This is a genomic window from Ktedonospora formicarum (assembly GCF_016587355.1).
GTDB classification, from domain to species: Bacteria; Chloroflexota; Ktedonobacteria; order Ktedonobacterales; family Ktedonobacteraceae; genus Ktedonobacter; species Ktedonobacter formicarum.
In genome coordinates this window covers 2470857-2527348 of sequence record NZ_BNJF01000001.1, presented here as the reverse complement: position 1 = coordinate 2527348, position 56492 = coordinate 2470857, and the positions used below count along the sequence as shown (strand labels likewise).

The 56492-nt window shown below is 52.0% G+C and carries 60 protein-coding genes and 4 pseudogenes (2 of these 64 cut by a window edge); 45 read left to right on the top strand and 19 right to left on the bottom strand.

The window, feature by feature from the left end; translation table 11 throughout:
- The 36 genes and pseudogenes from fusA to K3T82_RS10725 form a co-directional block, all read left to right on the top strand.
- Positions 1-1307: the 3' portion of an elongation factor G gene (fusA, locus tag K3T82_RS10905; RefSeq protein WP_220193496.1), read on the top strand. 769 nt of this gene lie to the left of the window's left edge; the window shows 1307 of its 2076 coding nt (coding positions 770-2076); the start codon falls outside the window, past its left edge; it ends in the stop codon at positions 1305-1307.
- Positions 1308-1688: 381 nt separating this feature from the next.
- A complete protein-coding gene (tuf, locus tag K3T82_RS10900) occupies positions 1689-2894 on the top strand; it encodes an elongation factor Tu (RefSeq protein WP_220193495.1) in 1206 nt (401 codons plus the stop codon).
- 73 nt (positions 2895-2967) lie between these two features.
- On the top strand, positions 2968-3285 hold the full coding sequence (rpsJ, locus tag K3T82_RS10895; RefSeq protein WP_220193494.1) for a 30S ribosomal protein S10: 318 nt from the start codon (positions 2968-2970) through the stop codon (positions 3283-3285).
- A 234-nt stretch (positions 3286-3519) separates the two neighbouring features.
- Positions 3520-4305, top strand: a complete 786-nt coding sequence (gene rplC / locus K3T82_RS10890) for a 50S ribosomal protein L3 (RefSeq protein ID WP_268886626.1) — start codon at positions 3520-3522, stop codon at positions 4303-4305.
- A gap of 5 nt (positions 4306-4310) precedes the next feature.
- Positions 4311-5015, top strand: a complete 705-nt coding sequence (gene rplD, locus K3T82_RS10885; RefSeq protein WP_220193493.1) for a 50S ribosomal protein L4 — start codon at positions 4311-4313, stop codon at positions 5013-5015.
- 17 nt (positions 5016-5032) lie between these two features.
- Positions 5033-5329 carry a 50S ribosomal protein L23 gene (gene rplW / locus K3T82_RS10880; protein WP_220193492.1) on the top strand — a complete coding sequence of 99 codons (297 nt, stop codon included), beginning with the start codon at positions 5033-5035 and terminating at the stop codon, positions 5327-5329.
- Between the two features lie 12 nt (positions 5330-5341).
- Positions 5342-6178, top strand: a complete 837-nt coding sequence (rplB, locus tag K3T82_RS10875) for a 50S ribosomal protein L2 (protein WP_220193491.1) — start codon at positions 5342-5344, stop codon at positions 6176-6178.
- Between the two features lie 3 nt (positions 6179-6181).
- Entirely contained in the window at positions 6182-6469 is a 288-nt protein-coding gene (gene rpsS / locus K3T82_RS10870) for a 30S ribosomal protein S19 (RefSeq protein ID WP_007908588.1), read from the top strand.
- Between the two features lie 2 nt (positions 6470-6471).
- Positions 6472-6822, top strand: coding sequence for a 50S ribosomal protein L22 (gene rplV, locus K3T82_RS10865; protein WP_220193490.1), 351 nt, complete (start codon positions 6472-6474; stop codon positions 6820-6822).
- Between the two features lie 14 nt (positions 6823-6836).
- Positions 6837-7889 carry a 30S ribosomal protein S3 gene (gene rpsC / locus K3T82_RS49860; RefSeq protein WP_220193489.1) on the top strand — a complete coding sequence of 351 codons (1053 nt, stop codon included), beginning with the start codon at positions 6837-6839 and terminating at the stop codon, positions 7887-7889.
- Between the two features lie 15 nt (positions 7890-7904).
- Positions 7905-8336, top strand: coding sequence for a 50S ribosomal protein L16 (gene rplP / locus K3T82_RS10855; protein WP_220193488.1), 432 nt, complete (start codon positions 7905-7907; stop codon positions 8334-8336).
- On the top strand, positions 8323-8532 hold the full coding sequence (gene rpmC / locus K3T82_RS10850; protein ID WP_220193487.1) for a 50S ribosomal protein L29: 210 nt from the start codon (positions 8323-8325) through the stop codon (positions 8530-8532). Before rplP ends, rpmC begins: the two co-directional genes overlap by 14 nt.
- Positions 8533-8534: 2 nt before the next feature.
- Entirely contained in the window at positions 8535-8906 is a 372-nt protein-coding gene (rpsQ, locus tag K3T82_RS10845) for a 30S ribosomal protein S17 (protein ID WP_220193486.1), read from the top strand.
- Positions 8907-8926: 20 nt separating this feature from the next.
- The gene (gene rplN / locus K3T82_RS10840) at positions 8927-9295 is read left to right on the top strand and encodes a 50S ribosomal protein L14 (RefSeq protein WP_220193485.1); all 369 of its coding nucleotides are present in this window, start codon (positions 8927-8929) and stop codon (positions 9293-9295) included.
- A gap of 56 nt (positions 9296-9351) precedes the next feature.
- Positions 9352-9696 carry a 50S ribosomal protein L24 gene (gene rplX / locus K3T82_RS10835; protein ID WP_220195098.1) on the top strand — a complete coding sequence of 115 codons (345 nt, stop codon included), beginning with the start codon at positions 9352-9354 and terminating at the stop codon, positions 9694-9696.
- Positions 9697-9701: 5 nt separating this feature from the next.
- Positions 9702-10244 (top strand): 50S ribosomal protein L5, encoded by a 543-nt coding sequence (gene rplE, locus K3T82_RS10830; protein WP_220193484.1) that lies wholly within the window; start codon positions 9702-9704, stop codon positions 10242-10244.
- Between the two features lie 14 nt (positions 10245-10258).
- Positions 10259-10444: a type Z 30S ribosomal protein S14 gene (locus K3T82_RS10825; protein ID WP_220193483.1), complete on the top strand. Its 186-nt coding sequence runs from the start codon at positions 10259-10261 to the stop codon at positions 10442-10444.
- Between the two features lie 100 nt (positions 10445-10544).
- Positions 10545-10940, top strand: coding sequence for a 30S ribosomal protein S8 (gene rpsH, locus K3T82_RS10820; RefSeq protein ID WP_220193482.1), 396 nt, complete (start codon positions 10545-10547; stop codon positions 10938-10940).
- Positions 10941-10952: 12 nt separating this feature from the next.
- Positions 10953-11528: a 50S ribosomal protein L6 gene (rplF, locus tag K3T82_RS10815; protein ID WP_220193481.1), complete on the top strand. Its 576-nt coding sequence runs from the start codon at positions 10953-10955 to the stop codon at positions 11526-11528.
- Positions 11529-11835: 307 nt separating this feature from the next.
- Positions 11836-12384, top strand: a complete 549-nt coding sequence (locus K3T82_RS49855) for a 50S ribosomal protein L18 (protein WP_420799259.1) — start codon at positions 11836-11838, stop codon at positions 12382-12384.
- A 47-nt stretch (positions 12385-12431) separates the two neighbouring features.
- A pseudogene (gene rpsE, locus K3T82_RS10800) lies at positions 12432-12929 on the top strand (30S ribosomal protein S5); the annotation flags it as partial.
- Positions 12930-13115: 186 nt separating this feature from the next.
- The gene (rpmD, locus tag K3T82_RS10795) at positions 13116-13301 is read left to right on the top strand and encodes a 50S ribosomal protein L30 (RefSeq protein WP_220193479.1); all 186 of its coding nucleotides are present in this window, start codon (positions 13116-13118) and stop codon (positions 13299-13301) included.
- Positions 13298-13762, top strand: a pseudogene (gene rplO / locus K3T82_RS10790) (50S ribosomal protein L15); the annotation flags it as partial. The gene rpmD and the pseudogene rplO, both read left to right, overlap by 4 nt.
- A gap of 206 nt (positions 13763-13968) precedes the next feature.
- Complete coding sequence (gene secY, locus K3T82_RS10785) at positions 13969-15300, top strand: preprotein translocase subunit SecY (RefSeq protein WP_220193477.1); 1332 nt, start codon at positions 13969-13971, stop codon at positions 15298-15300.
- Positions 15301-15461: 161 nt separating this feature from the next.
- Positions 15462-16121, top strand: coding sequence for an adenylate kinase (locus tag K3T82_RS10780; RefSeq protein WP_220193476.1), 660 nt, complete (start codon positions 15462-15464; stop codon positions 16119-16121).
- A 730-nt stretch (positions 16122-16851) separates the two neighbouring features.
- Complete coding sequence (gene infA / locus K3T82_RS10775) at positions 16852-17070, top strand: translation initiation factor IF-1 (RefSeq protein ID WP_220193475.1); 219 nt, start codon at positions 16852-16854, stop codon at positions 17068-17070.
- Positions 17071-17247: 177 nt separating this feature from the next.
- Positions 17248-17364, top strand: a complete 117-nt coding sequence (rpmJ, locus tag K3T82_RS10770) for a 50S ribosomal protein L36 (RefSeq protein WP_220193474.1) — start codon at positions 17248-17250, stop codon at positions 17362-17364.
- A gap of 91 nt (positions 17365-17455) precedes the next feature.
- On the top strand, positions 17456-17836 hold the full coding sequence (rpsM, locus tag K3T82_RS10765) for a 30S ribosomal protein S13 (protein WP_220193473.1): 381 nt from the start codon (positions 17456-17458) through the stop codon (positions 17834-17836).
- Between the two features lie 18 nt (positions 17837-17854).
- Positions 17855-18253 carry a 30S ribosomal protein S11 gene (rpsK, locus tag K3T82_RS10760; protein ID WP_220193472.1) on the top strand — a complete coding sequence of 133 codons (399 nt, stop codon included), beginning with the start codon at positions 17855-17857 and terminating at the stop codon, positions 18251-18253.
- A 25-nt stretch (positions 18254-18278) separates the two neighbouring features.
- On the top strand, positions 18279-18911 hold the full coding sequence (gene rpsD, locus K3T82_RS10755) for a 30S ribosomal protein S4 (RefSeq protein WP_220193471.1): 633 nt from the start codon (positions 18279-18281) through the stop codon (positions 18909-18911).
- A gap of 200 nt (positions 18912-19111) precedes the next feature.
- Positions 19112-20092, top strand: a complete 981-nt coding sequence (locus tag K3T82_RS10750; RefSeq protein ID WP_220193470.1) for a DNA-directed RNA polymerase subunit alpha — start codon at positions 19112-19114, stop codon at positions 20090-20092.
- A gap of 1 nt (position 20093) precedes the next feature.
- Entirely contained in the window at positions 20094-20720 is a 627-nt protein-coding gene (locus K3T82_RS10745; protein WP_220193469.1) for a bL17 family ribosomal protein, read from the top strand.
- 227 nt (positions 20721-20947) lie between these two features.
- Complete coding sequence (gene truA, locus K3T82_RS10740) at positions 20948-21745, top strand: tRNA pseudouridine(38-40) synthase TruA (RefSeq protein WP_220193468.1); 798 nt, start codon at positions 20948-20950, stop codon at positions 21743-21745.
- Positions 21742-22212: a 50S ribosomal protein L13 gene (rplM, locus tag K3T82_RS10735; RefSeq protein WP_220193467.1), complete on the top strand. Its 471-nt coding sequence runs from the start codon at positions 21742-21744 to the stop codon at positions 22210-22212. The genes truA and rplM overlap by 4 nt, the downstream gene beginning before the upstream one ends.
- Positions 22213-22281: 69 nt before the next feature.
- Positions 22282-22653: a 30S ribosomal protein S9 gene (gene rpsI / locus K3T82_RS10730; protein ID WP_220195096.1), complete on the top strand. Its 372-nt coding sequence runs from the start codon at positions 22282-22284 to the stop codon at positions 22651-22653.
- A 118-nt stretch (positions 22654-22771) separates the two neighbouring features.
- Complete coding sequence (locus K3T82_RS10725; RefSeq protein ID WP_220193466.1) at positions 22772-23626, top strand: DUF2785 domain-containing protein; 855 nt, start codon at positions 22772-22774, stop codon at positions 23624-23626.
- A 96-nt stretch (positions 23627-23722) separates the two neighbouring features.
- Here K3T82_RS10725 and K3T82_RS10720 read toward each other — a convergent pair whose 3' ends face one another.
- Together K3T82_RS10720 and rocF are read right to left on the bottom strand one after the other, a co-directional pair.
- Complete coding sequence (locus K3T82_RS10720) at positions 23723-24646, bottom strand: branched-chain amino acid transaminase (protein WP_220195095.1); 924 nt, start codon at positions 24644-24646, stop codon at positions 23723-23725.
- A gap of 131 nt (positions 24647-24777) precedes the next feature.
- Positions 24778-25671, bottom strand: coding sequence for an arginase (gene rocF, locus K3T82_RS10715; RefSeq protein WP_220193465.1), 894 nt, complete (start codon positions 25669-25671; stop codon positions 24778-24780).
- A gap of 377 nt (positions 25672-26048) precedes the next feature.
- Between rocF and K3T82_RS10710 the strand changes: the two genes are divergently transcribed.
- Together K3T82_RS10710 and K3T82_RS10705 are read left to right on the top strand one after the other, a co-directional pair.
- Complete coding sequence (locus tag K3T82_RS10710) at positions 26049-27743, top strand: peptide ABC transporter substrate-binding protein (protein ID WP_220193464.1); 1695 nt, start codon at positions 26049-26051, stop codon at positions 27741-27743.
- 395 nt (positions 27744-28138) lie between these two features.
- Positions 28139-29391 (top strand): annotated as a pseudogene (locus tag K3T82_RS10705) (Glu/Leu/Phe/Val family dehydrogenase).
- 90 nt (positions 29392-29481) lie between these two features.
- Here the strand turns inward: K3T82_RS10705 and recJ are convergent.
- The 6 genes from recJ to rpsF form a co-directional block, all read right to left on the bottom strand.
- A complete protein-coding gene (gene recJ, locus K3T82_RS10700; RefSeq protein ID WP_220193463.1) occupies positions 29482-31365 on the bottom strand; it encodes a single-stranded-DNA-specific exonuclease RecJ in 1884 nt (627 codons plus the stop codon).
- Positions 31366-31430: 65 nt separating this feature from the next.
- Entirely contained in the window at positions 31431-32669 is a 1239-nt protein-coding gene (hemW, locus tag K3T82_RS10695) for a radical SAM family heme chaperone HemW (protein WP_220193462.1), read from the bottom strand.
- Between the two features lie 126 nt (positions 32670-32795).
- Entirely contained in the window at positions 32796-34220 is a 1425-nt protein-coding gene (locus K3T82_RS10690; RefSeq protein ID WP_220193461.1) for a peptidylprolyl isomerase, read from the bottom strand.
- A gap of 150 nt (positions 34221-34370) precedes the next feature.
- The gene (rpsR, locus tag K3T82_RS10685; RefSeq protein ID WP_220193460.1) at positions 34371-34661 is read right to left on the bottom strand and encodes a 30S ribosomal protein S18; all 291 of its coding nucleotides are present in this window, start codon (positions 34659-34661) and stop codon (positions 34371-34373) included.
- Positions 34662-34682: 21 nt separating this feature from the next.
- Positions 34683-35093, bottom strand: coding sequence for a single-stranded DNA-binding protein (locus K3T82_RS10680; RefSeq protein WP_220193459.1), 411 nt, complete (start codon positions 35091-35093; stop codon positions 34683-34685).
- An 81-nt stretch (positions 35094-35174) separates the two neighbouring features.
- Entirely contained in the window at positions 35175-35702 is a 528-nt protein-coding gene (gene rpsF, locus K3T82_RS10675; RefSeq protein WP_220193458.1) for a 30S ribosomal protein S6, read from the bottom strand.
- Between the two features lie 545 nt (positions 35703-36247).
- Between rpsF and K3T82_RS10670 the strand changes: the two genes are divergently transcribed.
- The 4 genes from K3T82_RS10670 (at position 36248) to K3T82_RS10655 (ending at position 40122) form a co-directional block, all read left to right on the top strand.
- Positions 36248-38002 carry an MptA/MptB family glycosyltransferase gene (locus K3T82_RS10670; protein ID WP_220193457.1) on the top strand — a complete coding sequence of 585 codons (1755 nt, stop codon included), beginning with the start codon at positions 36248-36250 and terminating at the stop codon, positions 38000-38002.
- A 488-nt stretch (positions 38003-38490) separates the two neighbouring features.
- Positions 38491-38694: a 50S ribosomal protein L35 gene (gene rpmI, locus K3T82_RS10665; RefSeq protein WP_220193456.1), complete on the top strand. Its 204-nt coding sequence runs from the start codon at positions 38491-38493 to the stop codon at positions 38692-38694.
- Positions 38695-38728: 34 nt separating this feature from the next.
- A complete protein-coding gene (gene rplT, locus K3T82_RS10660; protein ID WP_220193455.1) occupies positions 38729-39085 on the top strand; it encodes a 50S ribosomal protein L20 in 357 nt (118 codons plus the stop codon).
- A 200-nt stretch (positions 39086-39285) separates the two neighbouring features.
- On the top strand, positions 39286-40122 hold the full coding sequence (locus K3T82_RS10655) for a TrmH family RNA methyltransferase (protein ID WP_220193454.1): 837 nt from the start codon (positions 39286-39288) through the stop codon (positions 40120-40122).
- A gap of 77 nt (positions 40123-40199) precedes the next feature.
- Here K3T82_RS10655 and K3T82_RS10650 read toward each other — a convergent pair whose 3' ends face one another.
- On the bottom strand, positions 40200-42446 hold the full coding sequence (locus tag K3T82_RS10650; protein ID WP_220193453.1) for a methyl-accepting chemotaxis protein: 2247 nt from the start codon (positions 42444-42446) through the stop codon (positions 40200-40202).
- A 235-nt stretch (positions 42447-42681) separates the two neighbouring features.
- On the opposite strand from K3T82_RS10650, the gene accC reads away from it, so the two are divergent.
- Positions 42682-44250 (top strand): acetyl-CoA carboxylase biotin carboxylase subunit, encoded by a 1569-nt coding sequence (accC, locus tag K3T82_RS10645; protein WP_220193452.1) that lies wholly within the window; start codon positions 42682-42684, stop codon positions 44248-44250.
- Between the two features lie 25 nt (positions 44251-44275).
- On the opposite strand, the gene K3T82_RS10640 is transcribed toward accC, so the two are convergent.
- The 4 genes from K3T82_RS10640 to K3T82_RS10625 form a co-directional block, all read right to left on the bottom strand.
- Entirely contained in the window at positions 44276-44629 is a 354-nt protein-coding gene (locus K3T82_RS10640; RefSeq protein ID WP_220193451.1) for a PHP domain-containing protein, read from the bottom strand.
- A complete protein-coding gene (locus tag K3T82_RS10635; RefSeq protein ID WP_220193450.1) occupies positions 44620-45153 on the bottom strand; it encodes a PHP domain-containing protein in 534 nt (177 codons plus the stop codon). The genes K3T82_RS10640 and K3T82_RS10635 overlap by 10 nt, the downstream gene beginning before the upstream one ends.
- Positions 45154-45297: 144 nt before the next feature.
- Positions 45298-46851 (bottom strand): ribonuclease Y, encoded by a 1554-nt coding sequence (gene rny / locus K3T82_RS10630; protein WP_220193449.1) that lies wholly within the window; start codon positions 46849-46851, stop codon positions 45298-45300.
- A gap of 531 nt (positions 46852-47382) precedes the next feature.
- A complete protein-coding gene (locus tag K3T82_RS10625) occupies positions 47383-48672 on the bottom strand; it encodes a mannosyltransferase family protein (RefSeq protein WP_220193448.1) in 1290 nt (429 codons plus the stop codon).
- Between the two features lie 306 nt (positions 48673-48978).
- On the opposite strand from K3T82_RS10625, the gene K3T82_RS10620 reads away from it, so the two are divergent.
- Positions 48979-49461: an NUDIX domain-containing protein gene (locus tag K3T82_RS10620; RefSeq protein ID WP_220193447.1), complete on the top strand. Its 483-nt coding sequence runs from the start codon at positions 48979-48981 to the stop codon at positions 49459-49461.
- A 109-nt stretch (positions 49462-49570) separates the two neighbouring features.
- On the opposite strand, the pseudogene K3T82_RS10615 reads toward K3T82_RS10620, so the two are convergent.
- The 3 genes and pseudogenes from K3T82_RS10615 to K3T82_RS10605 all read right to left on the bottom strand — a co-directional run bounded on the left by K3T82_RS10615 (position 49571) and on the right by K3T82_RS10605 (position 52356).
- Positions 49571-50766, bottom strand: a pseudogene (locus K3T82_RS10615) (thiolase family protein).
- Positions 50767-50769: 3 nt separating this feature from the next.
- Positions 50770-51546 (bottom strand): enoyl-CoA hydratase-related protein, encoded by a 777-nt coding sequence (locus K3T82_RS10610; RefSeq protein WP_220193446.1) that lies wholly within the window; start codon positions 51544-51546, stop codon positions 50770-50772.
- A gap of 132 nt (positions 51547-51678) precedes the next feature.
- Entirely contained in the window at positions 51679-52356 is a 678-nt protein-coding gene (locus K3T82_RS10605) for a phosphoribosylanthranilate isomerase (protein WP_220193445.1), read from the bottom strand.
- Between the two features lie 194 nt (positions 52357-52550).
- Between K3T82_RS10605 and K3T82_RS10600 the strand changes: the two genes are divergently transcribed.
- Entirely contained in the window at positions 52551-53450 is a 900-nt protein-coding gene (locus tag K3T82_RS10600) for an ATP-grasp domain-containing protein (RefSeq protein ID WP_220193444.1), read from the top strand.
- 56 nt (positions 53451-53506) lie between these two features.
- Here the strand turns inward: K3T82_RS10600 and K3T82_RS10595 are convergent, their stop codons facing one another.
- The 3 genes from K3T82_RS10595 to K3T82_RS10585 form a co-directional block, all read right to left on the bottom strand.
- Positions 53507-54295 carry a CoA-transferase subunit beta gene (locus K3T82_RS10595; protein WP_220193443.1) on the bottom strand — a complete coding sequence of 263 codons (789 nt, stop codon included), beginning with the start codon at positions 54293-54295 and terminating at the stop codon, positions 53507-53509.
- Positions 54296-54449: 154 nt separating this feature from the next.
- Positions 54450-55364, bottom strand: a complete 915-nt coding sequence (locus K3T82_RS10590; RefSeq protein ID WP_220193442.1) for a CoA transferase subunit A — start codon at positions 55362-55364, stop codon at positions 54450-54452.
- A 252-nt stretch (positions 55365-55616) separates the two neighbouring features.
- Positions 55617-56492, bottom strand: the 3' portion of a protein-coding gene (locus tag K3T82_RS10585) for a hypothetical protein (RefSeq protein WP_220193441.1). 474 nt of this gene lie beyond the right edge of the window; only the last 876 of its 1350 coding nucleotides appear in the window; the start codon falls outside the window, past its right edge; it ends in the stop codon at positions 55617-55619.

The window sequence follows — 56492 nt, the reverse complement described above, 5'->3', positions numbered from 1 at the left end:
TCTGCGGTAGCTCCTACAAGAACAAGGGCGTCCAGGCTATGCTTGATGCCGTCATCTACTACCTGCCTTCGCCTATTGATATCGCGCTACCCACTGGCATCAATCCTGACACGGAGCAGGAAGAGACCCGCGAAGTTGATGATAATGCACCTTTGAGTGCCCTGGTCTTTAAGATCGTCTCCGATCCCTTCGTTGGTCGCCTTTCTTATGTTCGCATCTACTCTGGCACCTTGAAGAAGGGTGCATCTGTAGAGAATAGCACGAAGGGTAAGACTGAGCGCGTTGGTCGCCTTCTGCGTATGCATGCTAACCACCGCGAAGATATCGACGAGATTCGAGCAGGAGACATTTGTGCCGCCGTTGGATTGCGCAACACCTTTACCGGTGATACGCTTTCAGATGCGTCCAAGCCGATTGTCCTGGAAAAAATCCAGTTCCCTGTGCCGGTTATCGAGATCGCGATTGAGCCGAAAACTCGCGCCGATCAGGAAAAGATGGGCGTAGCGCTTGGAAAGCTGGCCGAAGAAGATCCAACCTTCCATGTTCACACTGATCAAGAATCTGGTCAGACGATCATCGCAGGTATGGGTGAGTTACACCTGGAAGTCGTTCAGGATCGCCTCTTCCGCGAGTTTAAAGTCGAGGCGAACGTTGGTCGCCCGCAGGTGGCTTATCGTGAGACCATCACCAAGACGGCACAGGCGCAAGGTCGCCATGTCCGCCAGACTGGTGGTAGTGGTCAGTATGGTGATGTCTGGCTGCGTGTTGAGCCAAACGAGCGTGGTAAAGGCAATGATTTCGTTAACGAGGTCGTTGGTGGTACCGTGCCGAGGGAATACGTCAAACCAACCGAGCAAGGCGTAAGAGAGGCGTTGGATAACGGCATTATCGCTGGGTTCCCGGTGATTGACGTGAAAGTCGCTCTCTATGATGGTTCATATCACGATGTTGACTCCAGTGAGGCAGCCTTTAAAATAGCTGGCTCGATTGGCGTCAAAGAAGCGGTTCGCAAAGCTGGGCCCGTCCTGCTGGAGCCAGTTATGACTGTGGAAGTCACAACTCCTGAGGATTTCTATGGCGATGTGATTGGTGACCTTAACCGCCGCCGTGGTACTATCCTTGGTATGGAAACACGTGGTGACTATCATGTGGTGAAGGGACATGTCCCCCTGTCTGAAATGTTCGGCTACGTGAATGAGCTGCGTTCGATGACGAGCGGACGTGCGAGCTACTCGATGGAGTTGTCTCACTACGATCCTGTTCCTAAGAACATCGCTGAAGAGATTATCGCGAAGTCAAGCCGCTAAATCTCAAGCCTGATTCGTAGCAATGCAAAGGTAATCGTATCCGCCGCTTGTGGTGTTGGATCGCTGCAAGCGGCGGACGAGTGCTGAAAAATAGGTTGGCGGGGATGGTCGAAGCGGTGGAATCTGTGCCACTTGCAAGTATATACTGATGGTATGTGAACAAGTGGAACTCGATGAGCCCCCAAACCTTCCTACATACTTGTCAGAGAGTGCCATAAGAGAGTACAATCTCCTTTGCGTGTTTTGGCTCAAGACTAAGAGGAACCTGCCCGATGCCGAACTCAGGGACAGGCCAACCGGGTCAGGACGCAACCCTCTAACAGGACGAATGCTTCTACGGTAAGGTAGAAGACAAAAAGAAGTTTAAAAGGATTAAACATAATGGCTAAACAGAAGTTTGAGCGTACAAAGCCCCACGTTAATGTGGGTACCATTGGACACATCGACCATGGCAAGACGACCCTGACCGCGGCCATCACCAAGACCCTGGCCTCTGCTCAGCTTGCCAAATACACGGCCTTCGACCAGATCGACAAGGCCCCCGAAGAGCGCGAGCGCGGTATCACCATCTCGATTGCTCACCTGGAGTACCAGACCGAGAAGCGCCACTACGCTCACGTGGACTGCCCTGGTCACGCCGACTACATCAAGAATATGATCACCGGTGCCGCTCAGATGGACGGCGCCATCCTGGTGGTCAGCGCTCCTGACGGTCCCATGCCTCAGACGCGCGAGCACGTCCTGCTGGCACAGCAGGTTGAGGTTCCGGCGATGGTCGTCTTCCTCAACAAGTGCGACATGATGGAAGATGAGGAGCTCCTTGAGCTCGTCGAGCTGGAAGTCCGTGAGTTGCTCTCACGCTATCAGTTCCCTGGCGACGATGTGCCTGTCATCCGTGGCTCGGCCCTCAAGGCGCTGGAGAGCAAAGGCGATCTGACCCGCAACGATCCGGATGCCAAGTGCATCTGGGACCTGATGGACCAGGTGGACGAGTACATCCCAACGCCCCCACGCGCGACGGACAAGCCGTTCCTGATGCCAGTAGAAGATGTCTTCGGCATTAAGGGTCGCGGTACCGTGGCGACGGGTCGTATCGAGCGTGGTGTCGTGAAGGTCGGTGAGAACATAGAGATCATCGGCATGAAAGAGGACATCCGCACGGTGGTGGTGACCGGTGTTGAGATGTTCCAGAAGACGCTGGACGAGGGCCAGGCGGGAGACAACGTCGGCTGCTTGCTGCGTGGTGTTGAGCGCACGGACATCGAGCGTGGTCAGGTCCTGGCGAAGCCAGGCTCGATCAAGCCGCACAAGAACTTCCTGGCGCAGGTGTATGTGCTCTCGAAGGAAGAGGGTGGTCGTCACACGCCATTCTTCAACGGGTATCGTCCTCAGTTCTATGTCCGCACAACGGACGTGACGGGATCGATCAAGTTGCCGGAGGGAGTGGAGATGGTGATGCCAGGTGATAACATTGAGATGACGGTCGAGCTGATCCAACCGGTCGCGATGGAAGAGGGCGTGAAGTTCGCCATTCGCGAAGGTGGTCGCACCGTCGGTGCTGGCATCTGCACGAAGGTTCTTGCATAAAGGTAAGGTAAACCCATAAGGAGAGGCTGGAAACAGCCTCTCTGATTGTTGGGAACCTTTCAGGAGAAAAAACATGGCTACGGGATCAAAGCAGCGCATTCGCATTCGCCTGAAGGCGTTTGACCACCGCATTCTCGATCAATCGGCAATGCAAATCGTGGATACCGCTCAGCGCACGGGTGCTCGCGTTTCAGGGCCGGTGCCGCTGCCCACGAAGATTGATAAGTACACGGTTATGCGCTCGACCTTTATCGACAAGGACGCGCGCGACCAGTTCGAGATTCGTACGCATAAGCGTCTGATTGATATTGTCGATCATACGAACAAGACTGTCGAAGCCCTGACTCATTTGAATCTGCCCGCAGGCGTAGACATTGAGATCAAGCTCTAGCTCGCGGTGTGAGAGACGTGCCCAAGACCATATTTGAGGGCATGTCAAAACCACTGTGTAAGCAGTGAGGAAGGCCAAAGAGGAGCAGTAAAGCGTTGTTGCAGGGATGGGAACCATTTTGTGTGTCTTATTTGGACATGGAGGGTGGATAAGAGCGTTAATGCTCGATCTCTAAACGAGAGGCGACGAAGAACTGACCATTTGGGCTCCTGCAGTATGAAGAGGTAAAAAAGTATGCTAGATGCATTGTTGGGCAGGAAAATCGGCATGACCCAGGTCTTTGGACCGAACGGCACCGTCATTCCGGTCACCGTCATTGAGGTCGGCCCCTGCATCGTAACCCAGGTAAAGACCGTTTCCAAAGATGGGTATGAGGCGGTGCAGATTGGTTTCGAAGAAACCACCCTTAAACATACAACTCGCCCGGAATTGGGACATCTCGGTCATAGCCTGCCCTTGTTGAAGGCTCAGCGCAAGAAGTTGCAAACTGTCGATCAGCAGGCGAAAAAAGAAGACGAGACCGAAGAGAAACAGAGCAAGCAAGTACGCAAGTTGCTCCAGATCAGAGAGAACCGCCAGCGCCGCCCGGGTCCAGAGCTTGGCCCCTTCAAGGTGCTACGCGAGGTTGGATTGCAGGAAGGCACAGATACAGGAAGCGTGGAGCTGGGAACCAGCTTTGATGCGAGCCTGTTTACCGATGGTGAGACCGTTGACATCGTGGGAACCTCAAAAGGTAAGGGTTTCCAGGGTGGTGTCAAGCGCCACAATTTCCGTGGCGGCCCACGCACACACGGTCAGTCGGACCGCTTGCGCGCTCCTGGCTCCATTGGTTCCGGTACGACTCCAGGTCGCGTCCTGAAGGGCACGCGCATGGCTGGTCGTATGGGAAATGCCCGCGTAACGGCAAAGAAACTGCAAATCGTTCAGTCTGATCCTGAGCGTAATCTGCTGGTGGTAAAGGGTTCGGTGCCTGGTGCCAATGGCAGCTTGCTCACGATTAAGAAGCTTGTGATGAGGTAACCGAAATGCCCTCGACTACAGTGTATAACATGGCCGGAGAGGCCTTAGAGCAGCTCGAACTGAGCGAGCAGGTGTTCGGAGTTACTCCCAACATGGCGGTTTTGCACCAGGTCGTCACAGCACAACTGGTCAACCGCCGTCAAGGTACAGCTTCAACCAAGACTCGCAGTGAAGTGTCGGGTGGTAATAAAAAACCTTATAGGCAGAAGGGTACAGGTCGCGCCCGCCAGGGTAGCACACGCGCACCACAGTTCCGTGGCGGCGGTACAGTATTTGGTCCTAAGCCACATCCGTACCATCACGATGTACCTAAGAAGATGCGTCGCCTGGCGATTCGCTCGGTGCTTTCCGATAAGGTAGCCAACCAGAGCTTGATCGTTATGGATGAATTGCAACTTGAGGCTCCTCGCACCAAAGAAATGCTGGAAATGCTGAAAAACTTGCCAGCAGGCGAGGGGAAAAAGGTCCTGATGATGTTGCCTGTGCGTGATGAGAACGTTGTACTATCTGCACGCAACATTCCTACGGCGAAAGTGCAGCATGTCTCCTCGATCAATGTTGTTGAGCTGCTGAAGCACGATTATGTCGTCATGCCGCGCAAGACGGTTCGCTGGATCGAACTGGTCTTTGGCGAAGGCCTGAGCGCGGAAGATGCCACTCTCAAGATTGCCGACGAAGCTACCGTAGCGGAAACAAGTAGCGAAGCGTAGGCGAGGAGGAACACACTGTGGAAGTCACAGAGATACTACGCCGAGGTATTCTCACTGAGAAAACGGTGAGGCTGCAAGAGCAGAATCAGTATACCTTCGAAGTGGCGAAGAAAGCGACGAAAGTTGACATACGTCGTGCGGTCGAAACGGTTTTCAATGTTCAGGTGAAGCATGTCAATGTGATGCGTATGCCTGGCAAGCCGCGCTTCATCCGTCGACGAGGTGCCGCCCCTCGACCAGTAGCGGCCCGCGAATGGAAGAAGGCGATTGTCACTTTGAAAGAAGGACAGACAATCGACGCTATGAAGGCGTAAGGGATAGAAGAGATGCCAATCAGACAGTATCGACCAACGTCTCCCGGGCGTCGTGGCATGTCCGTCTCGACATTCGAGGAGATCACCAAAACACGACCAGAGAAGTCTCTGACCGTTTCGCTTAAGAAACATTCTGGTCGTAACAATCAGGGTAAAATTACCACGCGTCACCGTGGTGGTGGTGCCAAGCGCGCCTATCGTATCATCGATTTCAAGCGCAATAAGTTTGGTGTACCAGCCAGGGTTGCGGCAATTGAATATGATCCAAATCGCTCAGCCAATATTGCTCTTCTGCATTATCTTGATGGCGAAAAGCGCTATATCATCGCACCTTTGGGCCTGAAGGTCGGAGACCGTGTAGAGGCGGGTCCTGAAGCGGATATCAGGGTTGGTAATGCCCTGCCATTGAAGAACATTCCAACAGGTACCACTATTCATAATGTGGAACTGGAGCGTGGGCGCGGCGGCCAGCTTGCCCGTGGCGCAGGCGTTGGTATTCAGCTTATGGCGAAAGAGGGCGACTATGCTCTGTTGCGCCTTCCTTCTGGCGAGCAGCGCAATGTGCATATCCTGTGTATTGCAACGATTGGTCAGGTCGGAAACGCGGATCACGAGAACGTCAATATCGGTAAAGCTGGTCGTGCGCGCCATATGGGGCGCCGCCCAACCGTCCGTGGATCGGTAATGAACCCGCGCGATCATCCTCATGGTGGTGGTGAGGGCCGAGCACCTATTGGTGGTCAGCCACAGACGCCCTGGGGCAAGCCTGCGATGGGCTACAAAACGCGTAGGAATAAGAGGACCAATCGCTTCATTGTGCGTCGCCGCAATGCGGGCAGGAGGAAGTAAGGAATGTCGCGCTCAAGGAAAAAGGGACCGTATATACACGAGTCGCTCAGGAAAAAGGTACTGGTCATGCGTAAGAGCGGCGACCGCCGCCTGATCAAAACCTGGTCGCGTGCCTCGATGATCTTCCCTGAAATGGTAGGGATGACTATTGGCGTACATAATGGCAAGACCCATGTACCTATCTATATTACTGAGAACATGGTAGGTCATAAACTTGGTGAGTTCGCCCCCACTCGACACTATCGTGGTCATGCGGGCGGTAAAAATGAGAAGACCACGTCGGTGAGGTAGAGATGCAAGTCAGAGCTATTGCAAAGGACATCGGAATTCCGCCGCGTAAGATGCGTCTGGTCACAAACGCGGTGAAAGGGCTTCGCGTAAATGAGGCTCTGGCTATTCTTCAGTTTCTGCCCAATGCGGGTGCCACTCCTGTTCGTAAGGTAGTGGCGTCTGCTGCGGCAAACGCGGAGAATAACTACAATCTCAATCCCGATGATCTGTATATTCTTAACATTGTCGCGGATGACTCTTTCCGCATTAAGCGTGTGAAGCCACGATCGCATGGTCGTGCAGCTCGTATATTGCGACGTTTCTGTCATGTAACAGTGGTCGTCTCCGACGATCCGTCTGACGCGGGACGTTAAAAAGGAGGACACTTTTGGGACACAAGGTAAACCCAATCGGGTTCCGGCTCGGCGTCTTAAAAGGCTGGGATTCATGGCAGTCACGCTGGTACGCTGAGCAGAACTACAAAGACATCCTGGCGGAGGATATCCAGATCCGCCGTTTGATCACTAAAGAGCTTTCCAGCTCGGCTGGGGCACGAGTAGATGCGGCGATCTCTAAAATTGAGATCGAGCGCGCTGCTCCCAAGCAAGTGCTGGTAAAGGTCAACACCGCGAAGCCTGGTATTGTTATCGGCAAAAGTGGTGAGAAAGTGGAACGCCTCAAGACGGCTCTTGAGGCCAAGACACAAAAGCGCGTGCGCATTGAGATCATTGAGATCCGCCAGCCTGAGCTGGATGCGTACTTGGTGGCACGCAGTATTGCCGATCAATTGGAGAAGCGTGTCTCCTTCCGCCGCGCCATGAAGCAAGCCGTTCAGAAGTCGATGCGCGCGAATGCGAAAGGCATCAAGATCATTGTTGGTGGCCGCCTGGGTGGCGCAGAAATTGCCCGCTCAGAGAAAGAGGTTGAGGGCAAGGTCCCTCTGCATACTCTGCGTGCCGATATTGACTATGGTCTGGCCGAGGCGCGTACCACCTTCGGCGTCATTGGCGTGAAAGTGTGGATTTATCGCGGGGATATCTTGCCGAGCAGACGCCGTGAAGGCCTCGAGGCGGAGCCATTTGCACCTACCACCCCGCGTGAACAGGGCGACCGTCGTCCAGATCGCCGCAGAGGCGAGGGCGGCCCACGTGGTCAGCGTCCATCAGGAGACCGAACACGTGGTGGTGAGCGTCCCCCGCGCGGCCCACGCCCGCAGGGAGAGCGCGGACCCCGTCCACAGGGTGATCGCCCACAAGGTGATCGACCGCAGCGCCAGCGCCCACCACGCGCACAAGGCGAGCGCGGACCCCGTCCACAGGGTGAGCGTCAGCAGCCAGCGATTGAAGAGACGAAGCAGCAAGCGCAGGCTCCGACTCAGACTAACGCTCCTGCTGAGAATAAGCCCCAGACCGGTTCTACTGAGGCCACTCAGAGCGAGTAAGAGGAGAGCGAAGCCATGCTTTTGGCACCATCAAGAACAAAGTATCGTCGCCAGCATCGCGGGCGCATGAGGGGCGAAGCGACACGCGGAGCTACCATTGCCTTCGGTGATTTTGGCCTTCAGGCGCTTGAGCCGTGTTGGATGGAAGCGCGTCAGATCGAGTCCGCTCGTATCGCGATGACCCGCTACATGAAGCGCGGTGGTAAGGTCTGGATCCGTGTCTTCCCTGATAAACCTGTCACTGCCAAACCTGCCGAAACCCGCATGGGTAGCGGTAAAGGTGCGGTTGATCACTGGGTTGCTGTGGTTAAACCCGGTCGCATCATCTTCGAGATCGGTGGCGTCAGCGAAGAGATCGCGAAAGAAGCAATTCGCCTTGCTATTCATAAGCTGCCTGTCAAGTGCCGCTTTATCACTAAAAAGGAGGCGGAGAGTGTCGAAGCTTAATGAACGTCGCAAGCAAATTAGCGAGATGACCGAGGGTGAGGCGCAGAAAGAGATTCAGGAACTTCGTAAGAAGCTCTTTAACCTCCGCTTCCAGCAGCAGCGCGGCGAGGTGAAGGACAACCGCGTCTTCGCGCAGACCAAGAAGGATATTGCGCGTCTGCTGCACCGCCTGACGTTGTTGGAAGGTGAAAAATAATCATGACAGAGCAAGTTGCCACCACTAGCTCGACCACGGCACGTCGTGTCCAGAAGGTCGGCTATGTCATCAGCAATAAAGCGGACAAGACCATTGTTGTGTCGGTCGAGTCCCTGAAGAAGCATCGTATCTATAAACGAGCCTACAAGCAGACGAAGCACTTCCATGCTCATGATGAGAATAATACTTGCCAGATTGGCGACCTCGTTCGTATCGAGGAGACTAGCCCTATAAGCAAGCTCAAACGCTGGCGCCTGGTAGAGATTGTCAAGAGCAGTAGTGGTATCGTCCCGGTTGAAGAAGTTCTGGCTGAGGTTGACCCCAACCTGACGCAGAGCGAGACATCCGCGGAAGCTGAAGAGTCGGCTGAGTAGAGTAAGAGAGGGACGAACAAATGATTCAGCCGCAGACACGCTTGAAAGTTGCCGATAACACCGGCGCTAAAGAGATTATGTGTATCCGCGTGATGAGTGGTTCGGCCAAGCGCTATGCCGAGGTGGGCGATATTATCAAAGCCTCGGTCAAAGTCGCAGCTCCGAACGGACAGGTGAAGAAGGGCGATGTTGTGGATGCTGTGGTCGTGCGTGTATCTAAGGAATATGTGCGCCGTGATGGTTCACACATTCGCTTCGATGAGAACGCAGCAGTTATCCTGGCTCCCGGTAATAACCCCCGGGGTACACGCATCTTTGGCCCTGTAGCCCGCGAACTGCGTGAGAAGAACTTCATGAGACTGGTTTCACTCGCGCCAGAAGTGCTCTAACGAGGGGAAAGATGTCAGTAAAACAGAAAGAAAAGAAGCCCCTGCATCTTGCCAAGATGAACATTAAGAAGGGCGACACCGTCCTTATTATCACTGGTAAAGACAAGGGAAAAGAAGGAACGGTTTCGCGGGCGTTACCTCAGGTGAACAAGGTCATTGTTGAGGGACTGAATATCGCGAAGAAACACGTTCGCCCGCAAGGCCAGACGCGCCAGGGTGGCATCATCGAAAAGGCGATGCCTCTCCACGTCTCGAATGTCATGCTAAAATGCACCGAGTGCAATGAGCCAACACGTGTTGGTCATGAGCGCCGCCCGATGGGAGCCGATCAAAAGCTGCGCCCGGTACGTATCTGTAAGCATTGTGGCAAAGCTATTGAGGATCGGATGAGGAGTAGTTAAACATTATGGCCTCACGCTTGAAAGAAAAATATCGCCAGGAGGTCGTGCCTGCCCTGCAAAAGGAGTTTAACTACAATAATCCTATGCAGGTACCGACCGTCAATAAGGTTGTAATTAACATTGGCATGGGTGAAGTCATCCAGAATGCTAAGGCTATGGATGCCGCCGTCGCCGATCTGGCTACCATTACGGGTCAGCGCCCAGTCGTTACACGCGCCAAACGTTCAGTAGCTGCCTTCAAATTGCGCGAAGGTATGCCTATTGGCTGTATGGTGACGCTGCGCGGTGAGCGCATGTTCCACTTCCTTGACAAGCTGATTAATGTCGCGCTTCCACGCATCCGCGACTTCCAGGGCATCTCCGCAGACGCGTTTGATGGTCGTGGAAACTATACTCTGGGCCTGCGTGAGCAGCTCGTTTTCCCAGAGATCGACTACGATAAAGTAGACAAACTGCGTGGCATGGAAGTGAGTATTGTCACTACATCTCATACAGATGAAGAGGGGCGAAGACTGCTCGCGTTGATGGGCATGCCCTTTAAGAAGTAACGCTGGAGGGCGCGATGGCAAAATTGTCAATGATTATGAAGTCGCTGCGCAAACCCAAATTTGAGGTACGGCATCACAACCGCTGCCAGGTTTGCGGACGACCCCGTGGATATATGAGAAAGTTTGGCCTGTGCCGCATTTGCTTCCGCGAACGGGCGTTGCGCGGTGAGCTACCCGGCGTCACAAAATCGAGCTGGTAGTCTAAAGTCGCGAATTGTTCCTGATGAGCTTGATCGAAATGATGTAGGAGTACTACGTCTTGGTATCAAGTTGTTTGGGAAGCTTAGTGGAGGATATTCCATGAACATGACCGATCCCGTTGCGGATATGCTGACGCGCATTCGCAATGCGGTTACAGCACGACATACTCGCGTACTGATTCCGGCCTCGAAAATGAAGCTGGCAATCGCGCGCGTGCTAAAAGAAGAAGGCTATATTAAAGATATCGAGATCTTGAAGGACAACCCGCAGGGAACCCTGCGCCTGACACTGCGTTATGTGGACAAGAAGCCAGTCCTTACGCAGTTGAAGCGCGTCAGCAAGCCCGGACTGCGTGTGTATTCAAAACAGGCCGTGATTCCTCGCGTACGTGGTGGCCTGGGTATCTCGATAATATCGACACCCAAGGGTCTGATGACCGGTTCCAGCGCCTATAAGCAGGGTGTTGGCGGCGAAGTCATCTGCTACGTTTGGTAGAGGGAGGCTAGAATGTCGCGTATTGGACGTGCTCCTATCACCGTCCCACAAGCGGTGCAGGTGAACTGGACTGAGAATAACTTCGTGACGGTGAAGGGACCAAAGGGGGAACTTACACGCCAGATAGATCCCGCCCTTCAGCTCAAGCTGGAAGATGGGTCTCTTACGTTGAGCCGTCCCTCTGACAGCAAGGAGCATCGCTCGAAGCATGGCCTCTATCGCACTCTGATCAATAACATGATTGTGGGTGTGACAAGCGGCTTCACCAAGATGCTTGAGATTCACGGCGTGGGCTATCGCGCCGTGCAGCAGGGGAAAGACCTGATCTTCTTGGTTGGTTATTCTCACCCTGTTCAGGTATCTGCCCCTGAGGGCATTACTCTCAAGATTGAGGGTAATGATCCCGCCACCAAGGCGAGCAGGGTCAGCGTTTCTGGCATCGATAAGCAGGAAGTTGGTCAACTTGCTGCGAACATTCGCCGTATCCGTAAGCCTGAGCCTTACAAGGGCAAAGGTATCCGTTATGCCGGCGAGGTTGTTCGCCGTAAAGCGGGTAAGGCCGGTAAGGTTGGCGGTAAGAAGAAGTAAATAGCGTTATATATCGCTAGAGAAGGCATCCGGGAGGAATCTCGCAGAGTCCTCCCGGTACCTATTGCAAGAACCAGGGTAGAGTTTGCTATACTTTTCTCTGGGAGATGCAATTTGAGGTTGTATCTGGTTCCAAATGAGAACGTAAGACGCGACGCGAGGGCTGAACCAGGGAGACGTAGTGCCGACCACGTATTCCAAGTCCCTCAATCGCGCATTTCGAAGAAAGGGGATGGGCAGAGTACTGTTACCTGTGTCCTTCCGGTAAAGGAAGAGCAGATAGCATAATCGTCTCTGTTCACGTATCATGATTAAGAAATTTCATGCCAATCAGGCAAGGCTGCGGCGGCACCAGCGAATTCGACGCCACCTCGAAGGCTCAGAGACTCGCCCCCGCTTGAATGTATTCCGTAGCGGACAACACATCTACGCTCAGGTTGTAAATGACGCCACCGGTATTACACTGGTATCGGCCTCCTCCCTGGACGAGACGTTACGCAATTTCGAGCTAGTTGCTCCTAAGCAGCCTGAGAAACAGGAGAGTGCTCCTGTTGTAGTGGAAGAGCAGGCAAATGAGGCGCCAGCCGCCAGCGGCAAAAAGGCTGCGAAAGGTGGCCGCGCTACTGCTACCATGGTAGCAGCTCCCAAGAAAGAGAAAAAGTCTCAGCTCGAACAGCTCGCAGGCATCGCAGACAACCGCAAAGTTGCTCTGGCGCGCGAAGTTGGAAAACTGGTGGCTCAGAGAGCGCAGGAAAAAGGTGTGAAGCAGGTTGTCTTTGACCGTGGTGGCTATGCATACCATGGCAGAGTCGCAGCACTCGCTGAAGGTGCTCGCGAGGGCGGCCTGGATTTCTAGGGCTACGAGTGATCCAATGAGCCTTTTAAAAAGGCATGAGGAGTATTATGGCAAGAATTGATGCTTCAAAACTAAACCTGGAAGAGACTGTGGTTGAAGTAAGCCGCGTCTCGAAGGTGGTGAAGGGTGGCCGACGCTTCAGCATTCGTGCCCTGGTGGTTGTCGGTGATCGCAATGGATATGTTGGCTACGGTTTCGGTAAGGCCGCTGAATATACAGAAGCTATTCGCAAAGCTGTCGAGGATGCGAAGAAGCACCTGGTTCAGGTACCACTCTCTGGAACCACGATTCCTTACCTGGTGAAGACGAACTTCGGTGCATCCGAGGTATTGCTCAAGCCAGCCGCCCCTGGTACTGGCGTGATTGCTGGCGGCGCGGTTCGCTCCGTTATGGAAGCCGCCGGTGTTCGTGACATTTTGACGAAGACCTTGGGCAGCACGAATAAGGCAAATACTGTTCAAGCATGTGTGAAGGCACTGCGTGAGCTGCGTTCTCCCGATGCAGAGGCCGCACGCAGAGGCAAAACCGTTGTTGAAATCCTTGGCAAGAAGCGTGCTGAATTGCTCGCCGCTGCGGCTGCGAGCGCGGCTGAGCAGGCTGCAGCGGCCCGCGCTGCTCGCGAGGAAGAGGCACGTGAGAGTCGAGCCGCAGCCGGTGCCCGTCGCGGCGGCGGCGAACGCCGCGAACGCCGTGGTGGTGGCGGTGGCGAGCGCCGTCGATAGGAGTAAGCAATGGCAAAACTACGTGTGAAATGGGTAAAAAGCGCAATTGGTTACCCAAAAGACCAGAAAGAAACCATTCGTGCGCTGGGCTTGCGCAAGCTTCAGCAAACCGTTGAGCATAACGACCAGCCCGCAGTGCGCGGTATGATTCGTAAAGTCAATCATCTAGTGCTGGTTGAGGAGACAGTCGAGTGAGCCTACTAAACCTTTCCAATTTGCGGCCAGCTGCTGGTTCGCATAAGACCGAGAAGCGCGTTGGGCGCGGTCACGGCTCCGGTCGTGGCAAGACTGCCGGTCGCGGTACTAAAGGTCAGAAGGCCCGCACGGGTGGACGAGTCAATCGCTCGTTCAACGGTGGGCAGACTCGCCTTAATAAGCGTTTACCTTTCGTTCGCGGCTTAGGTAATGGAAATCCACTTTTCCGCGATGAATATACTATAATTAATGTTGCTGATCTTGAGCTGTTTGAGGCTAATGCTCAGGTGACCCCTGAGGCACTGGTTGAGAATGGGCTGATGACCGCTGCCCAGAGTCGAGGCCTCATCAAGATTCTTGGCAATGGTGAGATTGATCGTGCGCTGTCTATTCGTGCGCACAAGTTCTCGGCGAGCGCAAAAGAGAAGATTGAGGCTGCTGGCGGTAGCATCGAGATTATCGAGCGCAAAGTATACGAGAAGACGAAACGTCGTAAGGACGAGAAGCCAGCGGCAGAGCAGGGCGCGGGGGAGTAATCCCCACGACCCGGCCCTTTCGTTACAACGACCTGAGAGTCTGTCCTTCATTCTTCTCCATCAATGCAAGATCCCCTATATAGTGGTAAGCAGCGCGATACGAGAGGATTGAATGCCGGAAGGAGGCTCCCATGTGGGAAAAGCTGCGTAGTATCTGGACTGTCCCCGACCTGCGCAAAAAGATACTCTTTACGTTGGCAATGTTGATTGTGTGTCGCATCCTGGCACATATCACCGTGCCTTTAACAGGCCCCGAACATAAGGCCCTTATTGATCTCTTCAATAGCGGCAAGAACGTCGGCCAACTGTTGGGTTTGCTTGATGTGTTTTCTGGTGGATCATTGCAGACTTTCTCGATTGTCGCTCTGAGTGTCTACCCCTATATCACTGCTACAATCGTAATGCAGCTGTTGCAGCCTATCATCCCAGCTCTGCAAAACTTGTCAATGCAGGGTGAGGCTGGTCGTCTGCGCTTCAGTCAGATCACACGCATTATCGCCGTCCCTCTTGCCTTCTTACAGGCTTTTGGACAGTGCGCTCTGTATCAACAGCAGCATGTGCTGACCAATTTCAACCTGTTTGACCCTAAATATGCCCTTCAATCCTTCGCCATTTTGATCACCCTGACAACCGGTGTGATGATCCTGGTGTGGATTGGCGAGTTGATTACGGAGAACGGCATCGGTAACGGTATCTCGCTGGTTATCTTTGGCAATATTGTCAGCCGCCTTCCTCAGTCGGTGCAGCAAGGCTACGTCTCCGCAACTAGCGGTGGTGGTAGCGGTAGCGGCATCGTGAGTATAGGCGTCTTTTTGATAATCGGCCTGGTCACGATTATTGGCATCGTTTATATCTATATGGGTCAGCGACGTATTCCGGTACAGTATCCTACAAAGCGCACCGTTGGACGCAATATGCTGGTAGGCTCTGCACAAACGACCTATATTCCGATGCAGGTAAATAGCGCGGGTATGATTCCGCTCATCTTCGCTCAGTCGATGATGCTCTTCCCGTCTGTCATTTCACAGTATTTGACCACTAGCTCCACCCCCTGGTTAGCAGGTGCCGCAACCTGGGTTGCGACCTATCTAGTGAATACCAAGCTCTGGTGGTACTGGGCGATCTACTTTGTGATGGTTGTCGCGTTTACCTACTTCTATGCCTACGTTATGTGGCAGCAACAAAACATCCCAGATAACCTACAGAAACAAGGCGCATTCATTCCGGGTTATCGCCCCGGACAGCCTACGAGCGACTACCTGTTCGCGATTCTCAACCGCATTACACTGGCAGGTGCGTTGTTCCTGGGCATTATAGCTGTTCTACCCTTCGTGGCGAGCATTGGTGGCAACCAGTTGCTCGGAAGTGCCTCGCTACTGATTGTAGTTGGCGTCGTTCTGGATACCGTGAGACAGCTTGAATCCCAGATGGTGATGCGTAACTATTCTGGTTTCCTGTCTTAAGGGAGTGAAGCCGCCAGGCAGTGGCTGTTTCACTGCACTTTCATAATTGGCATCGAGGGGCATGGCAGCGGTTGTCAGTGGTCCGTGTGGGAGAATGTCTATCATGTTTTTATGGGAGTGCAACGGCGCACTCCCTGTCATTTTTCCGTCGGAGGAAAAACGTGAACATTATCCTGATCGGTGCTCAAGGGTCTGGTAAGGGAACACAAGCTGAGAAGCTTTCCACAACACTCAATATTCGCCATGTGGCGAGTGGCGACCTGTTTCGGAAAGCGATTGGTGACCAGACTGAATTGGGTCTCAAGGCGAAAAAGTATATTGATGATGGGAAACTCGTTCCAGATGAGATTACCATCGCCATGGTTCTTGATCGCTTACAATCGCCAGAGTGCGCTAATGGCGTGCTGTTAGATGGCTTTCCCCGCACCATTGCCCAGGCCCAAGCATTGGATAGAGGATTAAATGAGGTAAACAAGTTGGTGGATTGCGCGATATACCTGGAGGTTCCACGCGCTGAGCTACTCAAGCGTCTCTCCGGCAGATATATCTGCAAAGCTCATCAGCATGTATATAATATCGAAAGCAATCCTCCCCAGGTTCCGGGGATCTGCGATATCGATGGTAGCGAGCTGTATCAACGCTCCGATGACCGGGGCGAGGCTATACAAAAGCGCCTGGATATCTTTTTCAGTGAAACTATTCACCTGCTCGATTATTACGAGGGTCAGCAAAAGCTGGTAAAGGTGAATGGAAATCACAGCATCGAACAGGTGCAAAAAGACCTGACCATTGCCATCATTGAACGCGCTGGTCAGCATTAAATAATCTGTTTGCGCCAGTCGGAATGCTCAGATAGCTACGCTCTCGGTTTGGAAACTGGCTTGGCTGACATTCTGACTGACTAGTGACTATTCTGAAGACGGCTTGCAAAAGCGGTTGGCGTACCTATGATACTGCCTGAGATGCTTGTTGATCCTTCTAGCGTTGGTTCAAAGGGCATACATCCCCTGTTGAAGAGACTCTGCTTTTCTGCTAAAAGTAGGACTCACTGGGCTATGGTGGTTACTAAATCGGGCCTTATACGTCGGTACACGAAGAATAGAGTACATTACCTTGTATGCCAATCTGACTGCGAAGGGTGTGCATTATATCAGTTGTAGAGGCTGAGGGCTAAGGAAATTCTGGTTCAAAGAATTACCCTCTCGACTTCCTACAGAATGTATGCTATAATTCGTAGTTGGCTGCAGCAGTACATACTGCTGCCCTTTTGTACTTGTAAGAGTATAAAAGTTTTAGCAGAGCGAATACACTTAAATGGGATAAGAGTCACAAGCGGTGCCCAGGAAGTAAGCTTGGGGACACCGTTATGTGTGCCTGTTGAGAGGCTTAAGCGAAAATGTGTCTGTCATTATCCGCCTAGCGGATGGCCGTCCTCTCTCTCAGATGCATTTGATAGAGGCGATAAACGCGTGCTGGCTGCCACGTGTGTGATGATCCATGTAAGCCATGAGCAGGAGAGAAACATGTCCCGCCGATCAGGGAAAGGATGCTATGCCAAAAGATGAAATAGCTGTCGAGGGTACGGTATTAGAGGCCCTCCCCAATGCCATGTTTAAGGTAAAAATAGACGAGCAACATGAAGTCTTGGCTGTCCTCTCAGGGCGCATTAGAATGAACTTCGTGCGTATCGTTCCAGGTGATAAGGTACGAGTAGTGCTGTCCCCGTACGACCTGAAGCGAGGCCGCATTACATGGCGCGTTAGGGGTTGATGTGGAGGTAGGCATCCTTCTTTGTTCCCAGGGATCCCTGTGGCCCAGACAGGTGTTTCGAACGCAGATAGGCGCAGTAATGAGGGTAGCACATAAAAGCAAGCTGAAAGCAGGTTGTCATGCCCTCTTGTGCCTGGAGTATTGTTAGCAACTCAACATTCTTGAGGAGAGCAAGTCATGAAAGTGCGCGCCTCGGTCAAGCCACGCTGTGACGGGTGCAAGATCATTCGTCGCCATCGCGTGGTTATGGTGATATGTAGTAAAGATCCGAAGCATAAACAAAAACAAGGCTAAAATGGCATAGAGAGTTTCCCCTTCCTCCGCCCGAATGTAACCTCTAGTGGTGGGCAAGTGGAATGCGGGGAACTCGAAGCTGGAGGGAAAGATGGCAAGAATTGCTGGCGTTGACATTCCACGCGAGAAGCGTGTGGAGATCTCGCTGTGCTATATCTTTGGAATCGGGCTTACCACAAGCAAGAAGATTCTAGCAAAAACAAGAATTAACCCTGATACTCGCGTCAAAGACCTGACTGAAGAAGAGGTAAACCGCCTACGTGAAGTCATTGACCGCGAACACAAGGTTGAAGGTGATCTGCGCCGCGAAGTAGATATGAACATTAAGCGGCTGATCGATATTGGCTGCTATCGTGGTCTACGCCATCGTCGCAATCTTCCGGTGCATGGTCAGCGCACTCGCACGAACGCGCGTACCCGCCGTGGGCCGAAAAGAACAGTTGCCGGCAAGAAGAAGGCCGGTAAGAAGTAACATCGGGAGAGAGAAAGCATGGCAGACAAGAAGAAAGTTACTGGCAAAGTCAGGCGGCGTGAGCGGAAGTCTGTGCCGCGTGGTCAGGCTCATATTCAGGCAACATTCAACAATACGATTGTGACCCTCACCGATCCCAATGGGAACGTGATTTCCTGGGGAAGCGCTGGCGCGCAGGGTTTTAAGGGATCGCGCAAGAGCACCCCGTATGCGGCTCAGGTAACCGCAGAATCCGCCGCACGGCGCGCGATGGATCATGGCCTCAAACAGATCGATGTCTTCGTCAAGGGACCTGGATCTGGTCGTGAGGCTGCTATTCGCTCGCTTCAGGCTTCGGGCCTCTCGGTCACTTCGATTACCGACGTAACACCTATTCCGCATAATGGCTGCCGCCCGCCCAAACGGCGTCGTGTATAGCCTGGGATTTGAGGAGGATATATAGATGGCGCGTTATACCGGCCCGGTCTGCAAACTGTGCAGGCGTGAGGGGGTAAAACTATTCTTGAAGGGCGACAAGTGTATTCAGAATTGCACACTTGAGCGCCACAATCGCAACACTCGTCCTGGCCAGCACGGTACCAGCCGCGCGCGTAAAGAGTCCGGTTATGCCAAGCAGTTGCGCGAGAAGCAACGAGTACGTCGCACCTATGGTGTGCTGGAACGTCAGTTTAGCAAGCACTTCGTTGCCGCTGCTCGCCGCCCTGGCAAGACCAGCGAGAATCTGCTCCAGATTCTAGAGATGCGTCTTGATAACCTGGTGTACCGCATGGGCTTCGCTGATTCGCGTGCTCAGGCTCGCCAGTTGGTCAATCATGGTCACTTCGTTGTTAATGGCCGCAAGACAGACATCCCATCCTTTATTGCTAAGCCGAATGACGTGATTGCAGTGCGCGATTCCAGCAAGGGCTTGGAGTACTTCAAGCAGCGTTCGCTTCTGCTGACTCAGAAGGGTATTCCTACCTGGCTGCGCCTGGACGTTGATGCGTTGACTGGCCGTGTACTGTCACTGCCTTCACGCACGGATCTCGAACTGCCCTTTGACGAGCAGATGGTCGTCGAGTACTATCAGCGTTAACACGTTGAGTTGCGGTGGGTCGATCCCTGGGCGGCGCTCCTTCGTGGAGCCGCTTGGGGCATAGCACTCTTGGACTACCGCCATTCGTGGCGCCTCCCCTTCCAGTGCGTGCTCCTGAGGCTGCGGTAATGCAGCAAACCTGGGAGAGAGAGCACGCTTGCGGATGGATAGTGGTAGAAAAAGAAAGGCAGGTTTGAACCTTGCTAGATATTACTCTGCCTCGTATAAAAAACACCAAAACACAGGGTAATTATGCGAGTTATGATATCGAGCCATTAGAGGCGGGGTATGGCCAGACCCTGGGCAACGCGCTGCGACGTGTGTTGCTGTCATCGCTGCCTGGCGCAGCTGTGACCTCTATTCGGATTGAAGGGGTTCAGCACGAATTTCAGGATGTCACTGGCGTTCTGGAGGACGTGACCGATATCGTCTTGAATATCAAGAAATTGCGCCTGCGCAGTTTCTCCGAGCATCCTGTAACGATGCGCGTAGAGGTTAGTGGCGAGCGCGAAGTCACAGCAGCCGATATCGTTGCCCCTAGCACGGTCGAGATCGTCAATCCAGAATTACATATCGCGACTCTGGATAACGATAATGCTCATCTGGATATGGAACTGGTGGTGGAGAGTGGCCGCAGCTATGTTCCCGCTGACTCGAAGGAAGATCAACCGATAGGGGTTATTCCCGTCGATGCGATCTATACGCCAGTTCAGAAGGTTAACTATACGGTTGAGCACACCCGTGTAGGCCAGATGACGAACTACGATAAGATTGTGCTGGAAATCATTACTGATGGCACAATTACGCCGGATGAGGCATTGCGCCAGAGCGCGGATATATTGGTACGGCATCTTTCTCTGCTCGCCAATTATCGTGCGTCTCTGCCAGAACCAGAAAATGCTCCTCTGAGCAGCTTGCCCATTCCGCAGAAGATATATGATACGCCGATTGAGGAACTTGACCTCTCGGTTCGCGCCTATAACTGCCTGAAGCGTAGCAATATTACGAAAGTGGGCCAGGTCCTTTCGATGAATGAGGAAGACCTGCTGGGCGTGCGAAACTTTGGTGAGAAGAGTTTGCAAGAGCTTCGTGAGCGCTTACTTGCTCGTAACTTCTTGCCTAATCCGCGCACAAGCGCAGTTGGTGCCGACGTAGACGGCGACCACGAAATGGAGGAATGAGTTGAGGCACCGAATTGCCGGAAACCGGATGAATATGCCTGAGCCGCGCCGTCGTGCCGCGCGCCGTAGCCTGATGGCTGGCTTGATTCGGTTTGACCGTATTGAGACGACAACCTCGCGCGCGCAGGCTATTCGCGGCGAAGTGGAAAAGCTGATTGATACCGCTGTCAAAGGTCGTCAGGCTGCTCAAAGTCACCTGGCGAAGGTTGTAAGCGATAAAGAGAAAGCTGAACAGATTCTCGCGTTTGCACGCAAAGGTCGCTTCTCGTTGGATGCGAAAGTTGCAAGCAATGAAGAACGCGCTGCTCAGTCAAAGGCTCCCTTGACCGATAAGGGCCGCAAGTTCCTGGAACAGAAGCTCAAAGATCGTCGCGAGGAACTCCTACAGATCATATCGAATGAGTCTGAGGCGAAGAAGGCGCTGGAGGCTGCGTACCAGTCGATGGTTATTGAGCTGCATGCTCGCCGTAAGATCTTGAGCGCTTTGCCGGATGAGCTGGTCGTAAAGAAGATGTTTGAGGAACTGGCCCCTCGCTACGCTGGCCGCCCAGGTGGCTATACTCGTAGCACGAAACTTGGACGACGCAAGGGCGATGCGGCCGAAATTATACAGATTGCCCTGGTATAATTGACCCGCTAAGTGTACACATGGTGTACCTGGTGCGTTTGTTACTCCTAACTCGAAAACCTGAGTGTGTCAGTGCGCCATACCACCTTCGGGTGGTGCCCTCTTTAGCAGGTAGGTTTTCGCATTAAGACTTTAGCCACTGAACGGTATCTGGTACCTGGTATTTGTACCTGGATCTAGACCTAAAGGCGTACATAAACGTACGAAAAGCTGTACTTTTTAAACGTATGATTATTGGATGCGGTATTGAGTATGATGGCACCGAGTACCATGGCTTTCAGCGCCAACGCGCGGATCATGGTCCTACAGTGCAGGGAGTGTTGGAGAAAGCCATCGCGAAGATTTGTGGTGTGCAGACCACTGTCTATGGTGCGGGGCGTACTGACGCTGGTGTACATGGCAGCGGTCAGGTGATCCACTTCCATACAGCATCGCGTTTGACCTCTGAGGTTTGGTTGCGAGCACTCAATGCCGTATTGCCCGGTACGGTTGTGGTTCGCTGGGCGAGTGAGATGCCACAGGGTTTTCATGCTCGCTACAGCGCGCAAAGTCGTTCCTATCGCTATACGATCTGGAATGCGAATATACCGACGGCATTGCGAGCTCGCTATACCTATCATTGCGCACGTACGCTTGATGTGGCATTGATGGATGAAGCTTGTCGCTTTCTGCTGGGACGAAAGGATTTTGGAGCCTTTGGGCATAGCCCTGATGACTCAAATCCGCAGAAGCCGGGACCACATCATTGTATTCGTACTATGCTAGAGGCCCGCTGCTTACGTGATAGTCAGCAGACGGAGCTTGTCTATTGCGACTTTACTGCGGACGCCTTCCTCACGGGGCAGGTTCGTAGGATGGTTGGAACCTTGCTCCTGGTTGGACAGCAACGGCTGAGTGTTGAAGCATTTGCTGATATTGTGCAGCGAGCGGAGAAAACGCACCCTGGTTCAGCGGCCCCCTCACATGGGCTGTGTCTGGTACGGGTTGAGTATCCTGAAAAATTTGGAGTTAATTGGACAAAATGAATAAGACATATAGCGCCAAGGCCGCTGATCTGCAACCCAAGTGGTATGTTATCGATGCCGAGGGGCAGGTGTTGGGTCGCCTGGCATCACAGATCGCGCAGATCTTGCGTGGGAAGCATAAACCAACATTTACCCCGCATATGGATAGCGGCGACTTTGTCATCGTGATTAATGCGGATAAAATTGCTGTGACCGGTAAGCGCATGGAGCAGAAGGTGTACTATCGTCACACCCAGTATCCAGGCGGCTTAAGACAGCAGACCTTGCGTCAGGTTATCGAGGGTAAGTTCCCTGAGCGCGCTCTTGAGCATGCAGTGCGCGGTATGGTTATGCACAATCGCCTCGGCAAGCAGGTGATGAGCCATCTAAAGATTTATGCTGGCCCCACACATCCACATGAGGCCCAGAAACCTGTGGTCTGGACAGGTCCTGAGGCTCTCTTGCAGCAGACCACCGCTGCGAAGTAAAGAAGAGGAGAATTTACCTTGGCTGAAATCACTAAAAGTGAAACAATCAAAGGTGAGTACTACTATGGCATGGGTCGGCGCAAGACGGCGGTAGCCCGCGTACGCCTCTACCCCAATGGCGATGGTAGCATCACCGTTAACGGCAAACCCGCTCAGCAATACTTTGGGATAGGTGAGACACACCTCGCCACCATTTCTAGCCCTTGCCGCGAGATTAATCTGGGCAACTACACGATTACCGTTCGTGTCGTTGGCGGCGGTACTAGCGGTCAGGCTGGCGCGATTCGCCACGGCTTGGCTCGTGCTCTGGTACGCATGGATGCTGAGAACAAAGCTGCCATGCGCAAAGCTGGCTATCTGACTCGCGATCCTCGCATGAAAGAAAGAAAGAAGCCAGGCCTCAAGCGCGCACGCAAGGCTCCACAGTACACGAAGCGCTAGTTCCTCTATTGCGTTTCATGCATCTGTTGGAAACAAAAATTTATACCCCTGCTGGAAGTCTTTCGGCAGGGGTCTTTTTCTGCCAGCACGGTGCTATCGATTTAGTTGAGGAGAAAATATGATGGAGAAAGCCTTCTGGCTGGAAATTGCCGCCAATGAGTATACGCTTCCTTCCGGTTTCTCTGCCTCTGAACTGTTGCCAGAATTACTAGAAAATTTAGGCTCGATTAATTCAGATCTGCGCGAACATGCTTATATGACTCTGGCTTTATGGATAGAGCGCGATTGCCTGTATACCTCAGAAGAGCTTTATAGCGTGGCTGCACAACTTCGTTCCAATCTGCGTCTGGGTTTGGGTGAAGAGGGAACTGATAGCGTCTTTTTGCGCTCCTTCTCGCTCCTCGTTCTCAATAATGTAGTGGATTACGATAACGCGCACCCTTTCTTACAGGAGCAGGATGTGTTGGAATGGTTAAAAGAAGCATTAGCCTACTATCAGTCTGAGCGCGATTTGAGAGGCTATGTTTCTGTGAAGGGATGGGCGCATTCGGTTGCCCATGGAGCTGATCTGTTGCTGGCTTTTGCGCACAATCGATATGTGCATCAACTTGAGCTTGAACATATTCTGGACGTAGTTGCCTGGCGTATTACAGCACCAGCACATGAAGTTTTTATTGACCGTGAAGATGAACGGCTAGCGGTTGTTGTGTTTGAGGCCCTGAGCCGCGAGCTTCTCCCTATGTCTTTTCTCCAGCAGTGGATACAAGGCATCGTTAAGCCAGAGGGGCGCAAGCCATGGAACGAAGCTTTTAACGTTGATGAAGAAAATCGCGCCTTTTGTAACACACGCCAGTTTCTAAATGGACTATATTTCCAGTTGTTACTGAGGAATAAGCAACCCGCAACGAGCGCTTCCTTGCGAGAGGTGCTTGTGCAGGCTATTCGCGAACTGGGCCCTTATTTTTATGAATAAGTTCTTTGCGGTGCTTTTTGCATAGATGTGCCAGGATCCTTTTAATAAAAGGATCCTGGCATATGTTTTGTGCCGTTTATAAGCGCCTGGAGCGCTTTATTTGGGGTAGACTGGTGTACACCACTGGGGACTATATTCAGGGTGCTTGCCGCGTACGATATCGAAGTAGAGCTCCTGTAATTTACGGACAACTGGACCAACTTTGCCGCTGCCAACAGGACGATGGTCAATCTCAATAACAGGCGCAATCTGCGCGCCTGTGCCACAGAGAAAGATCTCGTCTGCTAGATAAAGTTCTGTGCGGTCAACCTGGCGCTCACGAGTAGGAATACCGAGTTCATGCTCGGCGAGCCTCATTGCCGTATCGCGAGTAATGCCGAGGAGAATATTTTCTGTGGGAGATGGTGTTATGAACTCACCATCGCTATAGAGGAAGATGTTTTCCGCGCTTCCCTCGGAAACGTTGCCTTCGTGAGTGAGCATGATGGCTTCATCGAAACCATTTTGCAGGGCGTCGGACTTGGCGAATGCCGCATTGACATAGCTACCACAGATCTTGGCCCGTGCTGGCATAGCGTTGTCGTCGATGCGACGCCATGATGAGACACCACAGCGTAGGCCTGTAATTTCAACATAGTTTCCCAGAGGTTCGGAAGTAAGAATGTATTCGTCGTGAAGCCCTTGTAAGGTAACTCCAATGATCTGGTCACCTTTGTAGGCAACTGGACGCAGATAGACATCTTCGCGCTGCCCATTACGACGAACCAGCTCAGTGCTAATATCTATCAATTGCTCCACGGTGTAGGGGAGATGGATATGGAGGATTTTGCAGGAGCGGAGTAGGCGCTCATAATGTTCGCGTAGGCGGAAGAGGTATACTTGCTGTTCCTCTTCGTTCCAGTAGCCGCGAATGCCCTCAAAGCAACCCGTACCATAGGCGAAGGCATGTGTGCGTACCGAGATCATACCTTTGTCAGCGGTTATGAACTCCCCATTCATAAACAATTCTTTTGCGTTCATCATGTTGCAACAATGAGAGGCCACATTGCCTCTCATTGTTTCCTCCTTTTCTGGGGTAATAAAGAGTGTCTATTTACGTTTTTATGCTATAAATGCTCTTATCGCATGGCATCAAATATGATCTCTTGTGATTAGAGAATCTTCTTGCCTAGAGCAGAGAGTATGAGTTCAACTGCCAGAAGAGCTGTGGCATTCTCCCGGTCGAGGATCGAATTCACTTCTACAACGTCCATAGACACCATGCGCTTGGAGTCATTGACCATTTCCATTGCCAGGTGAGCTTCTCGATAACTCAATCCACCTCGTACAGGAGTTCCGACGCCTGGGGCTTCACGTGGGTCGAGTGAGTCCATATCCAGGCTGAGGTGAATGGGATGGTTCTCGCGTCCAGCGATTGTAATGGCGCGGTTCATGATGTCTGAAATGCCATAGCGATCTACTTCTGACATCGTGTATACATGGACCTTGTGCTTGCGTAGAAGTGCCTGCTCGCCAGGATCAAGATCTCGAGCTCCAACAATAACGATATTCTCCGGATTTAGCTTGGGGGACCAGCCTCCAATATTGACCAGGCTGGGATGACCCTGACCCGCTAATGCAGAGAGAATCATGCCGTGAATATTACCAGAAGGGGTGGTTTCTTCGATATTAAAGTCGCCATGCGCGTCGACCCATATGACACCAACATCTTTATGAACGGCGGTGACACCGCTGATAGAGCCGAGCGCCATGCTGTGATCCCCACCTAGGATCAAGGGGAATTGCTCGCTGCGCAGCGTTTCAGCTACAACATTTGCAAGCTCTTCCGAGACCTGTACGATTGGCTCAAGGTATTTGAGCTTGGAATCACCAGTTGGCTGACTTTCTGGTTGAGGGACATGTATATTGCCAAAGTCAGAAACTGTATGACCTAGCGTACGTAAATGCTCATGTAGACCCGCATAGCGGATGGCACTGGGGCCAATATCGACGCCGCGCCGGTCTGCGCCTAGATCGATGGGCGCGCCTATAACACGGATATGCATAGGAAAAACCTCATGTTTAGCGTTGAAGGCTAATCTCTCTCCACGTTTCTGAATTCATTATAGTCCCCCTCTTGAGGTTTGTCTATGCCAGCAATCTCTCTCTGATATCAACTGAAAAGCACCTTAACAGCTCCCACGCGGATATCTTGAATGAGGGGGCTTGAGCTCCGTAGGCGCGCATGTGCTTCCCGCTTCTGAATGGCTCTGGCATATATATACCAAACTGGTCAGCACTGAGTCAGCTGTACTATACTATGGGGAGCGCATCTTGTTATAAATATGTTCACACCAACAGCCGTTCTGCTAAAGGCCCTGAGCCTGATAGCTGGTATGGCTGATTTAGATACATCCTGAGGAGAAGAAAGTGAGGTTTCTGGATGCAGCATCGCGCTCCCTATCAGAAACGGTTGTCGCGACCCATTCCCGTTTCTCCCAGGGTGGTTGAGGAGCGACGAGACTTTATAATGCTGGCTCTCCTCCTTACCGCCCTTATGCTCACTCTAGTGGCGTGCAATAGCGGCAACACTACCGGGACGCCAGCGAATAGCACTCCACTGAGCCAATCTACCCAGGTACTCAAATTCCCAAATGTTGGTACCGAAGATGTGGCGACCCTTGATCCGGCTCAAGGACCAGATGAAAACAGTGCACAAGCCATTTCTATGCTTTACAGTGGTCTGGTCCGTATGGATGCGAACTTGCAGGTGATTCCTGATCAGGCAACATGGCAGCTGTCTGATGATAGAAAAACTTATACTTTTAAGCTGAATCCCGATGTTCAGTTCTCGGATGGCTCCCCGGTGACTGTGCAGTCCTATATCTATAGCTGGACGCGTGCCCTGTTGCCATCGACGGCTTCACCTATTGCTAGTACCTTTGAGGGGCCAATTGTGGGCTCTGAAGAGGTTGCTCAGGGCAAGACAAAAGTGCTCAGTGGTTTGAAGGCTATAGACGACCATACTCTGCGCGTGACTCTGAAGGTGCCAGCTCCCTATTTCCTTTCCATGCTTACAAATCCGCTTTTTGCCCCTCTCAATCAACAGGTAGTTGAGAAGTATGGAGAGAAGAGTTGGGCACAGAAGGCCCTGGGTGAGGGGATTGGGACTGGCCCATTTATTGTACATGAGTGGCAGCATAATGTGAAAATGGACCTGGAGCCCAATAAGTATTATTATGGCAAGAAAACGCATCTCTCCCGAGTTGAAATGTTTTTCGTAAATGATGTATCAACAGCTTTTAAAGCCTATCGTGCTGGACAATATAGCTTTATCTGGAAAATTTCTCCTCAGGATCAGATAACCGCGCACGGTATTCAGGGCTTCCGTAGCCAGTCGCGTTTGCAAACCGATATGTTGTTCTTCGATAATACGCAACCTCCTTTTGATCGTTTAGAGGTACGTCAGGCGTTCGCTTACGCGCTTGATAAAGAGAAGCTGACCACCAATGTGCTCAAGAATGCGGCGTTACCTGCGGATACCATCATTCCGCCGGGTATGCCAGGTTACCAGCCTGATTATAAGGGTCTAGCGTATGACCCTGCTAAGGCGAAGGCTTTATTCCAATCGGTGTATCCCGATGTTCATCAGGTGCCACCTATCACTTTCTCATATCCTAATGCTCAAGTCTCTCCTTTAGAGGCACAGGCACTCCAGAATATGTGGCAAACAACTCTTGGTGTGCAAGTCAAGTTACGCTCTGTTGAGGTGACAGCTTATAACGATGAGACGGCGAAGAAGCTGATCCAGTTTGGCTTTACACAGTGGAGCGCCGATTTTCCCGACCCCTATAACTGGCTCTATGTGAACCTGCTTTCGACTGCTGATAATAATAATGGCCAATGGAAAAACGCTGAATTTGACCAGACTGTTCAGGAAGCAGAGACCAGGACAGGGAGTGAGCGCATTGCTCTCTATAATAAGGCTGAACAGATCGCGATCACCGATGTTGGCTGGCTTCCTCTTGATCATCTCTCGCTGGCGGCTGTTATTCCTCCCTGGCTTCATGGCGTGACTCTGAACGCGAATGGTCTCTATTTCGGTGATTGGTCTGATGTTTCTATTTCTCAGCATTAGATGATGCCTTTGCCTGCAAACTGCGTGGCGTTTTTCTGCGAATGAAGTTCCGTTTTGTAAGGTTCATGAGCTCTGTCAGTAGGAAGTGCACATGAAGAGCATTCAGGAAGTATACGAGACATACAAAGATGACAGAACTAAGTAACGCCTTTCTTGAAAGCACGAAACGCAAGTGCTATACTGAGGGCATGTTTGGATGCACATTTATCCCGTCCACTACTGGGCGGGATTTCTCTTGACAAATAGCATGCATAAACTGAAGATCGAGATTCTTGATTTTAAATCTCTATTAAAATGTGTGTCAGGTATCTTTCTCTATAGAAGCAAAGATGCTTCACATGCGATGATGCTACCTGGTCGAATGGTCGACTAATACCAAGGAGGTTACAAAAACAATGGTTGTTGAGCTTGTCAATCCCTATGACGTGGCGATTCATCAATTTGACGAGGCGGCTGAGAGACTGGGGCTTTCCCAGGCTATGCGCGCCATCTTGCGCAAGCCCAAACGTGAACTGATTGTCAATTTCCCTGTCCGTATGGATAACGGTGATGTCGAGATGTTCACCGGTTATCGTGTGCAGCATAATATCAATCGTGGACCAGCTAAAGGTGGCATTCGTTATAGTCCGGCTGTCTCACTTGATGAGGTGCGTGCGCTATCGATGTGGATGACCTGGAAATGCGCGGTTGTCGATATTCCCTTTGGTGGCGCGAAAGGTGGCGTCATTTGTGATCCCCATAAGATGTCTAGTGCGGAGCTTGAGCGCTTGACCCGCCGTTATACGACTGAGATTTCTCTCCTCATAGGCCCCGATAGTGATATCCCTGCCCCCGATATGAACACCAATCCTCAGATTATGGGTTGGATTATGGATACCTATTCGATGCATCGCGGTTACTCAGTTCCGGCTGTCACCACTGGCAAACCTCTGGCAATTGGTGGTAGCGAAGGCCGATTAGAGGCAACGGCGCGAGGGGTGCAGGTTGTGGCGCGTGAAGCTATGCGCGATAAGGGCATGAATCCTGAAGATTGCTCGGTTGTCGTGCAGGGATTTGGTAATGTTGGTGGTATAGCCGCCCGCCTACTGCACGAAATGGGTTGTCGCGTGGTTGGTATCAGCGATATCTCAGGGGACTGTATAATCCAAAGGGCATTGATGTTCCTGCGGCGATGCGTCATTCTCGCCGATCTGGCAGCCTGAAGGGATATGAAGAGGCTGATGCCGTGACGAACGCGGAACTGCTAGAATTGCCCTGTGATGTTTTGATTCCTGCTGCGTTGGAGAATCAGCTAAACGAACGGAATGCGGCACGTATCAAAGCCAGCCTGATCGTTGAAGCCGCGAATGGCCCAACCACGACGGAGGCTGACGAGATTCTGAATGATATGGGTGTGACTATTATTCCTGATATCCTGGCAAACGCAGGTGGTGTGACTGTCAGCTATTTTGAGTGGGTGCAGGATTTACAGCGCTTCTTCTGGGCCGAAGATGAGATCAATAGCCGTCTGGAGATGATTATGCGGCGCTCCTACCAGGCTGTACGGGAGAAGGCGTTAGAGCAGGATGTGAATATGCGCCTGGGAGCGTACCTGCTAGCCGTGGCACGCGTCGCCGAAGCGACCGAGATTCGCGGCGTTTACCCCTGAATCTCACACGCTTTGTTATGGGAGAGCGAGGTGCCCAGGTTATTGCTATTGTTGGTAACTTGGCCACCTCACTCTTATTGTAAGTCGTAATCAGTGTGCCTCGTATGGCTCGACATCAAGCAGCTTGAGGCGTACATTTTGTGTGGCGTTATCATCATACACTTCAAGATGGAAGATGATATTGATGGCGGGAGTGCTCGCCAGATCGTTGATGCGTGCGGCTCCTCGCACCAGTGTCCCCTGTACCATCGTTGCTGAACCTGGTTGTTCCAGGCGCAGGCTAAGATTCTGCCGCTCTCGCCCTGAGGTCCACTTGCTGCGTATGAGGAGATTCTTCATTTTGAAGACGGGCTCTGGATTGCCAGCCCCAAAGGGAGAAAGTTGGCGAAGCTCGTGATAAAGCTCGGCATTGAGACCCTGAAGGCGGAGGCGCTCAAATTCCAGATCAATCATATGCGTTGGTGACGTCTCTTCGCTTTCAGGCTCGCTTTCCGTAACTACACCTGTTTGATCTGGCAGGCTGGTACCGTCAATCTGGGCTGGTATGCTGGCTCCACCATTTTCTTTCCATTTGATCAGATGATCATGTAGGCGCTCGATGGCGTCGCTCTGAATAGTGAAGCCTGCCGCTTGGGCATGCCCTCCATAACGTTCAAATCCTCCATCGAAGCCACGCAGGGCCTCAATAATATTGAACCCTTTCTGGCTACGTGCTGAACCACGACTATGCCCTAATTTAGGATCATGGCTCAGAACCAGGGCTGGTTTCTGCAACTCGTCTGCCAGCTTACCCGCGACGAGGCCAATAATGCCTTCATGCCATTCATCGCCACCTACCAGTACCACAGGTCGCTCAGATTGAAGCTGGGCTTGCACTCGAACGTCACGCATCAATTCTTCTGTTACCTGCTGTCGCGAGATATTGAGGGCGTCGAGCCTGGAAGCGATACGCGCTGCCTCTTCGGCATCATTGGTCGTGAGCAAATCGAAAGCGATGAGGGCACTTTCCATGCGCCCGGCTGCGTTGATACGTGGCGCGATGGCGAAGGCGATGTCGCGCTCACGTATCTTACCCAGTTGAAGCGTTGTGCGCTTAATTAATTCTTTAAGACCTGGATTGTTTGTCCGATTAAGTAGCTCCAAGCCGAGGCGTGCCAGGGTGTGATTTTCACCAAGTAAGGGCGCGATATCCGCGATGGTTCCAATTGCCGCTAGGTCAAGCAACTCCTGTTCCTCAGCCAGAGAGCGTTGATAGGCCCGGTAGAGAGCTTGCACCAGCTTGAAAGCGATACCTGCTCCACAGAGATAGCGTTCGCTATATGTTTCATTTGGATAGGTACAATCAGAGCGCCAGGGATTGACCATTGCAAAGGCCTGAGGTAATTGATCTGGGGGACGATGATGATCTGTAATAATGACATCAATGCCCAGGGTGCAGGCTTCTTCTACCTGCTCTACATCGGAACTGGCGCAATCTGTTGTGATGATAAGCTTTGTGCCTCGTTCCTTGAGCATAGTGAGTGCGCCCGAATTAAGGCCACAACCGTCGTTTTGACGATGAGGGATATGAGATGAGAGTAACTCTTTGGGATGCCCGAGCGTGCGTAAGGCGCGGTAGAGGAGCGCGGAGGAGGTAACGCCATCGGCATCGTAGTCGCCGTAAACAGTGATATGCTCATGTGCTTCGAAGGCCTTGCGGATGCGTTGAACTGCCTTGGGCATATCAATCAGGCGGTAGGGATCGTACAGAAAGGTCTCCGGGTGATCAACGAAGTTCTGTTGATCATAGAGATCTGCATAGCTTGCGTAGCGAAAACGCTCCATTTCTTCGCGCGTCTGGAGACCACGATTGTAAAGTAATTGCGCGCGAATGCGCTCATAGACGTTAGTCGCGCCCAGTCGCGCGAATTCGGGACCTGAAAGCTGGCGATAGAGTTCCCATGAGGTGGTATGTGAACTATCCTTATGGGTCATGGTGTCGTCTCCTTTTCTTACTCCTTATGAGAAAACCTGAGCGGCATTGGTGTTCGCATAAGACCTTAATCGGGCAGTAGCCGGAGAAAGACCTCATTGCCAAGCAGACGCCCATGTTGGCTCAGGCGTAGCCAGTCGCCATCCTGTTCCAGCAGACCGGCTTCGGCGACGACGCGCAGGCGATCACCTACGAACTGTGAGAAAGGCTGTGAGAAGCGCTTCTCAAAGGTTGGTAGATGAAGCCCCATAGCTGTACGTAGGGCTAGGAAAGAGGTTTCCGACATTGCCTGGGGCGTATTGACCTCTTCACGTTCCGCTACTGGTATTTCGCCACCTTTCAGGCGTTTGATATAGGTTTGCGGGTCGCGCTCGTCGGTATAGCGCTCATTGGCGAAGAAGGAAGAAGCTCCCGCTCCCATACCAATGTATGGGAGATTCTGCCAGTATGTCAAATTGTGACGGCTATGGTGACCAGGTAAGGCCCAGTTTGAGATCTCGTAGTTTACATAGCCTTCTTTTCGCAAAAGCTCATCCGCGTATTCATACATGTCCGCACAGAGGTCTTCGTCGCCGGGTGTAATGCGTTGTTCATGTACCCATTTGTAGAAGGGCGTCCCCTCTTCAATAATGAGAGAATAGAGCGAGAAGTGCTCTGGATGTAGGGAGAGGGCTTTGTCTAATGTCTCACGCCAGTGCTGCATTGTCTGGTCAGGTAGACCAAACATAAAGTCCAGGTTGATAGAGGTGAAGCCTGCTGCGCGTGCATATTGAACAGCCTGGGTAATCTCATCTGGATTGTGAATACGTCCTAGCTTTTTGAGTAGAGCGGCATCGTAGCTTTGTGCGCCCATGCTTAGACGGTTGATCCCAGCGGCGCGAATGCCTGCCAGTTGTTCTTTATTCAATGTGCCTGGATTGGCCTCTAACGTAATCTCGGCATCCTGGTCAACCGCGAATGCGTTCTGGCAAGCCGTGAGTAAACGGGAGATCTGTGCAACTGTTAAGAGGCTGGGGGTTCCGCCCCCAAAAAAGATTGTGCGTGAGCGTCGTGGTTGACCCTCTATTGTGTGAGCTTGCTCACCTGCTAGTTCAATCTCTTTGAGGAGCGCGCGTACATAGGGTTCGCGCAGAGGGAGTATGCCAGCGTATGTGTTGAAGTCGCAATAATAGCAGCGTGTATGGCAGAAGGGAATGTGTAGGTAGAGCGATGCCGTTTCGAGAAGCTGCTCAACGGGTTCGGTGCGCAGAAGCTCTTGTGGAAGTATTTCACGTTGCTGGGTTGTTGCGGGTACGAAGCTGGTCATGGTAAAAAGTCTAACCTCGATTGAGTGGACATAGACGATAGGCTAAGGTCCTGGATGAAAATTCTGCTAGGTAATGAATAAAAAAGAGTGTAGCCTGAAACTGCAATTCCAGGCTACACTGGAACGTTAGCCGCCAAGCGTTGGGTTCTGCTGCGACGGTGGTGATGATGGGACGTCTGATGGTATATTTGAGCTGTCGAGGATGGTATCAAGATCAACAGCAGTGATCTTTGAGCCAAGGCGCGCCTTCTCTTTCACAATCCAGAGTTCGAGCGCGCTGGTCTGGAGATCCTGAAGTTTCTTGCTATCGACTTCCTTTGACTGCTCAATGCCAGTGACTTGCACGATATGGAAGCTACCTGCGTCGGAAATGATTGGGCTCAGTTCGTTGACTTTTCGTGCTGGATCGAAGAGCCAGTTATCAACCGCACCGCCGACTTTCTGGGTATAGTCGAGCGCGTACTGTCCAGGAGCCATCCAGCCGAAGTCCCCACCTTTGGTATTGGTGTTTGTGTCTTTTGACATCTCTTTCGCCACCTTGGCAAAGTCTTCGCCCTTCTTCAAGCGATCCAGCGCTTTCTGGGCATTATCCTTCGTATCCAGGGTTAGCCCACGGGCCTGAACCTGATAGGAAGGTGACTTGTCAAGAGAGGCCAGGTATTTCTGCATATTCGCGCGGCGCACTTGAACGCCAAGCATCGCGCGTATATCCTGATCCGATACGCGGTCTTTGTCCAGGAATTTCTGGTACTTATCTCCATCTGTCTTGGGAATTGCGTTCTTGAAGTCTTTCAAAGCTTGCTCAATGGCGCTGGAGCTTGGCTCGACCTGTGCGCGCACGGCATTGTTCTGCTTGGACTCCCACTGACGGATGAGCACGTCCTGCTGGAGCCAATCGGCGCTATCATTAGCGACCTGAGATTGAGTGTAAAGCTGTTGCTCGTTGGGGATCTGATTGGCAGTGATATCGTTGTTCTTGGCGTCTAAAGCATCTTTTTGCTTCTGTGTATCCTGCACCTTAGTCTTGGCGTCGTTGAGCTGCTTTTCCAGATCGGCGCGTTTGGCGCTCTCGTCTGCCTTTAGACCCGCAATCTGCTTATTGAGATCATCGATTTGTTTATTCGTCGCATCGATGGTTTTCTGTAGATCGGATGATTGCTTGGAGAGGGTATCGCTTTGGGTCGTCAGGCTTCCGATTTTATTAACATGAAGCTGAGCTTGTAAAGCCGCCATTTTGCGGTAATCGCCCAGGTGGATAGCTTCGCCATTTACGGAGGTAATAGTATGATTAGGGATCAAAATGTTCAGGTTAATCCACGCGTAGGCAATAGTGCCTATGATTGCCAAAGCAACAAGGGAGGCGAGGACCCAGATAGAGCGGCGCTGTAAGTGAGTTTTCTCAGTACGAGAAAGATGGCCTCCCCAACCAAAGATAAGTGGTTTGCCGTCGCGCCGAGCTTCAACATGCGCCGTTTGCTTGGTGTATCTGCGAGATCTTGTCGGGCGCGTGGACTTGGGTTTATTCGGGCGACGCGCTGTCTGACTATTCATCAATACCTCCAGCGGAGGACATCCAATGGATATCCAGGACTGAACTATGAGGGAGTACCGGGAGTAAAAAAGTGAAGTTAAGATATCCGATTGTGTTATGCGCCACACGTGGGCCACTCCTCAAAGGAGGGCCCACATGGGTTCCTACAATTACATACCGCGAATGTGCTCGGCGGTGTAGGGAAGCAGAGCCATATAGCGAGCCTGCTTAATCGCTGTGCTCAAACCGCGCTGGTGCTTGGCACAGGTGCCAGTTTTGCGGCGTGGTTCGATCTTGCCACGATCCGAAACGAAGCGCTTCATAAAGCGGCTTGCATCTTTATAGTCGATCTCACGAACATGATCATGGCAGAATTGACAAGTTTTGCGGCGGGAGCCACGCTCACCGCGCCCACCTTCGCGGCGTGGGCGAGGAGCGGATGTGTCAGAACGTCTCTGCACTGCGAATCTCCTTCTATAACATTAGAAGGGATGTTCGTCCAGATCTCCCAAATCGTCGTTGCTGTAGTTGCTGGAGCCACCAGTAGACGACCCAACGGGCTGTTGATTCTTGGGAGTGAGCATCTCCATATCGGTCAGAGTTACCTCGATGGACTGGCGCTCGATACCTTCTCTGTCGGTATATTTGCGCTGACTCAAGCGTCCTTCGACGTATACTTTAGAGCCTTTATGGAGGTACGTGTTGCATGTCTCGGCGAGCTGGCGCCAGGCGACAATGCGGAACCAGTCTGTCTCACGCTCACGCTCACCGCTACTATTGCGGCCAACGACGCGATTGACGGCAAGGCTAAACTTGGTAATCGCTGTGCCATCTGATAGGTAGCTCATCTCTGGGTCAGTGCCCAGATTCCCGATCAACATAATCTTGTTCATATCTCAAACAAATCCTTTCGCCCGAAAACTGCCCGACTTCTTGATTGAGAGGTTGAACGAACATGCCCTGACATGTGACAACTAAGCCTCAATAGACTCTTCTGAGGTAGGAGGAACTGTGTCTGTCTCTGCCTCAGGTGCGGGGCTGTTCTCGGTTTCGGTCTCGGCGACAGAAACAACCTCTTCGGCGCTCTGCTCGCTGGCCTGTTCCTCGGCCTCGCTGGTAGGCGCGTTAGCGGCGGCGGCTGCTTCAGCGGCTGCTGCCTCGGCGGCCCGAGCCTCGCGGGCTTCGCGCTCCTCACGCTCCTTCTGCACTGCTTTCGGGTCGCGTTTTCTGGTCATGTAACGGAGAACAATCTCAGAAACTTTGAGCGTGCGCTCGATTTCGCTGACTGTCTCCGGGGTCAGGATCATATCAATGAACACGAAAATGCCGTCGCGATGACGCTCAATGGGATATGCCAGGCGTCGACGTCCCCAGTGGTTCACTTTTACAATCTGACCGCCATAATTTGCGACGATCTGTTCGACACGGTCTAAAAGAGCACGTGTCGCTTCTTCGCTGACTTCGGGGTTGAGAATGAAGCCAAGTTCATAATCTCTTCTCACGAAGCCCTCCTTCCTGTGGGTTTGACCCTAGTCAGTACTTTAGCCTGCCAGGGTAGGTGGAGCATCGACATTCTCTATCCGAAAAAACACGTCGCCTTCGCGCTCGGTTTTCACATAAGAGTTTTGGGCATCGATGCAGGTGACAGATGCCGCTTGGGATTTGGCGGCTTATAACAAATTGTCCCACGCTTGATCGTGGGAACGAAGTCCTTGCCTTTATGATTGGTTTATGCGGGCAGCATCTACCAGTATCATTTCGTATGGACTTCAACACCACGCTATTATAGCATCGTTCATTCTTACTGACAATAGAGTCGGGCGATTGACTCTTTACTATGTTCCTATTCTTTCTATACACCCTAAATATGGCAAAACGGAAGGAAAAGAACACAATTTTTGCGTTTATTTGGGAAAGTAGGTTACATACAGATACTTCGATGTGACTGCGGCACTTACAGTTGTAAAAAGGCCTGTATGATGAGCCATTCACCTTCCAACACTGCCTGAATGGCTGGCCTGGAAAGTAAAAAAGGTAGAGAATCACTGTGAATGATGGGAAATCCTTTGTTGAGTCACTACCAACGGCACCGGGTATAACGAGACTACGCCAATACGCTTCGGCTTTGCTGAAAGGAACACGCCCACCGGGTTTGGCCTGGTTATTATTTGGGCTGTTAAGTCTGGGGGCTTTGCTAGAAATCTGCCTGCTGGCTCTGTATCCGCTCTGGTTTCATACTGGGAGCTCCTCTGGGCAATCCTGGCTAGAAGCTCTTTGGCCCTGGCTTGGAGGACTTTATCGCTTCACAATTGTTGAGAGCCTGCTACCTCTGTTAGATGCCGGGTCACTCAGTTTACTGGTACTTCTGGTTGGATTGAGCCTTCAGATACCTCTCTGGTGGTTGGGAAACAGAGCCGCACGCTATACAGATCGGGTAGCGCAGAGAACGTGGGTGTGTATCATATGGGGAATGGCGCTTCTCATGGGAGGAACGATGGTATTTTCCCCTTTGGGGAGTTCGGTTTTGAGCCTTGATATGCTACGCTCAGGGCTGTATGGACGCATGATTGTGGTTTATGCGGTTAATCCATATACAGTGAGTTCGCAGATGTTTTCGCAGGACCCGGTGGTAATAGCCCTGGGCAATACGCAACTAGTATCTCTGCTTTCAGCCCCAACATATGGACCAGCCTGGCTGGATTGCACATTGCTAATGACATTGATTGCGCGCGAGAATGTGGGTGTGGGACTGCTTGGTTTACGTTTGATGGGCCTGGTGACATACCTCCTGACAATTATTTTGCTCTGGCACATCGTTGGACGTGTGCGACCAGAATGGCGTTGCGCGGCGGTTTTACTCTATGCCTGGAATCCCCTGGTGCTGGTGCTAGGGATTGGACAGATGCATGTGGAGATTGTGGCAGCGTGTCTTCTCTGTGTGGCTTTGTGGTGCTGGCAGCGTGGCGCTCTCCTGGTTGGTTGGTTGTTTCTGTTGCTTGCAGTATTATTCTATCTTCCTTGTTGCTTACTATTACCTGTGTGGGTGTATTTTCTTGCTCGGGAATATGCGCCTGGTAATCCACTCTGGCGATGGGGAAGGATCTTGCTTGTCAGTGGTTTCATGCTGGTTATGGCGTATGCGCCATATTGGCAGGGATGGGGCTGGTCTGGATTATGGCATCAAGTTGCACTGCTTTTCCAGGCTCCTGAGGGGCATAGTTCTCTGGTAACTGGCTTGACCTGGTTAGTAAAGGGGAATAACAGCTGGCTAGGTATACTTTTACAACCTGGATTATGGGCTATGATCGAATTGGTTGCTCTGGCTTTTTGGCTGTTTATTGGACTCTGGCTGACCCAAGGGTTGGACTTAATGGTCACTTGGGCAGGTTGGCTCCTCGTCTTACTAGCATGCCTGTATGCATTTTATCAGCCAGAAGCTTTACTGGTTCCTCTGGCATTGATTCTCTGTGCTGGTCATCGTTGGAGTGTGTTGCTGCTCCTGTTGCTGGAAATTGGATCGCTGAGTTGTGACTACTATTGGTTGCACCAGCCCACCTGGGAGGCACTGGGCTTACTCGGTGTGGGTTTGCCTATTTTACTCTGGGGATGGATCGTATGCATCCAGAGTGCCTGGAAAATGGTTAGAGCGCGAGCGATTCCTGAGGAACCAGTCAAGGCCCGGCGAGGATTGAGCCGTTTCTCCAGCCATTTCTCGCGCCCTAGCTGGCTGACTAAACCGTCTTTGCGTATTGTCTCGCGACATCGTTTGACTCAAGCTCGTTCGCGTGAAGGCAAAGTGTGAGGGGTTGCTGCAAGGGCCTGTGATAGCTGTGAAAGTGTGAGAGGTCGCTGCATCGGGTTGGCTCCATGAGGGTTATGATTGCGTTGGGTCCTACCTGATGCAGTGATCCCTCACACTTCGTTATTGAGCAGGTGATCTTTGTGTTACAGATATTGCGGCGAGGGATCAGGTGTGCTATAATCGTCTCGCAAGCGGGGGATCTCTGGAAAAAGGCTTCTCTGCGCCTTTGAAGGAGGGTTACAGCTTGACAGGACTGAGATCTTATGCGAAAGCCTGTTCCACTGGTTAGCGTACACTCAGGTTCTCGTATAAAGAGTAACAATCAAGCGTGCGGGATAGGTACAAGCGTCCTCTCCTGAAGATCAGGTTAGAGGTCGTTTTTGTGTTGTAAACATATTTACGCCTGTTATCTCGCGACTGTGTGTATGTGTTACGTATAGCATGCAGAATGTATAGTTTACCCCGCCAGTAGCATAGAAAGAAGAGTCATGAAGCAGAAACTCAAGACAAACAAAGCAATGGCAAAGCGGGTCATGGTGACCGGCTCTGGCAAGTTCCTGCGTCGTAAGGTGGCAATTAACCACCTCCGCCGCAACAAGTCCGCTCAACTTATTCGTGGCGCAAACAAGAAGTATCAGCTCGCGACCGCTGATACACGCCGTTTGAAGCGCCTGCTCCCTTATGCCTTCTAGTTGTTGAGATTGTACCGGAGGATTGTAAAGAACTATGCCAAGAGTTAAACGTGGCGTAACAGCCCACAAGAAGCACAAAAAAATATTACAGCTTGCTGAAGGACATCGTGGTACACGCAAACGCTTGTTCCGTCCCGCGCATGAATCAGTCATGCGCTCAATGGCGTACATGTATCGCGACCGCCGCAATCGCAAGCGCGATATGCGTCGCCTGTGGATCACACGTATCAATGCTGGTGCGCGCATGTATGGCGTCTCATACAGCAATCTGATGCATGCCATTCACGTCGCTAACATTGATGTTGACCGCAAGATCCTGGCTGAGATGGCCGTCAACGATCAGGCAGCTTTTGGCGCGATCGTCAAGACCGCTCTGGAAGCTGTAAAGTAAGCACGGCGCGTTCGCCAGATAGCAAAAACACAAACATATGCGCCGGAACCTGAGGCAAGGTTCCGGCGCATTCTTATTAACTGAAATTGATGCTGAAGCGGAGATGTGTCCTGTCCTACACTGGGTTTATCAGGCCTTACTACGAAAACCAATGCCACAGTTCACGCGCTCAATAAGGAGCAAGCTGAAGGGGGGTGTCAATGACACAGATTAGTAGTGTCACCAATCCACGTATCAGCCAACTACAGCGCCTACATACTACGCGAGGACGTAAGAAGAGTGGGCTATTTCTTATGGAGGGTCCGCATTTGTTGCTTGCGCTTCTCGATGCGGATATGCTGCCATATGAAGTCTACTATGAGCCAGGGATGATGCAGCGCCAGCCGGAGACACTCCAGCTTCTCCAGCGTCTGAGAGAGTCTGGCATTAGGGAACAACAGCTTATCGAGGTTAGCGAGCGTGTCATAGAAGCAATCAGTGATGTGCAGACTGCGCAAGGGGTTGTCAGTGTGATGGAGCTAGCTACGTTTGGGGCGAAATCTGTGGTGCGCCGTCGTCCAGAGGCTATCCGTCCAGCCCTATTAATTCTTGATGACCTGTCTGATCCAGGAAATATGGGTACGATCATACGTACTGCGCTGGCGGCAGATGTTGAGCGTGTCCTGCTCACGCCAAACTGCGTAGATGTCTTCAATCCAAAGGTTGTACGTTCGGCAGCAGGGGCTCATCTCTTCCTACCCATTGAGGGAAATTTGTCATGGGATGAGATCCGGCTTCGTGTAGAGGCTCACGCATCTGGGAAGGTCCTGATGGCAGAGGCTGGGAGCGCTCACATCTATTTTGATCTCGACCTGACGCAACCCTTTGCTCTGATTATTGGCAATGAGGCTCATGGACCCTCACAACAGGCTCGCGAACTTGCAACGGTGCCCGTTGCTATTCCCCAGGCAGTTGGTATTGAGTCCCTCAATGCAGCTATGGCCGCCGGTATTATCCTCTATGAAGCTGTGCGGCAGCGATACCAACAAGGGGCATAAATTTTGTTTGCTTGTATGCCATAAAAGAGGGGAGGCCGGTGAAGTTCACCGGCCTCCCCTCTTTTATGGCATCTATGCTACCAATTGGAATTGTTAAAATTGTTTTGATAGTCGGGATTGTAGCCATTGCCGTTGCCGTTTTGCTGGGGTTCGCTGGGGAAAGGCTGTCTATTACCTGCCGGTAAAGCGTTATTGTTCCAGTTCCAATCACTGGATTGGGGGGCTGGGGAGAATTGACCAGCGCCTGGAAGCTGGCGGAAAGCATAGGCATTTTCCTGGTTGCGGTTCTCCGAATCATTGGAGTACATCGGCTGAGCTGTTGCGGTAACAGTGCGGAAGGTTCCACTTAACTGTGATAGTGTGCCATTTGGAAGCTCTTCGGCAGAGACGCCAGTTGTGCTGCTAGGCGCGATATAATCCTGGCCTTCGCGGAGCTTGAAGGCTTCTACCGAAGCGCGTAGCTGTTCAACCAGGCGTGCCAGGCGTTCCATGTTCTCGGAGGCGCTACGTGTACTAGTATTGCTTTGACGTGTGGATTCAGAGACGGCATGCATGAGGTTTACAGCCGCGCTGGTTGACTCAAGCTGCTGAGTAGCAACCTGGTTAATACCATCAATTTCACGCGCCTGGTTTTCAATGGCGGCGAAGATCGAGCCCAGAGCGACGCTGGCTTCCTGTGTGAGCTGTGCCCCACCGGATGTTTCACGTTGTGTATCTTGCATAGAGACGGCCACAGCACCGATGTCTTCACGAATACTGCGAACCAGGCGGTTAATGAAACCGGCCTGCTCTTTTGAGCGCTCCGCCAGACGTCGGATGTCAGCCGCGACTGCCCCGAAGCCTTTACCGTTTTCACCGGCCATCGCGGCCTGGATGGCCGCGTCGAGAGCGAGTCTGTTGGTCTGATGCGCGATACCTGAGATAACTTCGGCAATCTCATTGATTTCGCGCGAGCGTTCCCCTAGCGTTTGAACCTTCATAGCGGTCGTTTGCACGTTCTCATTGATACGTCCCATACCCTCAATGGCCTGTTGCACTGCGTTTCTGCCAGAGCGGGCGTCGGTACGTGCTTGATTAGCGACAGTGTAGAGGACCTGGGAGCGCTCGGCTACCTGGCGACTGGAAGAGGCGAGTTGCTCGATTTCAGTCTCAGCGTCACCCATTTGATGAATTTGTACATCGCCTGTTTCCACTAGTTGTGTCATGCGATCAAGCGTTGAGGTCGTAGATTTCTCAACCTCTTCAGCCACCATTTTGACTCGGACTACCAGGCTACCCAGTTCTTCGACCATATAGTTGAAGGAGTCGGCCAGAACACCAAGGGCGTCGGCTGTCACTTCAGCCTGTACGCGAAGGTCACCTTCACCAACACCACTAACCTCACTTACCAGCTTTTCTACCTGTCCCTGGAGAACGTCACGTTGGGACTGGGTCTCTTGAATCAGGCGTACGATATTGTCAAGCATGTTATTCATCGACGTCGCGACGGTATAAATCTCATCGCGCCCGTGGATGTTCGCACGGGCGTTGGTCTCGCCTTTAGCGATACGCTTGGTCAGGTTGGCTAGTTGGCGGAGGGGATCGGTGATCGTGCGGTTCACAATGTAACCGATAACGATAACGATCATGATGGTGACCAGGAAGGCGATAATAGTTGCCAGAATGAGCGTATTGGTGATCGAGGCGCCAGGGGTTGCCAGTAGGGCGCTCACGTTTGTTGACTGGGCATCTACACTTGCCCAGCCTTTATCCAGGGCTGTGTATTGTTTATTGAGCGTCTCGGTATCCTGCTGGAGTTGTTTCTTGTTATTGGGCTGGCTCTGGAGATGCTTGATTAAGTTTGACTGAGCGTTTTTGTAGGCAGGCCACAGATTATTGGTGATATTATCCAGGCTTTGACTCTGCTCTTGTGGAAGCTGTGTCTCACTACTATCGGTTGTGAGAGAGTTATAAATACTTTTCATCTGAGGTGAAGCCTCAAGCGTATAATTCTGCTTGAAAGCCTTGATGGTTTGTTCCAGGTCCGTTGTCTGCTGTTGCATATTATCGATAGCATTATTGACACGATCCGTTGAAGCATTGCCATCGGTCCAGTCTGGGAAGCTCATGCTCGGCTGGTTGCTCAACAACTGGATCTTGGATTTCACATTAGCGCTATCCTGTACCATTTGTGCCGAGTAGCGAAGTTCTGTACTACGGCCAGAAAGCGCATTTGTGAAGACGAATCCAAGAATGATGATGATGATACCTGGAACAACTGCCGCCAGCAAGAAGGCATAGAAGAGGCGGCGAAAGATTGGAATATTGGCGATGGATCTAAACATGGTAAGCTATGTCCTCCGCAGGCAGCTGGTGTAAGGTCATAAAGAGTTGTGTGTTACAACACACTTCATCCTGGTGGTATTAGACACATTTGTAAAGACTACCTTGGAGTGTAGCGTACTTTAAATGGAAAAGGAATATTCGCTCAGGAGAGTGGCCTATTTTTCCTAGTCTTTGAGTATCAAGTGATGCTATACTGTGTCGTGAAAGAATTACCGAAGTCGAAGGAGCCTTCATATGCAAGTTGATTCTCTTGACCGCTGGCCGTTTCGCAAAGTACTGATTGTGAATCGTGGTGAGATCGCGTTGCGCGTAATACGTGCATGCCGTGAGTTGGGTTTGCGGAGCGTAGCTGTATATAGTGATGTTGACCGCGATGCCTTACATGTGCGTATGGCGGATGAGGCTTATCATATCGGGCCAGCTCAAGCTACCCAAAGCTATCTGAATATTCCCGCGCTTATAGAGGTCGCAGAGCGTTCTGGTGCGGAGGCTGTGCATCCGGGCTATGGCTTTCTAGCAGAGAATGCTGAGTTCGTGCGTGCTTGCCAGCGTGCGGGTTTAATTTTTGTGGGGCCTCCAGTGGAGGCACAGCTCGCTATGGGAGAGAAGACCGCCGCTCGCCGAACCGCCAAAGCCGCTGGCGTGCCGATAGTACCCGGTGCTATGTCAGATGTGGAGGATAACCAACTTGCGCTGGAGACAGCGAGAGATCTGGGTTATCCGATTCTCCTGAAGGCCGCCGCCGGAGGTGGTGGCAAGGGAATCCGCCTGGTGCGTGAGGAGAGAGAGCTACTCTCATCCTTACGAGCGGCACGCAGTGAGGCACAGAGCGCTTTTGGAGATGCGCGTGTCTACCTGGAGAAGGCTATTACGCCAGCGCGTCATATCGAGGTGCAGTTTATCGCGGATACGCATGGCAATGTGGTTCACCTAGGTGAGCGTGAGTGTAGTATTCAGCGTCGCCATCAGAAACTCATTGAGGAATGTCCATCGCCAATTATGGATGCTGAGTTGCGCGAACAGATGACCTCAGCTACGTTACAGTTGATCCGCTCTATTGGTTATGTTAACGCGGGAACCGCTGAGTTCCTGGTGGGACCAGATCGTAGTTTTTATTTCCTGGAAGTGAATGCGCGCGTCCAGGTTGAGCATCCAGTCACTGAGTGGTGTACTGGTGTCGATTTAGTGCAAGAGCAGTTGCGCGTTGCTGCTGGACTACCGCTCTCTTTTACCCAGGATGATATTGTATTGCGTGGGTCAGCTATTGAGTGTCGTGTCTCTGCTGAAGACCCAGATAATCGCTTCCTTCCCGCGACAGGGATTGTGACAGCTCTACAGGAACCAAGCGGCCCTGGAGTCCGTGTCGATAGCAGCCTCTACGCTGGTTTGCAAGTGCCCCTGTATTATGATCCTTTGCTCTCCAAGCTCATTGTCTGGGGAAAGGATCGCGCGCAGGCTATTGCGCGTATGCGGCGGGCATTGGCGGAATACAAGATCGTGGGTGTGCGGACGACACTGCCTTTTGCTAGCTGGTTAATGGAGCAGCCCCGCTTTATCGCTGGAGATATGTCAACCGACTATATCGCGGAGGAGTGGGATACGCGCAAAGAGAAACAGCTTGCGGAGGAACAGGCAAACGAAAGCGAGCCAAGCAGTGAGCAAATCGCCGCCATCGCGGCTAGCTTGCTGATGGAGACGCGTGCGCGGGAAGAGCGTTTAAGAAAGCATCCGGCGGAAGAGAGCCAGGAGAAGCGAAGTCACTGGCGAGAAAGAGGGTGGAAAGAGGCTATCTGGCGCGTCTAGAGTGAGATAGCCTCGATCTGAGACACTACTCGGTGGGGGGTGGAAGTTCAAACGTAGGCGGCTCTTGTCCCTGTCGTTGGGCCGAAGCCGCCTTCAGGCGCTCCACTGCCGCATAGGGGACGTAGCGACCACCTAATGGCGTTGGGTGAATGCCTGGACCGTGGAAGTCCGTTCCTCCGGTCGGGATCAGATCATACTTGTCGGCCAGTTGTTTTATGGCCTTTTCTTGTTCGGGCGAGTAGTAACCATAATAGGTTTCCAGCCCTACTAACCCGGCTTTGCGCAATTGCGGTAACCATTCGCGCATGCGAGTGAGACCTGGATAATCAAAAGGGTGCGCAACAACGGGTAGCCCATTCGCGCTGGCAATTAGACGCACCGCATCTTCTGAAGTGAGCCGATAACGGGGACATAGCCTACACAACCATTGCCGATATACTTTTCAAATGCCTCTGGAATGCTTCGTACATAGCCGGCATCCATCAGGGCTCGTGCTACGTGTGGGCGCCCTACCGAGCCTTGCGCGATGGCGCGTACCTGTTCCCAAGTAATGTGAATGCCAGCCTCATTGAGCTTCTCGACCATGCGTTGCCCACGGTGGACCCGTGAGTCTCGCAGGCGTTTTAGAATTGCCTGAAACGCCGGGCGTTTGTACTCGATAAAATAGCCGAGCATGTGGATTTCATTGCCATCTACATCAGTATTGAGCTCAATGCCAGGGATGACATCAATGCCAAGGGCTTTCCCAGCCTCTATAGCTTCATCCAGGCCATCGCTAGTGTCGTGATCGGTAAGGGCTAGCGTCGTAAGCCCGACCGCATGTGCCTGACGGAGAAGTTCTGCTGGTGCATAGATGCCATCTGAAGCGGTCGAATGAGTGTGTAAATCAACGGTATTAGCCATGGTCCCCCTTATATAGTTTGAATGGTGTAATATAGCCTTCGATGAAGATATATTACACCATTCATATGGAGTGAATGCCAGGAGCGCAATGAATTTTCTTGTTATCATCTTGATAACGGAGTAACCATCTCTTGTCCACTGGCGCTAGCGAGCGTAGTCGACAGAACGAGTTTCGCGAACAACACAGACCTTAATCTGCCCTGGGTAATCGAGGCTCTCCTCAATCTTGTGCGCGATCTCACTAGCGAGTTGTGAGGCGGTAAATTCGTCAACCTCCTCAGGTTTCACAATAATGCGAATCTCGCGCCCTGCCTGAATCGCAAAGGATTTCTCTACGCCTGTGAATGAGTTGGCGATATATTCAAGCGCTTCGAGACGCTTAATGTAGAGATCAACGGTTTCGCGCCGTGCTCCAGGACGAGCTGCCGAGATCGCGTCAGCGGCCTGCACGATAGCGGCTTCGAGCGTTTGCGGCTCAGTTTCGCTGGCGTGGTGAGCCACAATGGCATGAACAATGCGCGGTGATTTACCGAAGCGGCGTACTACCTCACCACCAATAATGGCGTGTGGACCTTCAACTTCCTGGTCGATAGCTTTACCCATATCATGGAGCAGGGCTGCGGTCTTGCACACATTGACATCGGCACCCATTTCGTGAGCAATGGTCGCGGCCAGAATCGAGACTTCTACTGAGTGGAAGAGCACGTTCTGTCCGTAACTTGTGCGGAAGCGGAGGCGACCCAGAATTTTGAGTAGTTCTGGGGGCAAGCCATGAACATTAGCCTCCATCGCAGCGTTTTCGCCAGCCTCACGAATGATGCTGTCAACCTCCTGACGAGCTTTGGCTACCACGTCTTCGATGCGAGCAGGATGGATACGTCCATCAATGATAAGGCGGGTTAAGGCGAGACGGGCAACCTCGCGCCTGACAGGATCGAAGCCCGAAAGAATGACCGCCTCTGGCGTGTCATCAATAATCAGGTCGACGCCTGTAGCGGCTTCAAGCGCGCGAATATTGCGGCCCTCGCGCCCGATAATGCGCCCCTTCATTTCGTCGTTGGGAAGGGGGACCACTGAAACGACGGCTTCGGCGACCTGATCCGAGGCGCAGCGTTGAATCGCGAGAGTAATGATCTCGCGTGCTCGCGCCTCAGCTTCCTCACGTGCTTGCTCTTCGATCATGCGTGTGCGCTGTGCTGCCTGGATACGAACCTGGCTCTCGACACGCGAGAGGAGAAGCTCGCGCGCTTGCTCTTCGGTCATTTGCGAGAGACGTTCTAGTTCGCTGAGATGATGGCGTTTAAGATCCTCGACCTCATCATGCGCCTGGTCAAGAGAGCGCTCCTTGTTCATTAACTTGCGGTCACGTTGTTCAAGGGTGTCCATCTTGCGTTCTAGATTCTCTTCTTTTGTTTGGATGCGATGTTCCTGGCGTTGAAGTTCAGAGCGCCGCTCCGCGTTTTCCTTCTCTATAGTTGCTCGAAAGCGTGCGGTCTCTTCACGTGCTTCGCGCAGGGCTTGCCTTTGTTCGGTCTGAACATCTAATAATTTCTGTTCGCTTTTCTCGCGTAGTTCGCGCAAATTGGTTTCGTAGTTGGCTTTACTCTTTGTTTTTCCATAGAGATAACCAACGCAAAGGGCCAAAATAGCACCAACGACTAAAGCGATCATGGATACAATGATAGTTTGTGATGACACGACGGCCTACCTCCCGGTCGTACAAGGTAAACAGGCCATTTCAGGCTTGGGAATAGCAGTATAAATTTGTCATTCCATCAAAATTGCAAGAATACAATGCAGAATGGAATAGTGCCATTGATATGATGATCTTCAATGGTGTGCTTTCATGGCTTTAGCGAAAGAGATGGAACGTACAATCGAATTATACATTATAGAAAGATAAAAGGTGTATTTTCTGCGAACCTTCTCTAGGGGGGTGCGCGGAATATGTACGATTGCATCTCGTTGCATAGTATAGCTTGGTGTGCGAGAAAGCGTACATTGAATCATACAAGGAAACGTACAGGTATGCGTACGCTCGCTATGTATAAGAAGGCATACGATGTGCCAAGCATACTATATAAGAGTGTTGACGATACGTCAAGGACGAAAGATGGGGGATGGAGTGAGAAAGAGGCCATTTCCCAAAGGGAAAGTATAATCTCATTCTATATCAGGTGGTATCTCTTCTCACTCTCTACATTATGGAGAGTGAGAAGAGATAGGAGATTAAACAGTCCAGTATCCCAGAAGGAACTGAAGAGTCAGGACGGCTAGAAAGGGCAGAGCGAGCAGGACGTAACTCAGGTGCAGCCTGGGATGGCGGATGCTCAGGCGCGCGAGCATGATAAAGGCCATAAAGATTTCGAGTACAAAGCGTTGTGTTGAGGGCATAGGATCATAGCCCTGTCCAGGGAGGCCTGGAACACCCGGCCAGAGGATCGCATAGAGGAGAGCGAAACCCCAGAAAACTAGGAGCGGCCATTGATCTCGCGCGAAGCGGTCATGACTAAAGATTGCCAGAAAAAAGAGTGCGGCACATCCCATAAAGAAGCCAAAATCGATGAGAACATGAGGTGTAGAGAAGCTCAAGGGATAGTGGATGATGATCTGTTCGATGGATTGATAGAGAGCCATGCCAGGTATGACAAGACCTGTCCGCCAGTCAACCTGCGCGTGGGAGAAGGCCAGTGGATCGCCCAGGTGTACCGTAAGCCCAAGCATATAAATAACCAGCCCTAAAGGAATGAAGAGAGCTGGGAACAATGTTGGAATGTGAGCGAAAAGTGCCTTGAGATTGAGTGGGCGTAGTTGGGCGCGTAAAGTGGGCCAGTGTTGGCGCACATATTCGCAGACAAAGATCAGAAGAAGCAGAATCGCGATGGATCGACTGAGAGCTGCCAGGAAGCCAAAGAGTCCGGCAAACCACCAGGCTCCACGGCGTAGCGCATAGATGCAGCAAAGCATCAGAAAAATAAAGAGAGACTCGTTATAGCCAGAGAAGAAGAAGAACGCGGTTGGGAAGATGGCCTGATAAAGGACAGTTCGCCGAGCTGTCTCAATACCGAATTCGGTCTCGACAAAGCGATAGAGTACCAGCATCATCCCAAGAGCAGCTATGTTTGAGATAAGCATGGCGGAGAGGAGCAAGCTTTGAAAGGGCATGATATGGCTGAGTAGAGCGGTCAGCGCTGGGTAGAGGGGGAAAAAGGCAGCATACTGGACCTTCGTGTAGCCATCGGTAGCGATGGTAAGAAAGCGAACCGTATCCCAGCGATACCACATATGGAATGCATCCTCAAGGTTAAGGTGCTCAATTGAATAGTTGGGAAGTAGGAAGAGAGAAGCACCGAAATAGGTAAGAAGAAGAAAGATCAGGCGTGTGATAAAGTATAAGAAAAGGATGTTTTGTGCTGCTTTCCACCAGGGGAGCAGAAACGCATACCATGCCTGACGGTTATCAGTGGTACTATCAGGAATAGAGCCTCTTGTTGTGACAGTTGACGGATGTAAGTTCATGTAATTCATTACCTGTAATGAGGGTTTTGCGTGGCATAAAGCGGGTAAGCGAGAAAATTGCCCTTAGCAGGGAGTTTTTCTATGCCACCCTTGATTTCAGATGTAATGTAGTTAGTATAACGGAAATTACTTGTAGCTGTCATCGTACTAGAGATTTTTATGTGACCAGGAATGCTGTGTGTTGCGCTCTCTTTGGAGGGGGGCAATGCAGCTTACACGGGCGTGCAGACCCTCATGTGGAGGCAAGGCGCGCTCAGGTTTTCGGAGAGATACTAACCTGGAAAGTGCAGAGAGGTAGGAAGGCCGATGAATGTTCAAAGTTCGAAGAAGGCAGTACCGAAATCGGTTCTACGCCCAACCCATGTTGTGACATGTTTTCTTCAGAAGAGAGAAGGCGATGAGATACGACTACTTCTGGTTCGAAGGAGTCAGCAGGTTGGTAGCTATCATGGTCGCTGGGCTGGTATTAGTGGCTTTGTTGAGGAGGGGGTAACACCTGAACAGCAAGCCTACACCGAGATACAGGAGGAAACCGGGTTAACGCAGGCGCAACTTCGAATGCTGCGACGTGGAGGCGTGGTAGAGCATGTTGATCAGGAGTTGGGACGCCATTTCTATGTCCATCCTTTCCTCTTTGAGGTCGAGACTGACGATGCCGTCGTCATTGACTGGGAGGCAACAGATATGCGCTGGATCGAGCCGGACAGGATGGCTGATTATGAAACAGTTCCCAAGTTGCGTGAAGCCTATGTCTCCGCGTTACAGGGGGAAGAGATCTATGTCAAGTAGGTGGATGATTGTAGCCTGAAGCTGGAAATATTTGCAATGGCGCAAGAAGGACGCATGATTAGTGGTCGTTGACCATTTGCATGCGTCCTTGTGGTATATGATAGGCAATTTAGAGACGTTCAATGATTGTCGCGATGCCTTGTCCAACACCAATACACATAGTCGCTAACCCATAACGACCGTTGCGGCGCTCCAGTTCATGAAGTAGAGTGACAAGGAGGCGCGCGCCACTACAACCAAGCGGATGTCCAAGCGCAATAGCTCCCCATTGACATTGAGTATATCAGGGTTGATATCGAGCTCATGGGCGCATTGTAGAACCTGACAGGCGAAAGCCTCGTTCAGCTCGACCAGATCTATATCTTTCATTGTCAGTCCCGCACGCTGGAGAGCCTTACGTGTCGCGGGTATTGGCCCCAGGCCCATGTATGCGGGATCAACACCCGCGACCGCCGTTGCGATGATTCGTGCCCGAGGCTTGAGGCCAAGTTGCTGTGCTCGTGAGCGCGAGAGTAGAACTAGAGCTGCCGCCCCATCGTTGATGCCTGCCGAGTTGCCTGCAGTGACGCTTCCACCCTGTCGAAAGACCGGTGCAAGGCGGGCTAGCTTCTCTAGAGAGGTATCTGGGCGTGGATGCTCATCTTGCGAGATAAGAAGCATTTCTCCCTTCTTATGGGGAATGGAGGCAGAAACAATTTCGGGCGCGAACCTGCCGGATTGTTGTGCCGCGATGGCACGTTGATGACTACTCAGTGCGTACGTATCTTGTTCCTCGCGGCTGATATGATACCGTTCGGCGACGTTCTCTGCTGTCTCACCCATATTATAGGGATGGTATAGGGCGGCAAGGCGGGGATTGATGAAACGCCAGCCAAGCGTTGTATCTTCGAGCTTCATAGAGCGGCCAAAGGCACTCTCGCTCTTGCCTACCACAAAGGGAGCGCGTGTCATGCTTTCAACCCCACCAGCGATAAAGGTATCGCCCGCGCCAGCCTGAATAGCCTGAGAAGCGCTATTCACGGCTTGCAGACCTGAGCCGCAGAGGCGGTTGACAGTCTGTCCCGCGACCTCTATGGGGAGTCCCGCCAGTAGAAGAGACATACGCGCTACATTGCGGTTATCCTCGCCAGCCTGATTGGCACAGCCAAAGATAACATCCTCCACATCTGAAGGCGTAACGTGCGCGCGTTCCAGAGCTTCCTGAATGATGAGTGCCCCCAGATCATCTGGGCGTACGTCCTTGAGGGCACCGCCGTAGCGTCCAATGGGAGTACGGACCGCCGAGAGAATAACCGCGTCTTCCATGGTCTACCTGCCTTTGAACTCGGCTTTGCGCTTTTCTATGAAGGCGCGCATGCCCTCGCGCATATCTTCAGTGGCGAAGAGTAAGGAGAAATTCTTTTGCTCGATTTCCAGGCCATCCGCCAGGGGGGTCTCAAAAGCAGCCAGGATAGACTCTTTCGCCAGGCGAGCAGCTATAGGGGCCTGCTCTGCAACCTTGTGTGCCAACTCAAGGGCGGCATCCAAGTGTTTACCTTTGGGAACTACGCGATTCACAAGACCAAGATCAGCAAGCTCCTGAGCGGGGATTTGGGCTCCTGTAAGTATCATCTCCATCGCGCGATATTTGCCGATAGCGCGTGTCAGGCGCTGGGTGCCACCCGCGCCAGGGATCACACCTATGAGGATCTCAGGCTGCCCGAAGCGGGCGTTTTCTGAGGCAACAATCATATCGCAGGTCATAACAAGTTCGCAGCCGCCACCGAGAGCGTAACCACCAACCGCCGCGATAAGAGGGGTACGCACGCGTTTGATACGTCGCCAGCCATCGGAGCTATCCTGTAACATATCGATGGGCGATTTATCGGCCATCTCTTTGATGTCCGCGCCAGCGGCGAAAGCCTTCTCACCAGAGCCAGTAATAACGATGCAGTGGATCGCTTCATCGCGATCAAAGTCCTCTAGCGCATGAGCCAGTTCTTCGATAAGCTGGAAGTTGAGCGCGTTCAATTCTTTAGGACGATTCAGGGTAACGATGCCAACGTGCTCATCGCGTTCGGTGAGGATATAATGGTATTCTGCCATAGCACTCCTTATGAGCATTTTTCATGCCTTGTTGGTAGTTGTCCTGTGAGGCAATAGTATGCCAGAAATAGTCTCTTTGTAGTATATCACTCAAAAGTGGCAGGCGTAGTGACAATTAAAGAACTGCTCGCGCTATATTTGCTGTCGTTTATGTATGGCTGAGAAGAAGCGTTCTAGCTTCTGTATGTCGAGCTTGCCATTCGTACGCACGCTGCTACAGAGGTCAAGACCGAAAGGGCCAACCTCGTCAATAGCCGCGCCGACATTCTCGGCATTGAGTCCGCCTGCGAGAAAGATAGGAACGTTAACCGCTTCGCGTAGCGCACGACTAATATCCCAATCGTGAACGCGGCCAGTTCCACCAAGCTCTTTGATGGGCAAGGTGGGATTTCCTGAGTCGAGAAGGATGGCATTAACATAGGGAGCGACTTCCAGGGCCTCATCGATAGAGTGTTGTCCCTGAACATGAATGACCTGGACGATGGCGATACCGGGGGGAAGCAGCTTACGCAGGTGTTGCAAGCCTCCCTGTGGTAAGCTATCGACGAGTTGGACTGTATTGACGTGGCAGATCCGCTGCTGCTCCGCAATAGCTTCGGGATCGATCAAGCTGGTGAGTAGGAATGAAGCAACGCCTGGGGGAATGGTGTCGGCAATTTGAGTGATAAGCTCTTCTTCGATGATACCTGGACCGCTAGGCATGGCTGAGACGAGTCCCAGCGCTGAAGCACCATAGTTGACCGCGAGGTGCGCCTCTTCGATACTGCTGATGCAGCAGATTTTGACGCGAGGGCTGATGGTTGATTGCATATTGAATCTCTCCTTTCCGTTATGTACCTAATTGTATCCCATCTTTCTGATCATCGTAGATTCGGGCAAATGTGAGTAATTATGCTTCCGGTTTTGAAGGTGGGGGGGGGTATGAGAGTAATTAGAATATTCTGATTGTGTTGGGGAGTAGATACTCTCTGTACACATGAGAAGTTAAGCAAGGATGTAAGCCAATGCGAATCCTTTTTTGTTGTGATCCATTGCAATTGAGAGAACCAGATGAGGCATACCAACGAGAGGTGAATGCTGCTGAGCGAGCGGGATTAATGTATAGCCTGATCGATTTTGACGCATTCACCAGGGAAGATAATGTGGCGCGAGCAGTGCGGCGTGTAGGGCCACTCTCCGCGCCTGAACTAACGATCTATCGGGGCTGGATGCTTAGACCAGAGGTGTATGGCCGCCTGGAGAAGGCTCTGCGACAGCGCAATGTAATTCTACTCAATGACGAGCAGGCATACAGGCATTGTCACTATCTGCCAGAATCATACACCGCGATAAGGGCCTATACGCCGAGCACTGTATGGCTCCATAGTGGTAGAGATGTAGACATGAATGTAATCATGGAGATACTGCGACCATTTGGCAGTAAGCCCGTGATTGTCAAGGACTTTGTCAAATCACGTAAGCATGAGTGGTTTGATGCCTGCTATATCTCGGCGGCGAATGAGCGTGGGGAGGTCGAGCGGGTTGTGAATAACTTTGTGGCTCGACAGGATGAGGCAAGCTGGCATGAAGGGCTGGTATTCAGGGAATTTGTCCAGCTAGAGCCGCTAGCAAAACATTCCAAAAGTGGAATGCCGTTATCACGCGAGTACCGGCGTTTCTACCTTGATGGGCGTTTGATTGCGGAGGCACCATATTGGGACGAAGGTGTGTATGGCAACATGAGACCGCCAGAAGAATTATTTCAGGAGGTTGTACGCAACGTCAAGAGCCGCTTTTTCACAATGGATATCGCAAGAAGAAAGAATGGAGACTGGTTGATTGTAGAGTTAGGCGATGGGCAGGTCGCGGAATTACCGCAGAGCGTGGATATCGATGCGTTCTATCATGAATTGGCAGGTGCATGATATGGAGATAATCAGTGGGTCATGCCACTCAAGCATGGCCCACTGATTATCGTTTGCTAGCTAGTCCAGACACCCTGGGGATCGCATTCGCGGATGATACGCAACTCTTCCTGACTCGGAGGAGGTGTCTCGTGGCAGTCAGGGGCGAGGCGTAGGGTCCAGCCCGTATGCTCCTGCATGTGCTCAATGGAGGCGCCAGGGTGATATGAGGAGAGCAGGGCCTCGCCATTAGTGGGATCAAAGGTGAAGAGACCCAGGGTAGTGATGAGAGCGGCAGGTCCTCCGCGTGGCAAGCCAACACGCTTGCGCCAGGATGAGCCTGCGGGTCCGTGTTCATCAGGATAACCGTAGCCGGGGCTGGTGATAAAGTCGACACGCTCTCGTAGACGATGGCGCTCATGAGGCATAATGATGGCTAGGCGATGGGCGAGAGACGCGATATCGGCCCCTCCGCCACTTCCTGGCAGGCGCACGCGAGGATGTTGCCAGTCATTTCCTATAAGGGAGGTATTGAGATTGCCATAGCGATCAATTTCAGCACCACCAATAAAGCCAAGCTGTACATCACCTGCCGCCAGTGAGCCAAGCACATCAACCATTGCGGTCGCCCAGAGCGCCTCTGTGATATTAGGTGGATCGCCCATGGTATAGAGTAGCTCAGGTGAAGGTGTGTCACGTACAAGCCCACACTCGAAGAGTCCGATACAGTTAGGGGCATGGGTGCGCTTTGCCAGGGCGAAGGCGAGCAGCGGGAGGCGCATCCCAACAAATACTAGCTCATGATCGTGAATCTGACGCGAGGCGCAGACAACCATCAGTTCACGCGCACTATAGGTTTGTGCCATGCTTTACTTCCTCTCCATACAGTGTTATGAAAAGCATTTGCCAACACTGCCTGTGCGGCGGCTAGCTTCGCCGCCACATGGTGCCACTTCCGGCTGAGTTTGTGTTGTGCGATGTCTGAGCATCTCAGGCGGCTGCGCTCAGGCAAATGAAGTGCTAGTAGCCATAATCGACTGGGGCTGCATAGTGATGTTCCTTGAGGCGGAGAGCGCGTACACGGTCCTCCCCCAGGTGCGCGAGGTAGGTGGCGCGGTTGGGTATATTGAGTACCCAGCGTGTTAGCCATTGTTGAAAGCCTTCAGGGGTGCGTGTATGCTGGTGATACTCATGGTAGAAGGCATGATCACGATTGGTATGCCCCTGGACAGGTGAGGGGTGCGCGCCTCCAGGTTCATGTACGACTGCACATACCTTGTAGGAGGGACCGAGCATACGGTTGGGATCGCTCAGGATAGTCGTGCGAGAGACAAGCTCTTCAGTGACCACGATCACGTTCTGAGCGGCAAGGAAGGCGCTGGCACAGATGCCGAGATTGCCCCAGGCGTGGGCGTTTCCCTCCTCATCGCTACGTTGGACATGAATGATGGTGACATCGGGACGTAGTGCCGGAACAAGAAGTGTTGGCATATCGTCGAGAGGAGAGCTCGTCACGCGCAAATTAGGGTTCTGGCGAGGAATGTCGCTACCCAATAGCGTTTGGGTAGGGATATATGGCGAGCCAATGCTGCCCGCGAGCAGGGCTAAGGCAATAGTATGATTGCTATACTCTTCGACGGTGATCGCGTGAGGATAACTTCGCTCGACGGCGCGGCGATAGCAGTGCCCCAACCCCTCGCTGACGTTACCGACCCAGGCTGCCTGGATCGTTGAGACGCAGCCAGCACCAATAAGTTGATCAAATAGGATATCGGAGATGGGCCCGATAAGTGTAAGGTCACGGCGGTGCTGGCGAATGATTTCATGTCCAGCAGCGAAGGGGATGAGGGATTCGAGCGCGAGCCCGAGAGCTACAGATGTGCCATCAGGGACATAGCGGGCGATGGCTTCCGCCATTGAGAGACGTTTGCTCATTTGTGTTTCTCCATTGAGTACCAGCAAAGCACGTATCACCCCCATTTGAGGCATTGTGTCACCTAACAGATGGCTAGTCACAATCAGATAGCGTGTGAGCAATGCCGTGCTAAGCAAGGAGAGTCGAAAGGGGCGACATTGCCTCTTTCGAGAAACAAGAAAAGCATTTGCCTCTATTATGCCATGAAATTGAGGAATAAGTGAGGAAGTGAGGGGCGAAAACGATATAATTCCCCACATCCTCATTGCAAGCTACTGAGCAGGCGGAACAGTAAAGTTATAGACCAGATTCTGAGTCGCACCTGGCACAACGACCTTATCGATAGTAAGCGTCCATGTACCTTGCTTGTCGTAAAGAGGCTGATCAAGATCTATTTCCAGCCCAGCCACTCCACCTGCTTTGCCAACTGGTGTCCAGCTTTGGGATGTCACATAGTATGTTTGTTCTCCAATCTGAAGTGTGATGGCGTTGTGTTGAGTCTGATAGTCTAAAGCATTGAATTGTGTATTAATTTGATTGTTCATTAGGAAGATACGCGTCATTGAGGGAGCAACAATGACATGATGCAAGATATAGGGATCATCATTAATGGTGATAGTCTGCTGTGTGTTTACTATTCGCGCTGGATGAACAGGAAGCGCGAAATCAAACTCTGTGCTTGGACCCTGAGATGGCATATCCCCTAACTCGACCTTGAGGTGTAAGTCAAGGCTGGTGCCAATTCGGGCGCTTGTAAAGTAGGGGCAACTGTCAAAAGTGATATATGTTTTACGATCAGATGAGAAGTATCCAGAATATCCTTCACGGCATATTTGACTGCCATCCTTCGTTGTGAGATCTAAGGTGACTGATGGAACCTCCTCATTCGCGTAAGGATGAGAGCTGGAGACTGCAATTTCGAGAGAAACCCTACTTATGTCTGCATGAGCCAGCAGGAGTGTGACCTTCTGACCATCTGATAAGTGGTGTGTCTGATTGATAAGTTTATATTGCTTTTGTGTGCAGACATAATAGAAGCCTTCATCGATACTGAAGCCCTCATCGATTTTTGGGCATTGGAAGGAGGCTGGAAGCGGCGCGGGCGTTGGTGTGTTTTGTGTTATATGGTTGCGTTTGTTTGCTGGAGC

What these genes read in the sequence shown, in the direction of transcription:
- tuf (WP_220193495.1), top strand. Translation starts at nt 1,689, where the DNA reads ATGGCTAAACAGAAGTTTGAGCGTACAAAGCCCCACGTTAATGTGGGT.
- rpsJ (WP_220193494.1), top strand. Translation starts at nt 2,968, where the DNA reads ATGGCTACGGGATCAAAGCAGCGCATTCGCATTCGCCTGAAGGCGTTT.
- rplC (WP_268886626.1), top strand. Translation starts at nt 3,520, where the DNA reads ATGCTAGATGCATTGTTGGGCAGGAAAATCGGCATGACCCAGGTCTTT.
- rplD (WP_220193493.1), top strand. Translation starts at nt 4,311, where the DNA reads ATGCCCTCGACTACAGTGTATAACATGGCCGGAGAGGCCTTAGAGCAG.
- rplB (WP_220193491.1), top strand. Translation starts at nt 5,342, where the DNA reads ATGCCAATCAGACAGTATCGACCAACGTCTCCCGGGCGTCGTGGCATG.
- rpsS (WP_007908588.1), top strand. Translation starts at nt 6,182, where the DNA reads ATGTCGCGCTCAAGGAAAAAGGGACCGTATATACACGAGTCGCTCAGG.
- rplV (WP_220193490.1), top strand. Translation starts at nt 6,472, where the DNA reads ATGCAAGTCAGAGCTATTGCAAAGGACATCGGAATTCCGCCGCGTAAG.
- rplP (WP_220193488.1), top strand. Translation starts at nt 7,905, where the DNA reads ATGCTTTTGGCACCATCAAGAACAAAGTATCGTCGCCAGCATCGCGGG.
- rpsQ (WP_220193486.1), top strand. Translation starts at nt 8,535, where the DNA reads ATGACAGAGCAAGTTGCCACCACTAGCTCGACCACGGCACGTCGTGTC.
- rplN (WP_220193485.1), top strand. Translation starts at nt 8,927, where the DNA reads ATGATTCAGCCGCAGACACGCTTGAAAGTTGCCGATAACACCGGCGCT.
- rplX (WP_220195098.1), top strand. Translation starts at nt 9,352, where the DNA reads ATGAACATTAAGAAGGGCGACACCGTCCTTATTATCACTGGTAAAGAC.
- rplE (WP_220193484.1), top strand. Translation starts at nt 9,702, where the DNA reads ATGGCCTCACGCTTGAAAGAAAAATATCGCCAGGAGGTCGTGCCTGCC.
- K3T82_RS10825 (WP_220193483.1), top strand. Translation starts at nt 10,259, where the DNA reads ATGGCAAAATTGTCAATGATTATGAAGTCGCTGCGCAAACCCAAATTT.
- rpsH (WP_220193482.1), top strand. Translation starts at nt 10,545, where the DNA reads ATGAACATGACCGATCCCGTTGCGGATATGCTGACGCGCATTCGCAAT.
- rplF (WP_220193481.1), top strand. Translation starts at nt 10,953, where the DNA reads ATGTCGCGTATTGGACGTGCTCCTATCACCGTCCCACAAGCGGTGCAG.
- K3T82_RS49855 (WP_420799259.1), top strand. Translation starts at nt 11,836, where the DNA reads ATGATTAAGAAATTTCATGCCAATCAGGCAAGGCTGCGGCGGCACCAG.
- rpmD (WP_220193479.1), top strand. Translation starts at nt 13,116, where the DNA reads ATGGCAAAACTACGTGTGAAATGGGTAAAAAGCGCAATTGGTTACCCA.
- secY (WP_220193477.1), top strand. Translation starts at nt 13,969, where the DNA reads ATGTGGGAAAAGCTGCGTAGTATCTGGACTGTCCCCGACCTGCGCAAA.
- infA (WP_220193475.1), top strand. Translation starts at nt 16,852, where the DNA reads ATGCCAAAAGATGAAATAGCTGTCGAGGGTACGGTATTAGAGGCCCTC.
- rpmJ (WP_220193474.1), top strand. Translation starts at nt 17,248, where the DNA reads ATGAAAGTGCGCGCCTCGGTCAAGCCACGCTGTGACGGGTGCAAGATC.
- rpsM (WP_220193473.1), top strand. Translation starts at nt 17,456, where the DNA reads ATGGCAAGAATTGCTGGCGTTGACATTCCACGCGAGAAGCGTGTGGAG.
- rpsK (WP_220193472.1), top strand. Translation starts at nt 17,855, where the DNA reads ATGGCAGACAAGAAGAAAGTTACTGGCAAAGTCAGGCGGCGTGAGCGG.
- rpsD (WP_220193471.1), top strand. Translation starts at nt 18,279, where the DNA reads ATGGCGCGTTATACCGGCCCGGTCTGCAAACTGTGCAGGCGTGAGGGG.
- truA (WP_220193468.1), top strand. Translation starts at nt 20,948, where the DNA reads ATGATTATTGGATGCGGTATTGAGTATGATGGCACCGAGTACCATGGC.
- rplM (WP_220193467.1), top strand. Translation starts at nt 21,742, where the DNA reads ATGAATAAGACATATAGCGCCAAGGCCGCTGATCTGCAACCCAAGTGG.
- rpsI (WP_220195096.1), top strand. Translation starts at nt 22,282, where the DNA reads ATGGGTCGGCGCAAGACGGCGGTAGCCCGCGTACGCCTCTACCCCAAT.
- K3T82_RS10725 (WP_220193466.1), top strand. Translation starts at nt 22,772, where the DNA reads ATGATGGAGAAAGCCTTCTGGCTGGAAATTGCCGCCAATGAGTATACG.
- K3T82_RS10720 (WP_220195095.1), bottom strand. Translation starts at nt 24,646, where the DNA reads ATGAACGCAAAAGAATTGTTTATGAATGGGGAGTTCATAACCGCTGAC.
- rocF (WP_220193465.1), bottom strand. Translation starts at nt 25,671, where the DNA reads ATGCATATCCGTGTTATAGGCGCGCCCATCGATCTAGGCGCAGACCGG.
- K3T82_RS10710 (WP_220193464.1), top strand. Translation starts at nt 26,049, where the DNA reads ATGCAGCATCGCGCTCCCTATCAGAAACGGTTGTCGCGACCCATTCCC.
- recJ (WP_220193463.1), bottom strand. Translation starts at nt 31,365, where the DNA reads ATGACCCATAAGGATAGTTCACATACCACCTCATGGGAACTCTATCGC.
- hemW (WP_220193462.1), bottom strand. Translation starts at nt 32,669, where the DNA reads ATGACCAGCTTCGTACCCGCAACAACCCAGCAACGTGAAATACTTCCA.
- K3T82_RS10690 (WP_220193461.1), bottom strand. Translation starts at nt 34,220, where the DNA reads ATGAATAGTCAGACAGCGCGTCGCCCGAATAAACCCAAGTCCACGCGC.
- K3T82_RS10680 (WP_220193459.1), bottom strand. Translation starts at nt 35,093, where the DNA reads ATGAACAAGATTATGTTGATCGGGAATCTGGGCACTGACCCAGAGATG.
- rpmI (WP_220193456.1), top strand. Translation starts at nt 38,491, where the DNA reads ATGAAGCAGAAACTCAAGACAAACAAAGCAATGGCAAAGCGGGTCATG.
- rplT (WP_220193455.1), top strand. Translation starts at nt 38,729, where the DNA reads ATGCCAAGAGTTAAACGTGGCGTAACAGCCCACAAGAAGCACAAAAAA.
- K3T82_RS10655 (WP_220193454.1), top strand. Translation starts at nt 39,286, where the DNA reads ATGACACAGATTAGTAGTGTCACCAATCCACGTATCAGCCAACTACAG.
- K3T82_RS10650 (WP_220193453.1), bottom strand. Translation starts at nt 42,446, where the DNA reads ATGTTTAGATCCATCGCCAATATTCCAATCTTTCGCCGCCTCTTCTAT.
- accC (WP_220193452.1), top strand. Translation starts at nt 42,682, where the DNA reads ATGCAAGTTGATTCTCTTGACCGCTGGCCGTTTCGCAAAGTACTGATT.
- K3T82_RS10635 (WP_220193450.1), bottom strand. Translation starts at nt 45,153, where the DNA reads ATGGCTAATACCGTTGATTTACACACTCATTCGACCGCTTCAGATGGC.
- K3T82_RS10625 (WP_220193448.1), bottom strand. Translation starts at nt 48,672, where the DNA reads ATGAACTTACATCCGTCAACTGTCACAACAAGAGGCTCTATTCCTGAT.
- K3T82_RS10620 (WP_220193447.1), top strand. Translation starts at nt 48,979, where the DNA reads ATGAATGTTCAAAGTTCGAAGAAGGCAGTACCGAAATCGGTTCTACGC.
- K3T82_RS10610 (WP_220193446.1), bottom strand. Translation starts at nt 51,546, where the DNA reads ATGGCAGAATACCATTATATCCTCACCGAACGCGATGAGCACGTTGGC.
- K3T82_RS10605 (WP_220193445.1), bottom strand. Translation starts at nt 52,356, where the DNA reads ATGCAATCAACCATCAGCCCTCGCGTCAAAATCTGCTGCATCAGCAGT.
- K3T82_RS10600 (WP_220193444.1), top strand. Translation starts at nt 52,551, where the DNA reads ATGCGAATCCTTTTTTGTTGTGATCCATTGCAATTGAGAGAACCAGAT.
- K3T82_RS10595 (WP_220193443.1), bottom strand. Translation starts at nt 54,295, where the DNA reads ATGGCACAAACCTATAGTGCGCGTGAACTGATGGTTGTCTGCGCCTCG.
- K3T82_RS10590 (WP_220193442.1), bottom strand. Translation starts at nt 55,364, where the DNA reads ATGAGCAAACGTCTCTCAATGGCGGAAGCCATCGCCCGCTATGTCCCT.